Annotated in this window: 48 protein-coding genes (2 of these 48 cut by a window edge); 20 read left to right on the top strand and 28 right to left on the bottom strand. The window is 61.6% G+C overall.

The genetic code is table 11. The annotated features are described in order from the left end of the window. Window positions 1-51, top strand: the 3' portion of a protein-coding gene (locus PQQ52_RS16040) for an alpha/beta fold hydrolase (protein WP_408212955.1). The gene continues 768 nt to the left of window position 1, outside the view; the window shows 51 of its 819 coding nt (coding positions 769-819); its start codon lies beyond the left edge, outside the window; its stop codon occupies window positions 49-51. A gap of 132 nt (window positions 52-183) precedes the next feature. Here PQQ52_RS16040 and PQQ52_RS16045 read toward each other — a convergent pair whose 3' ends face one another. Both PQQ52_RS16045 and PQQ52_RS16050 read right to left on the bottom strand, forming a co-directional pair. Further along, window positions 184-1,167 carry a peptidoglycan DD-metalloendopeptidase family protein gene (locus tag PQQ52_RS16045; protein ID WP_408212957.1) on the bottom strand — a complete coding sequence of 328 codons (984 nt, stop codon included), beginning with the start codon at window positions 1,165-1,167 and terminating at the stop codon, window positions 184-186. Between the two features lie 514 nt (window positions 1,168-1,681). Further along, window positions 1,682-2,098, bottom strand: a complete 417-nt coding sequence (locus PQQ52_RS16050; RefSeq protein ID WP_408212960.1) for a hypothetical protein — start codon at window positions 2,096-2,098, stop codon at window positions 1,682-1,684. Between the two features lie 131 nt (window positions 2,099-2,229). Here PQQ52_RS16050 and PQQ52_RS16055 point away from each other — a divergent pair, with 131 nt between their 5' ends. Next, entirely contained in the window at window positions 2,230-2,643 is a 414-nt protein-coding gene (locus PQQ52_RS16055; RefSeq protein ID WP_408212963.1) for an SRPBCC family protein, read from the top strand. A gap of 139 nt (window positions 2,644-2,782) precedes the next feature. Here PQQ52_RS16055 and PQQ52_RS16060 read toward each other — a convergent pair whose 3' ends face one another. The 4 genes from PQQ52_RS16060 to PQQ52_RS16075 all read right to left on the bottom strand — a co-directional run bounded on the left by PQQ52_RS16060 (window position 2,783) and on the right by PQQ52_RS16075 (window position 8,854). Beyond that, window positions 2,783-4,072, bottom strand: coding sequence for a c-type cytochrome (locus PQQ52_RS16060; protein WP_408212966.1), 1,290 nt, complete (start codon window positions 4,070-4,072; stop codon window positions 2,783-2,785). Beyond that, window positions 4,069-4,836, bottom strand: a complete 768-nt coding sequence (locus PQQ52_RS16065) for a (2Fe-2S)-binding protein (protein ID WP_408212968.1) — start codon at window positions 4,834-4,836, stop codon at window positions 4,069-4,071. Before PQQ52_RS16065 ends, PQQ52_RS16060 begins: the two co-directional genes overlap by 4 nt. Next, the gene (locus PQQ52_RS16070; protein WP_408212971.1) at window positions 4,833-7,661 is read right to left on the bottom strand and encodes a xanthine dehydrogenase family protein molybdopterin-binding subunit; all 2,829 of its coding nucleotides are present in this window, start codon (window positions 7,659-7,661) and stop codon (window positions 4,833-4,835) included. The genes PQQ52_RS16065 and PQQ52_RS16070 overlap by 4 nt, the downstream gene beginning before the upstream one ends. Window positions 7,662-8,098: 437 nt before the next feature. Further along, window positions 8,099-8,854 carry a DeoR/GlpR family DNA-binding transcription regulator gene (locus PQQ52_RS16075; protein ID WP_408212974.1) on the bottom strand — a complete coding sequence of 252 codons (756 nt, stop codon included), beginning with the start codon at window positions 8,852-8,854 and terminating at the stop codon, window positions 8,099-8,101. 134 nt (window positions 8,855-8,988) lie between these two features. On the opposite strand from PQQ52_RS16075, the gene PQQ52_RS16080 reads away from it, so the two are divergent. Both PQQ52_RS16080 and PQQ52_RS16085 read left to right on the top strand, forming a co-directional pair. Beyond that, the gene (locus tag PQQ52_RS16080) at window positions 8,989-9,576 is read left to right on the top strand and encodes an NUDIX domain-containing protein (protein WP_408212977.1); all 588 of its coding nucleotides are present in this window, start codon (window positions 8,989-8,991) and stop codon (window positions 9,574-9,576) included. 360 nt (window positions 9,577-9,936) lie between these two features. Beyond that, window positions 9,937-10,236 (top strand): hypothetical protein, encoded by a 300-nt coding sequence (locus tag PQQ52_RS16085; protein WP_408212980.1) that lies wholly within the window; start codon window positions 9,937-9,939, stop codon window positions 10,234-10,236. A gap of 82 nt (window positions 10,237-10,318) precedes the next feature. Here the strand turns inward: PQQ52_RS16085 and PQQ52_RS16090 are convergent, their stop codons facing one another. Beyond that, on the bottom strand, window positions 10,319-11,491 hold the full coding sequence (locus tag PQQ52_RS16090) for a porin (RefSeq protein WP_408212982.1): 1,173 nt from the start codon (window positions 11,489-11,491) through the stop codon (window positions 10,319-10,321). Between the two features lie 544 nt (window positions 11,492-12,035). On the opposite strand from PQQ52_RS16090, the gene PQQ52_RS16095 reads away from it, so the two are divergent. Together PQQ52_RS16095 and PQQ52_RS16100 are read left to right on the top strand one after the other, a co-directional pair. Further along, entirely contained in the window at window positions 12,036-13,145 is a 1,110-nt protein-coding gene (locus tag PQQ52_RS16095; RefSeq protein ID WP_408212985.1) for an OpgC domain-containing protein, read from the top strand. A gap of 220 nt (window positions 13,146-13,365) precedes the next feature. Next, complete coding sequence (locus PQQ52_RS16100) at window positions 13,366-14,226, top strand: alpha/beta hydrolase (RefSeq protein ID WP_408212988.1); 861 nt, start codon at window positions 13,366-13,368, stop codon at window positions 14,224-14,226. 45 nt (window positions 14,227-14,271) lie between these two features. On the opposite strand, the gene PQQ52_RS16105 is transcribed toward PQQ52_RS16100, so the two are convergent. Beyond that, window positions 14,272-15,354 (bottom strand): AI-2E family transporter, encoded by a 1,083-nt coding sequence (locus PQQ52_RS16105; protein ID WP_408212991.1) that lies wholly within the window; start codon window positions 15,352-15,354, stop codon window positions 14,272-14,274. Window positions 15,355-15,699: 345 nt separating this feature from the next. On the opposite strand from PQQ52_RS16105, the gene PQQ52_RS16110 reads away from it, so the two are divergent. Both PQQ52_RS16110 and PQQ52_RS16115 read left to right on the top strand, forming a co-directional pair. Further along, window positions 15,700-15,984, top strand: coding sequence for a DUF3331 domain-containing protein (locus PQQ52_RS16110; RefSeq protein ID WP_028197253.1), 285 nt, complete (start codon window positions 15,700-15,702; stop codon window positions 15,982-15,984). 366 nt (window positions 15,985-16,350) lie between these two features. Beyond that, on the top strand, window positions 16,351-18,915 hold the full coding sequence (locus tag PQQ52_RS16115) for an adenosylcobalamin-dependent ribonucleoside-diphosphate reductase (protein WP_408212994.1): 2,565 nt from the start codon (window positions 16,351-16,353) through the stop codon (window positions 18,913-18,915). Between the two features lie 62 nt (window positions 18,916-18,977). Here PQQ52_RS16115 and PQQ52_RS16120 read toward each other — a convergent pair whose 3' ends face one another. The 4 genes from PQQ52_RS16120 to PQQ52_RS16135 all read right to left on the bottom strand — a co-directional run bounded on the left by PQQ52_RS16120 (window position 18,978) and on the right by PQQ52_RS16135 (window position 24,699). Then, on the bottom strand, window positions 18,978-19,928 hold the full coding sequence (locus PQQ52_RS16120) for a dimethyl sulfoxide reductase anchor subunit family protein (RefSeq protein ID WP_408212997.1): 951 nt from the start codon (window positions 19,926-19,928) through the stop codon (window positions 18,978-18,980). Between the two features lie 11 nt (window positions 19,929-19,939). Then, window positions 19,940-20,686 (bottom strand): 4Fe-4S dicluster domain-containing protein, encoded by a 747-nt coding sequence (locus PQQ52_RS16125; protein WP_408213000.1) that lies wholly within the window; start codon window positions 20,684-20,686, stop codon window positions 19,940-19,942. A 13-nt stretch (window positions 20,687-20,699) separates the two neighbouring features. Next, window positions 20,700-23,621: a molybdopterin-dependent oxidoreductase gene (locus PQQ52_RS16130; protein WP_408213003.1), complete on the bottom strand. Its 2,922-nt coding sequence runs from the start codon at window positions 23,619-23,621 to the stop codon at window positions 20,700-20,702. A 145-nt stretch (window positions 23,622-23,766) separates the two neighbouring features. Further along, the gene (locus PQQ52_RS16135; protein ID WP_408213005.1) at window positions 23,767-24,699 is read right to left on the bottom strand and encodes a 2-hydroxyacid dehydrogenase; all 933 of its coding nucleotides are present in this window, start codon (window positions 24,697-24,699) and stop codon (window positions 23,767-23,769) included. Window positions 24,700-25,001: 302 nt separating this feature from the next. Between PQQ52_RS16135 and PQQ52_RS16140 the strand changes: the two genes are divergently transcribed. Continuing rightward, window positions 25,002-26,507, top strand: coding sequence for a sensor domain-containing diguanylate cyclase (locus PQQ52_RS16140; protein WP_408213007.1), 1,506 nt, complete (start codon window positions 25,002-25,004; stop codon window positions 26,505-26,507). Window positions 26,508-26,527: 20 nt separating this feature from the next. Here PQQ52_RS16140 and PQQ52_RS16145 read toward each other — a convergent pair whose 3' ends face one another. After that, window positions 26,528-26,851 (bottom strand): VOC family protein, encoded by a 324-nt coding sequence (locus PQQ52_RS16145; RefSeq protein WP_408213010.1) that lies wholly within the window; start codon window positions 26,849-26,851, stop codon window positions 26,528-26,530. Between the two features lie 134 nt (window positions 26,852-26,985). On the opposite strand from PQQ52_RS16145, the gene PQQ52_RS16150 reads away from it, so the two are divergent. Next, the gene (locus PQQ52_RS16150) at window positions 26,986-27,405 is read left to right on the top strand and encodes a VOC family protein (protein WP_408213013.1); all 420 of its coding nucleotides are present in this window, start codon (window positions 26,986-26,988) and stop codon (window positions 27,403-27,405) included. Here PQQ52_RS16150 and PQQ52_RS16155 read toward each other — a convergent pair. Together PQQ52_RS16155 and PQQ52_RS16160 are read right to left on the bottom strand one after the other, a co-directional pair. Further along, window positions 27,402-28,802 (bottom strand): heavy metal sensor histidine kinase, encoded by a 1,401-nt coding sequence (locus PQQ52_RS16155; protein ID WP_408213016.1) that lies wholly within the window; start codon window positions 28,800-28,802, stop codon window positions 27,402-27,404. The two genes, PQQ52_RS16150 and PQQ52_RS16155, sit on opposite strands and share 4 nt — an antisense overlap. Further along, window positions 28,799-29,470: a heavy metal response regulator transcription factor gene (locus PQQ52_RS16160; RefSeq protein ID WP_408213019.1), complete on the bottom strand. Its 672-nt coding sequence runs from the start codon at window positions 29,468-29,470 to the stop codon at window positions 28,799-28,801. Before PQQ52_RS16160 ends, PQQ52_RS16155 begins: the two co-directional genes overlap by 4 nt. Window positions 29,471-29,655: 185 nt before the next feature. Here PQQ52_RS16160 and PQQ52_RS16165 point away from each other — a divergent pair, with 185 nt between their 5' ends. The 3 genes from PQQ52_RS16165 (at window position 29,656) to PQQ52_RS16175 (ending at window position 31,774) form a co-directional block, all read left to right on the top strand. Next, entirely contained in the window at window positions 29,656-30,288 is a 633-nt protein-coding gene (locus PQQ52_RS16165; RefSeq protein ID WP_408213021.1) for a hypothetical protein, read from the top strand. A gap of 83 nt (window positions 30,289-30,371) precedes the next feature. Then, window positions 30,372-31,004 (top strand): cytochrome b/b6 domain-containing protein, encoded by a 633-nt coding sequence (locus PQQ52_RS16170; RefSeq protein WP_408213024.1) that lies wholly within the window; start codon window positions 30,372-30,374, stop codon window positions 31,002-31,004. Continuing rightward, the gene (locus PQQ52_RS16175) at window positions 31,001-31,774 is read left to right on the top strand and encodes a molybdopterin-dependent oxidoreductase (RefSeq protein ID WP_408213027.1); all 774 of its coding nucleotides are present in this window, start codon (window positions 31,001-31,003) and stop codon (window positions 31,772-31,774) included. Before PQQ52_RS16170 ends, PQQ52_RS16175 begins: the two co-directional genes overlap by 4 nt. Window positions 31,775-31,792: 18 nt before the next feature. On the opposite strand, the gene PQQ52_RS16180 is transcribed toward PQQ52_RS16175, so the two are convergent. Beyond that, entirely contained in the window at window positions 31,793-32,806 is a 1,014-nt protein-coding gene (locus PQQ52_RS16180; protein WP_408213030.1) for an AraC family transcriptional regulator, read from the bottom strand. Window positions 32,807-33,126: 320 nt separating this feature from the next. Here PQQ52_RS16180 and PQQ52_RS16185 point away from each other — a divergent pair, with 320 nt between their 5' ends. Beyond that, window positions 33,127-34,179: an NAD(P)-dependent alcohol dehydrogenase gene (locus PQQ52_RS16185; protein WP_408213032.1), complete on the top strand. Its 1,053-nt coding sequence runs from the start codon at window positions 33,127-33,129 to the stop codon at window positions 34,177-34,179. 759 nt (window positions 34,180-34,938) lie between these two features. Here PQQ52_RS16185 and PQQ52_RS16190 read toward each other — a convergent pair. Then, entirely contained in the window at window positions 34,939-35,247 is a 309-nt protein-coding gene (locus PQQ52_RS16190) for a hypothetical protein (protein ID WP_408213414.1), read from the bottom strand. Between PQQ52_RS16190 and PQQ52_RS16195 the strand changes: the two genes are divergently transcribed. Next, the gene (locus PQQ52_RS16195; RefSeq protein WP_408213035.1) at window positions 35,162-36,118 is read left to right on the top strand and encodes a LysR family transcriptional regulator; all 957 of its coding nucleotides are present in this window, start codon (window positions 35,162-35,164) and stop codon (window positions 36,116-36,118) included. The two genes, PQQ52_RS16190 and PQQ52_RS16195, sit on opposite strands and share 86 nt — an antisense overlap. A 37-nt stretch (window positions 36,119-36,155) precedes the next feature. On the opposite strand, the gene PQQ52_RS16200 is transcribed toward PQQ52_RS16195, so the two are convergent. Together PQQ52_RS16200 and PQQ52_RS16205 are read right to left on the bottom strand one after the other, a co-directional pair. Then, window positions 36,156-37,301 carry a nucleoside hydrolase gene (locus PQQ52_RS16200; RefSeq protein WP_408213037.1) on the bottom strand — a complete coding sequence of 382 codons (1,146 nt, stop codon included), beginning with the start codon at window positions 37,299-37,301 and terminating at the stop codon, window positions 36,156-36,158. 96 nt (window positions 37,302-37,397) lie between these two features. Continuing rightward, a complete protein-coding gene (locus PQQ52_RS16205; RefSeq protein WP_408213039.1) occupies window positions 37,398-38,456 on the bottom strand; it encodes an SDR family oxidoreductase in 1,059 nt (352 codons plus the stop codon). Between the two features lie 124 nt (window positions 38,457-38,580). On the opposite strand from PQQ52_RS16205, the gene PQQ52_RS16210 reads away from it, so the two are divergent. Further along, window positions 38,581-39,489, top strand: coding sequence for a LysR family transcriptional regulator (locus tag PQQ52_RS16210; protein WP_408213042.1), 909 nt, complete (start codon window positions 38,581-38,583; stop codon window positions 39,487-39,489). 122 nt (window positions 39,490-39,611) lie between these two features. Here PQQ52_RS16210 and PQQ52_RS16215 read toward each other — a convergent pair whose 3' ends face one another. Then, window positions 39,612-40,559 (bottom strand): hypothetical protein, encoded by a 948-nt coding sequence (locus tag PQQ52_RS16215; RefSeq protein ID WP_408213045.1) that lies wholly within the window; start codon window positions 40,557-40,559, stop codon window positions 39,612-39,614. A gap of 126 nt (window positions 40,560-40,685) precedes the next feature. On the opposite strand from PQQ52_RS16215, the gene PQQ52_RS16220 reads away from it, so the two are divergent. The 4 genes from PQQ52_RS16220 to PQQ52_RS16235 all read left to right on the top strand — a co-directional run bounded on the left by PQQ52_RS16220 (window position 40,686) and on the right by PQQ52_RS16235 (window position 47,630). Then, entirely contained in the window at window positions 40,686-41,531 is an 846-nt protein-coding gene (locus tag PQQ52_RS16220; RefSeq protein WP_325043007.1) for a M15 family metallopeptidase, read from the top strand. Between the two features lie 267 nt (window positions 41,532-41,798). Further along, window positions 41,799-45,683, top strand: coding sequence for a type VI secretion system membrane subunit TssM (gene tssM, locus PQQ52_RS16225; protein ID WP_408213048.1), 3,885 nt, complete (start codon window positions 41,799-41,801; stop codon window positions 45,681-45,683). Next, window positions 45,680-46,672 (top strand): type VI secretion system-associated protein TagF, encoded by a 993-nt coding sequence (tagF, locus tag PQQ52_RS16230; protein ID WP_325045172.1) that lies wholly within the window; start codon window positions 45,680-45,682, stop codon window positions 46,670-46,672. Before tssM ends, tagF begins: the two co-directional genes overlap by 4 nt. Before the next feature lie 4 nt (window positions 46,673-46,676). After that, window positions 46,677-47,630, top strand: coding sequence for an OmpA family protein (locus PQQ52_RS16235; RefSeq protein ID WP_408213051.1), 954 nt, complete (start codon window positions 46,677-46,679; stop codon window positions 47,628-47,630). A gap of 82 nt (window positions 47,631-47,712) precedes the next feature. On the opposite strand, the gene tssA is transcribed toward PQQ52_RS16235, so the two are convergent. The 8 genes from tssA to tssB all read right to left on the bottom strand — a co-directional run. Continuing rightward, complete coding sequence (gene tssA / locus PQQ52_RS16240; RefSeq protein ID WP_408213054.1) at window positions 47,713-48,825, bottom strand: type VI secretion system protein TssA; 1,113 nt, start codon at window positions 48,823-48,825, stop codon at window positions 47,713-47,715. Between the two features lie 66 nt (window positions 48,826-48,891). Then, entirely contained in the window at window positions 48,892-51,567 is a 2,676-nt protein-coding gene (gene tssH / locus PQQ52_RS16245; protein ID WP_408213057.1) for a type VI secretion system ATPase TssH, read from the bottom strand. A gap of 35 nt (window positions 51,568-51,602) precedes the next feature. Beyond that, on the bottom strand, window positions 51,603-52,697 hold the full coding sequence (gene tssG / locus PQQ52_RS16250; RefSeq protein ID WP_408213059.1) for a type VI secretion system baseplate subunit TssG: 1,095 nt from the start codon (window positions 52,695-52,697) through the stop codon (window positions 51,603-51,605). After that, window positions 52,661-54,499, bottom strand: a complete 1,839-nt coding sequence (tssF, locus tag PQQ52_RS16255; protein ID WP_408213062.1) for a type VI secretion system baseplate subunit TssF — start codon at window positions 54,497-54,499, stop codon at window positions 52,661-52,663. Before tssF ends, tssG begins: the two co-directional genes overlap by 37 nt. A 122-nt stretch (window positions 54,500-54,621) precedes the next feature. Then, entirely contained in the window at window positions 54,622-55,101 is a 480-nt protein-coding gene (gene tssE / locus PQQ52_RS16260; protein ID WP_054036473.1) for a type VI secretion system baseplate subunit TssE, read from the bottom strand. An 82-nt stretch (window positions 55,102-55,183) separates the two neighbouring features. Beyond that, window positions 55,184-55,687, bottom strand: coding sequence for an Hcp family type VI secretion system effector (locus PQQ52_RS16265; protein ID WP_054036475.1), 504 nt, complete (start codon window positions 55,685-55,687; stop codon window positions 55,184-55,186). Between the two features lie 72 nt (window positions 55,688-55,759). After that, window positions 55,760-57,250 carry a type VI secretion system contractile sheath large subunit gene (gene tssC, locus PQQ52_RS16270; RefSeq protein ID WP_408213065.1) on the bottom strand — a complete coding sequence of 497 codons (1,491 nt, stop codon included), beginning with the start codon at window positions 57,248-57,250 and terminating at the stop codon, window positions 55,760-55,762. A gap of 18 nt (window positions 57,251-57,268) precedes the next feature. Continuing rightward, a protein-coding gene (gene tssB / locus PQQ52_RS16275) for a type VI secretion system contractile sheath small subunit (RefSeq protein WP_408213068.1) crosses the window boundary here: on the bottom strand, window positions 57,269-57,671 show its 3' portion. It continues 146 nt past the right edge of the window; the window shows 403 of its 549 coding nt (coding positions 147-549); its start codon lies beyond the right edge, outside the window; the stop codon is at window positions 57,269-57,271.

The following is a 57,671-nucleotide window of genomic DNA, read 5'->3' on the forward strand; positions in this document are numbered from 1 at the left end:
GAAGATGCGCCTGAAGCGATCGTCGCAGCGGCGCTGCGCTGGCTCGATTGAAGGCGCGCGCCGGTTAGCGGATCTATTCGGCACCGGATGCAGATGCCTGGATGTGAAAAAGCAGCGATCCCGGCAAATGATTTACCGGGATCGCTGCTTGTGCAGATGCGATGGAAACGTCCGCTGATATCGCTAGCCGCGGCCTTGCGGCAAATACGGCATCGGATCGACCGGCTTGCCGTCGCGGCGCAACTCGAAGCCCACGGAAACGCGCGAGTTATTTTCATCGCCCATCTCGGCAATCTGCTGCCCTTGCCGCACAACATCGCCGATTTTGACCAGCAGCTTGCGGTTATGCGAGTACGCGGTCAGAAAGTCCTTATTGTGCTGGACGATGATCAGACTGCCGTAGCTATTCAGACCGGTACCGGCATACATCACCTTGCCGTCGGCCGCTGCCCGTACCGGATCGCCCGCCTTGCCGCCGATTTCGATGCCGCGCGTTTCACCCGGTTGGAAAGCTTCGACTACGCGGCCGCCCGCGGGCCATGTCAGCGACACACCGTTCGCATGCCGGGAGGTTTGCTGCGCGACTTCGCGCGCCTCCGCGGCGCTGGGCGCGGGTGATGGCGCGGCGGACTGCGCCGCTGCCTGCGCGGTGGTTGCCGCCGACGCCTGCTGCGCTGTAAGCGGAACAGCTGGCGCGGATGCCGCCGCGGCCGCTGCAGCGTTGGCCGCCGTGTTGGCCGCCGTGTTGGCCGCATTAACGGCCCGCACCGTTTCCGGCGAGGCGACGTGCAGCACCTGCCCCTGCTTCAACCGCGAGGAAGGCTTGAGGCCATTCCACGCCTGCAACTGCCTGACACTGCAATGATGACGCTGCGCGACACGCGCCAACGTGTCGCCACGTTTGACGCGATACACCAAAGGCGGCGCCTTTTTTAGCGGCGTGCCGTCGTCAGCGGCCGGCAGAACCGCCGTGCCGGCGACAACATTGGAAGCTGGCGCTGCAGCCGTTGCCGGCGCAGCGGACGCGGCCGATGTACCCGATGCGCCCACTGCCGCGCCGGTTTGCACGCCTTGCTGTCCTACATTCGCACAACCGCTGACCGCCAGCGCGACCCACACGCCAGCCAGACTGGCCATCATCGTTCTGTCGAAACGCTTTCCCAACATGTTCGACTCCTGCTTTTTATTGGCAGGATGGGTGCGACCCTGGCGCGTGCGATGCGCGCATTCTCATGAAGCGCTGCTTTCTTTCGCGACACAGCGAGGCCGCCTCGTGCGACGCCCACCCATATCCTGCCGTCCAACCCAACCGCTTTCGCCCTGCTGATGCCCGATAAGAGGCGATCTTCCGCGAAAAGGGCCAGATTGCCGATTAAAATTCACGCGGAATTGTAAAGTGCGTTTTGCAAAAAACGTCCCGTCTCACACGTTTTGATACAAACCTTACGCACGGTATTGCAGACACCGTTGCGCGCGCAACCAGTCCGGCGCGTCTACACGCAGCGTCGCAAAGGCCCGTAAACGGCTGCGCCGCCGGACGACCGGACGATAACGTTTGCTTTAACGGCAAAACGCCACCGAAACTTGAATCGCCGGTCGCCACAACGGTAAGCGTGGAGGGAAAAATGCGTTGGCGAGCGGACCGGGCGCTGCCCGGCCCGCTCGATAAGAAAGCGGCCGATTAGCTGTAGGTTTGGCCTTGATACTTCACGTAGCCGACCGGATGATGCGTGAAGTGCAGCACCGGTAGAACCGGGTTGCTGTTATCTACGGTCGGATAGGCGCTGGCTTCGGCGATGTATTCGCCTTGCACCTCGATGGGTTGCCCCACCTGCAATCCGGGGATTTGCTGCGCGAGCCCCTCGCTATCGCCGAAGCGCACGGCAACGAATACCTCTGTGCCGACGAGGTTCTGCGTGCCGCCCTCGAACTTCACGACCGTGTTGATCTTGATGACGAATTGCTGATGATCGGCGGCATGGTGAAACTCCGGACTGAGGAACACCTTGCTGATCGTAGCTTGCACACAGGCGAGCGGCGCACCCAGCGAATTGGGGGAACTATGATGAGGAAGAGTCTGCGTCGCGAGATTATTCATGAAGTCTCCGTGAAGGGAATCCGATTGGTCTACGGCGAAACGTAAGCCGCGCTGCCGGGCGGCAGTGGCGCGATACCATTTGAGCAGACTCATGCGCGCGAGTTCATTACGCGCCATTCACAGGAGACGTGATGACCCAACCTTCGCAATCGCAAATCATCAGCGTTCATATCGCGCGCGACTGGCGCGATGTCTACGCTTTCACTTCGCCACCGGAAGCGTTTCCGATATGGGCATCGGGGCTCGGCAAACCGCTGCGTCACGAAGGCAGCAAGTGGATATTCGAAGGCAGCGTAGGCCCGGTGAGCGTGCGCTTCTCCGCCAGCAACGACTACGGCGTGCTCGATCACTACGTGCTCTTGCCCGACGGCAACGAGATCTACATTCCGCTGCGCGTGATCGCCAACGGCAGCGGTAGTGGCACCGACGTACAGTTCACCCTGTTTCGCGTGCCCGGCATGACAGATGAGAAATTCGCCGCCGACGCCCAGTGGGTCGAGCGCGATCTGAGCAAACTGAAGGCGTTGCTGGAAGAACAACGTTGACGTCCTTGCGTGAAGCTGCGGCGTGATGATATTGCGCATCGCAGCTCACGCATAAAAAAAGCCGGCGCCTTTGAGGGCACCGGCTCTTCCTTACATCACGCTTGACGCCAGACTTACAGCATCCAGCGCGTGACACGCTTTAACGCAGTGCTTTCACCGCATCGGCCGTCACGTCGGCAGGTTGGCCGCCGTACGTCGCGCGCAGATAGTTTGCGAGCTGCGCGAGTTCCGTGTCGCTGAGTTGCGTAGCGAATCCCGGCATGTCCTGCATCCGTTCAAGGCCTGGGAAATCCTGCGCGCCAATGCCGTCCAGCATCGCCACAATCAGGTTATGGGCATCGCTTTGGCGCACTGTCGAGTTGGCATGCATGGGCACCGCGACGTGCGGCTTGCCCTCACCGCCCATGCCGTGACAGCCGGCACACACCGCGAGATACACATTGCGCCCCGCCTCGAGTTGCGCGGCATCGGCGGAGACCGACTGCAACGCTTGCGGCGCCGGCGCCTGGTCGCCGAGCAGATACGTCGACATCGCGCGCAGATCGTCATGCGTCAGGTACTGCGTGCTCAGATGCACGACCGGATACATTTCGCCGAACGCCGAGCCTTGCGGCGCGATGCCGGTGGCGAAGAACGTCTGCAGGTCGGCGGCCGTCCAGCCACGCGCCGCCAAACCATGCGGCGTGATGTCAGGTGCCGCGACCCGGCCGAGCGCCGCGCCCGTCAGCGGCTTCGCACTGTCGAGCTGGCCGAACTTGCCGCGCGGCGTGTGACATTCAGCACAATGGCCCAGCGCGTTCGCCAGATAGCGTCCGCGATTCCAGTCCGCGGATGCCCCTGAGGAAGTCCCGGTGGGGGACTGCCCTTTCGATGCGTCCGGCAACGTGTTCGTCAGGAACACCCAGTCCCAGAAGCGCACGCCAAAACGCATGTTGAACGGGAACGACAGTTCGGGTTCGTGGTTCGCCACGGCTGCCGGCTTCTGCGCCATCAAATACGCGTAGATGGCGTCGCTATCCGCGCGCGACAGCTGGCGGTAGGACGTGTACGGCATGGCCGGATACAGTTGCTTGCTCGGTGTGACGCCGTCGTGCAGCGCCTTGTACAGATCGTCCGCAGTCCAGTTGCCGATGCCGTGATCCTTGTCCGGCGTAATGTTGGTGCCGTAGAAGGTGCCGAACGGCGAGGCCAGTTTCACACCGCCGGCGAACGGCGCGCCATCTGCCGTGGTGTGGCAGGCGGCGCAGTCGGCGGCTTTGACGAGATAACGGCCGCGCGCGAGCGGATCGGCGGCGGTGGATTGCGGCCCCAGCGCGGCGGCGGCCTGCATCGCAGCAGCGGAGTCGTCGTGTTTGCCGCAAGCACTGAGCAAAGCAGCCGTGCCGAGCAACAGCAGCGCACGACGCACATTCATCGAGGGGCTCATCATGCGGCGTCCTTTACGAGGCCGGGCGTGGTCATCACGACTTCCTTCACGGCTTCGTAGTAACGCACGTAGCCCGTGCACCGGCAGATGTGATCGTTCAGCCCTTCGGTGATGGTTTGCTCGACCTGGTCTTTGGTGATCGGCTGACGCTTCAGACGTTCGATCAGCACGGTCGCCGCGTTGACGAAACCGGGCGTACAGTAGCCGCACTGAAAACTGAAGTGCTCGAGAAACTTCTGCTGGATCGGCGACAGTTCGACGACCTCACCGGCTTCGTTGCGCTTCGCGTGGCCTTCGATTGTGCGGATGGTTTTGCCGTGGAAAAAATTCGCGCCCGTGATACAGGTGCGCACTTCTTCGCTGGTGCCATCCGGCTTGTCGACGATCACGACGCACGCGTGGCAGATGCCCTGGCCGCAGCCGAGGCGCGAGCCGGTCAGGTGCAGATACTCGTGCAGGTAATCGATCATCATCAGACCGGCGGGCACGTCGGTCGGGCCGACGATCTCACCGTTCACCTTAACCGACACCGGCAGCGTGCGGAAATGCGTCAACGGACGCTCGACCACGGTAGCGGCCGGCGCGCCGGCGGACGCCGTCACGCCCGAGGCCGGGTAAGCAGCTGCAGAGCCCGAGGCGCCGGCCGTAACGGATGCCGCGGCGGCAGCCGAAGCGGAAGCCGAACCGCCAGAAACATTGCCTGATGCAACGGCGGCACTCGCCCCATTGCTTGCAGCATTAACGGAAGTTTGAGTGGGGGCCGTCATGCGAGCACCTCCTGAATACGTTGCGGGGTGACCGGCAGGTCGGTAAAACGATGGCCGATCGCGTGCGCGATACCGTTCACGATGGCGCCGACCACCGGAATCATCACCACTTCGGCGATGCCCTTCGGCGGATCGGTTTCGGTCAGCGGCGGCAACACTTCGCCGGTCTGGGTCCAGACGGCGACATCCGTCGCGCGCGGCAGCTGGTATCGGTTGAAATTCCACGTGCCGTTGCCCGGACCGTCTTCGTATAGCGGCAGGTACTCGTGCAATGCATGACCGATGCCCATGGCGAGACCGCCTTGCAACTGGCCCGACACCAGTTGCGGCGAGAGCTGATTGCCGCATTCCATGATCGAGTGATGCGCGAGCAGGTCGACTTTGCCGCTCGCCTCATGCACCGACAACTCGACCAGCGTGCCGACCGCGCTGTAGTACGTCACAGCCGCGTTGTTGCGTTGAACCGGCGGAATGAACACGCGCTGACGGTCCAGCACGCGATAATGATTCGCGGTGGTTTGCAACTTCTTCTTATCGGCAGAAGCGTTGTCGCCGTATCGAAGCGCGAGCCCATCGAGCGGCAGGCGCTCAACGCTGCCGTCGATCTCGAAGTCCGACTCGGTCCATTGCCAGCGATTGAACACGTGCACGGTCGCGCCGGTTACGAGACCCAATTCGTGCGCCTTCTTCGCGAGCTGTTCGAACGGCAGCGCCTCGAGCCCCGCCGCGGACAGTTTGCCGTCGACCCAACGCGCGTCTTCGATGCGCACCACCAACGGCGCGGCTTGACCACCGCCCCCACCCTGACTCCAGATCGCCATCGCCGCCGGCCACAAGCCGTGCGCGAAAACGACACGCGCCGCTTCACGCGTGCTGTGCGTGAAATAGAACGCGGAGTTCGTCGCACTCGAAGGCGACGCGTAACCCGGTGACCAGCGCGGATTCGCGGCGAGCTTGTCCTGGTCCGCTTGCGACATCATGTACGGATCGCCGCTCGTGACGAGCGGCAGATCGGGCCAATCGGTGATCGCGACATGGACGTCGGTGGCCGGCTTGCCGAGCCACTTCGCGACCGCGATCGCCTGCGAAGTCGACACGCCCGTGCCGATTTCAGCCGCCGTGTGTTGCAGGCTGACCTGGCCGTCAGCGCTGAACTCGACCTTTGCGAACGAGGTTTCCGCGCCTGTGCCGAAGTCCTTCTGCACACACGCAAAGCCAACGCCATACCGCTTGCCCGGATGCGCGGCTTCGAACTCGGCTTTACGCTTCGCGCGATTCACCCATAGTGGATGAACCTTCGCCTTCTGCAGCACATCGTCGACACGAATCGCGCCGGCGGGCACCGCGCCCTGTGTGTTCTTCATGCCCGAGCGCAGCCCGTTTTTCAGGCGGAAGTCGATCGGATCGACATTCAGTTGCGCGGCGATCTCGTCGATCATCATCTCGGTCGCGGCCATGCTTTGCAGCGTGCCGTAACCGCGCGCGGAGCCGGCGTCGATCGCGCGCGAGGCGACGGCAACCGCGGACAGATCGTTCTTCGGGAAGTAGTAGATCGACTGCGCGGCAGTCGCGCCGACCATCGCCACCGAGGGTGAAAAGTTACACCGCCCGCCGCCGTTTGCTTCCATCTCGGCCTTGAACGATTGCAACAGACCCGTGTTTTTGTCGACCGCGATCCGGTAGTTCATCTTGAACGCGTGGCGTTTCAATGACGTCTGGAATTGCTCGTAGCGGTCGTTGGCGAGACGCACCGGGCGGCCGTCCGCATACATCGCGCAGACGAGGCCGTAGAACGGCACGTTGAAGTGATCCTTCGAACCGTAGCCCACCGTGTAGCAAGGGTGAATGAACAGGTTCTTCACCGGGAACGCGCACTTCGCGACCATGCCGACCGCGCTGTCGACAACCTCGGACGGCGCCTGGGTCGGCACGACCATGTGCAGTGATTGCGTCGCCGCGTCGTACCAGCAGTTCGCGTTGTCCGGTTCGAGCGCGGCCGTGTCGATTGACTGTGTGCTGTACTCGCGCTCCATCACCAGCCAGTCCGCCGACGGATGATCCAGTTCCTGCTGGATCTGCCCGGCATGGAACATGCCCTGCTCGTCGAGCTTGCCGTGCTCGACGCCGTCCGGCCACACCGGCTGATGCTTACGCATCATGCTCGGGAACACCGGCGCGTCTTTCAGACTGGAGAAGATGTCGTCGTCATACGGCGTCTTGCCGCCGACGCGCACGAAGCGGAACGTGCCCCACGGATCGCGTTCAAGCGGTCCGGTTTGCGCACCGTAACGGATGACCTGGTCCTGGAACTTCAGTTTGTCTTTTGCGAAACGAAAGCGCGCGAAGTCGTGATAGATCAGGATCGCGACCGCCTGGCCGAGATACGCGGGTGTCTTGCCCGGCGGCAGCAACATGTCGTCGCCATAGAAGGCCGGGAAGATCAGACCGTCGCGCGTCAGATCGGCCGCCGTCACCACGCGGTCGGGCTTCAGTTCGTCGCCGAGCAGCGACAGGTCGAAGCCTTCATAGCTACGGTCGGCTTGCGTCGTGCGCAGGATGAAGGCGTGCGACTGCTGCTGCGGCCAGTGCGGCATGTCGGTGGCGCGGATGTCGCGCGCGAACACTTTCGAGCCCGTCACTTTAGCGATACCGTCGATGCGGAATTTCGCCTGACCGTTGGCGGCGTTCCACTGAACCGGCGTCAGAATTTTTTCTTCGAACAACGCAGCGAATGCGCGGCTGCCCATCGGCGCGATATACACCGACACACCCGCCAACACGCTGGCCTTCAGAAAACTACGACGCGAAAGGTCGAGTTTCCCCATGGACTTCTCCTTTAGTGAACACAGCGGCAACCCGATAGCAGGACAAACGCGGAACACAGGCCGGCGCGGCGCGGCCGCTTACCAGCTTACACGCGGCGGAACTGCGCTGAACGGGCGTAAACCACGAGGGAGGTGTTCGAACCGCGGACGCTTGTGCGCACCCGGGCGTACCGGCGACGTGCAGCGGCCATCACTTCGGCCAGGCCGCAGTCGATCTGATTTACCTTGAACTACCGTGAGTTGCCTTTTCCCTGCCCTACAGAGGGCAAGGGCCGGGATTATCTCGCTGTTTAGACACACGGTGCGTCAATTTTTGTCAGCTATCTCGCAAATAACGGATTGAGTATGAACCGTTATAGCGTTCGGCTTACGACGCTTTTTGTATTGGTCTTGCAGCGATCCCGGTCGCCAGGTTTTCGACTTGCAAGCATGCTTGACTAAGCCCGCAGGATCGTGATGCCCAATGCATCGAACGGCGCGGTAAGCGCCTCTGGCGTGTTCCGCTCGACGACGATCGTATTGGCCGCCGTCACATCGGCAATCTTGTACGCCGACGCCGCGTTGAGCTTTTCCGCCGACGCCAGCACCACCGTTTCCGCCGCATGTTCCGCGAGCGCACGCTTAACATAGGCCTCCTCCATATCGCCGGTGCTCAGACCCGCTTGCGGATGCACACCGGTCGCGCCCATGAAATAGAAGTCGGCGCGAATGTGGCTGAGGGCTTCAATAGCGGCCGCGCCCACGTTGACCATTGAATGGCGGAACAGTCGCCCACCGATCATGATGACCTCGAGCGCCGTATGCTCCGCCAGTTCGACGGCGATGCTCGGGCTGTGCGTGACGATCGTCGCGCGCAAGTCGCGCGGCAAATGACGCGCCAGTTGCACGGCAGTCGTGCCGCCATCGATGAACGCAATCTGGCCGTGCCCGATCAGGCCCGCCGCCGCCCGGCCGATCGCTGCTTTCGACGCCGATTCGATGCGCTCGCGCCCGGCGAAATCCACCGCCGCCGGCGACGCCTGCAACGCGCCGCCATGCACGCGTTGAAGCTGCCCCTCGGCGGCAAGTTCGCGCAAATCGCGCCGAATGGTGTCCTCAGAGACGTCGAATTCGACGCTCAACGTCTTGGCGATCACCTGGCCGTCACGCTTGAGCGCTTCGAGGATCAACTGTTTTCTTTGCGATGTGAGCACGGCGTCGATCCTGGAAGCATTTTGGCAGATTGCACGAAATTTCTTGTTTTTGCATGAAACTGCACGATACCATGAATTGCATGCGGTGCAGACCGCGTTTCCCAACACGATTCCCACAGGACAGGATGCGAGCCATGAACGAAATCGCCGGGCGGGTACGGATTGTCGACGTGAAAGTGCTATCGGACGACTGGTACGTACTGAAGAAAACCACCTTCGACTACCAGCGCGCGGACGGCAGTTGGCAACGCCAGAGCCGCGAAACCTACGATCGCGGCAACGGCGCGACGCTGCTGCTGTACGATGCGCGCCGCCGCATGGTGGTGCTGACACGGCAATTCCGTCTGCCGGCATTCGTCAACGGCCATCACGGCATGCTGATCGAGACGCCGGCGGGTCTGCTGGAGGCGGCCTCGCCTGAGGAACGGATTCGCGCTGAAGTCGAAGAGGAAACCGGCTACCGCGTGCATGACGTGCGCAAGGTGTTCGAAGCCTTCATGAGCCCGGGGTCGGTGACGGAAAAGCTGCACTTTTTCGTCGCCGAATACGATGCTGTGGCAAAAGTCGGCGCAGGCGGCGGCATTGCCGACGAAGGCGAAGATATCGAGGTGCTGGAATTGCCAGTGGACGAAGCACTGGCGATGGTCGAGCGTGGCGAAATCGTCGACGGAAAGACGATTATGTTGTTGCAGTATGCAAAGTTGAATCTGTTCGGCGTGTAAGCAGCGGCTTGCAGGTCACGCCACAAAATCGCCGTGACGGGCTTAGGCGGATAGGCAGATAGGCAGAGTGTGAGGAGCACTCTGCCGCCACTACAACAGCCGTTCTGCCAGCAACCTGCCCGCGCGCCCAACTTTTCGGATTGATCTCACACGACGTTGGGAAAGAGACGATATGTTGAGGAACGTCAAAAAAATATCCTTACGGGTCCCTTTGAAGTCTGCCTGCCTCGTTGTCAAAGCGTTGCGCGTCTTCAAACGGAAAAGCCGTTTCCGTTAGTTTATTTTTTGCTTCGCCCGCTCGATAAAGCCGGCGAATGATTTGAGGTTTAAGTGGATTCTCTTAATTCAGCGAACAGATTCATGGGCGGCTTCTTTTTCGGCGCCCTGATCGCTGCAGTCGTAATGGTATTGCTGTGCAATGCCGGTGAATTTTCGCCGTTTATCGCGAAGCTGCATGCTTTGGAACAGGTCATCCTGACCGCGCTCATTTCCCTCGTCATTGTCGATGCAAAGCCATTGGCTTATAAAACCGTCTGGCGTGAACGCCGTTGCAGCTTCGTACTCGATGAAGATTTGAGCGCGACCATTCGCGGCAGAACCTTCGGCATTCCCGCCGGCGTGGTAATCGGGATTCTGATTCAGAATTACGTAATGAACTGATTTCCTGTCGCATGGAAAGTCAGTTCATCGCACCTGGCCTTGCCGCCATCATTCTGTACACGACCGGCGCGCCCTGCCGCCCCTAGAACTTATGCCGTATCGCCGCGCGCACCACGACCTGCTTCGAAGTCGATGACGGCGACTGGGTGCCGGGCGTAAAGGCATCGTCCAGAATCGAATAGGTGGAGTCACCGGTCACCTGCTGATACTCGCCCTGAATGTACACGTCGGTGCGTTTGGACAGGTTGTAGTCCGCCATCAAGCCGAACGAATGAATTTTCGGCTTCACGCCGCCGCTCGACGCGTCGTAGGTTTCCATCGTATAGACGTATTGCGCGCCGACGAACAGCATGGGCGAAATCTGATATTTGCCGTTTACCTCGAAGTTCTGATACTTCAACGAGTTCAGCAACACCCCCGGCTGCACAAGCGGCGTCACGCCGAGATAGCCGTTGCCGGTCGGGTCCAGATAGTTCGAGTTGGTGTACACGAAGCCGGCAGTGGCCGGCCCGAAGGTGTACGTGATGCCGCCGCCAAACACCCGCATGCGGGCGGCGATAAAACTGGCGTCGTTCGCCGTGATTGCACCGTTTGAGCCGTTGCCGGGGTTGTCAGCCTGCAGATAGGCCGCGGCAACCAGCAGTCCGCCGTAGGTGTACTGGCCGCCGAAACTGTACGCGCGGTTGTTGGCAAAGCCCGTATCGTTGCTGAAGCTGTAGACGCCACCAAACTGGAAGCCAGAGATCGATGGACTGGCGTACTTGACGCTGTTGTCGAGACGGAATGAGTTATCGGTGTTGTCGTTATCGTACGGGTGCGAGAACAGCGCACCGGCCCAGTTGCCGTTGGCCGTGGTCTGCGCCAGATAGTCGACCACCGAGTCGTACTGGCGGCCGAACGTCAACGTGCCGTAGGACTCCGAACTCAAGCCGACGAACGCCTGGCGGCCGAACATCCGACCGCCCTGATTGAGTTGCCCGGAGCTGACGTCGAAGCCGTTCTCCAGCTGGAAGATCGCCTTCAGGCCGCCACCGAGTTCCTCGGCGCCTTTCAGTCCCCAGCGGCTGCCTTGCGCATCGCCGCTTGCGAGTTCATAGACATGGCCGCGGCCGACGTTGTTGGTGTAGTTGATGCCCTCATCGAGCACGCCGTATAGCGTCACGCTCGTCTGGGCAAAAGCAGGCGCGGAGAAAATGGCTAACGAGGTGGCGGACAAAGCGGTGGAGACAGCCAGCGCGAACACTTGCTTGTTCATGAAGATCTCCCAGAACTCGAGTAATGGGACAACTCGATCCGACCGCTTTCTTTAACGCTTCTTGAGGCGTTTATCGACCCCGACGCGCTTTCAGGAAATCCTCACACGCCGTTACGTCGCCGTCTATCAGGTGTCGCGTCCATATCTCAAAACGTTGCGAAATCTCCACTGCATCGGACTCCCCTTTTTTCGCGGCGCTTATTCAGGTAAACGGCGCCGTGTTGCCGGAACTTAAGCCGGCTGTCGCGTTGGACGCGTCAGCCCTGCACGTCCCGTAGCGGGTTTGTCGTGGAAAGAAATATAATCGAAAGCTTTTGCGGCGGCGCAGCGGAACTCCGCGCCGTCAAACGGGTCATTTTTACTGGCCTCTGCAACCGCGCCTCGCATGGCCGGTTCAAGCGGTGACGCGCAAGGCCACCCAAGGGGTCGCTTCCGCAAGGCGGCAGTCCGCCGCAACACCTGCTCCAATTTCAAAAAGCCTGGTGAGACGTCTGCCGCGCTGGCATAGCGCGCCGTCGCACGAGGCTGCTTTTGGCACCACACAATGCAAAAGTCGCAATCCCGTTTGATCGAGCTCGATTTTTTCCGCGGGCTGGTCCTCCTGATCATCGTCGTCGATCACATCGGCGGCAGCATTCTGTCGCGCGTCACGCTGCATGCCTATGCGCTGTGCGACGCGGCTGAGGTCTTCGTGTTCCTCGGCGGTTTCGCCACCGCTACGGCCTATGCGGCGCTCGCCGAACGGCGTAACGAGGCGACCGCGCGCAGCCGTTTCCTGCGGCGCTCGCTGGAAATCTATCGCGCCTTCCTTATCACGGCCGGTTTGATGCTGCTGGTCAGCGCGGTGCTGACCGCGTTCAGTATCGACGGTCCAAATCTCGCCACCACCGATCTCGACGATCTGATGGACGCCCCCGTGGCCGCCCTGCGCGACATCCTGCTATTTCGCCGCCAGCCGTATCTCGCTTCCGTGTTGCCCATGTACGCGTTCTTCGCGCTGCTGGTGCCGATGATCCTGCCGCTCGCGCGCGGCAAGCCATGGCTGCTGCTGGCCGGCAGCGTCGCTTTGTGGGCGGGCGCACCGGCGATCGACGCCTACCTGCCCGCCGCGCCGGACATGCACTGGGATTTCAACCCGTTGGCCTGGCAGTTGCTGTTCGTGCTCGGCGCGCTGGCCCGTTGCCAGCCGGTTTATCAGCGGATCAGTGCGCACCGTCTCGGCTGGCTAGCGAGCTTACTGGCGTTCGCCGTGGTCGCTGCCGCGGCCTACTACAAGCTGTTTATCGAACGCGAACCGCTCGATGGCAGCTTCAAGCAAAACCTCTCCTATCTGCGCGCGGTCAATTTTCTGGCGATTGCGTGGCTGGTCGCGAACCTGATCCAACTGGGCTGGGCACGAAAGCTCGCGCAATGGATGCCGTGGGTCGGCATGATCGGGCGCAAAGGGTTGCTGTGCTTTATCGCGGGCGCCGTGATTTCGCTGGTCGTCGATTCGGTGCTGTATGCCGCGACCGACGGCTATCTGAACTATCCCCTCGGCTTGGTGGCGGATGCATTTGCGGTCGGCGCACTGTTCGCCGTCGCCAAGGCGTCGGAGCCGCTCAAGCGCGTCACGGCGCGCCTCTGGAGCTTGCGCCTCAGAACGTCGCCCTGAGCGAGCGGCGTGCGCATGCACGCGCGGGCTTTGGCTGCGGCGCGGCGCGGCGCGGCGCGGCACGCCAGGTTACCGCTTGCGAGGTCGCCGCTGGTGTGCCCACCCAGTTACCTCGTCGTCGCTTGCCCGCTGCCGCTTGCCTGCCACTTGCCGATTTCCACTGCCGATACTGATAGCATGACGACCGCGCGCGATCTGCGCGGCGGCCTCTTACCCTGACATGCGTCTATTCCTGCATTCCGCACTCCTCGCGCTGTGTGCTGCTGTCGGCGCGCCGGCAAGCGCCAGCACCGTCATCAGCCGAAGCTTCCATTCCGAAGCGCTCGGTCGCGACTGGGCCTACACGATCTATCTGCCGACTGGCTATCACCACGACGCCGCCCGCATCCCCGTGCTCTACCTGCTGCACGGCAATAACGGCGACGCCAACGACTGGCTCACGCAAGGCCACCTGCAAGCGACCGCCGACGCACTGATCGAGCGCAGGGAGATGCCGCCGGTCGTGATCGTCATGCCGCAAGGCGGCACGGACTGGTATGTCGATCGCAAGGAGAAGATGGAGACCGCGTTCTTCGGCGATCTGCTGCCCGAGATCGAAACGCGCTACGCGGTCGCGACACAGCGCGGCGGACGGATGATCGGCGGCGTTTCGATGGGCGGTTTCGGTGCGCTGCGCTACGCCATGACACAACCGGAGCTCTTTTGCGGCGCGCTGCTGCTAAGCCCCGCGATTTATGCGAATGAACCGCCGCTCGCTTCAGCGGCGCGCCGCGTCGGCGTGTTCGGCGATCGGCAGTTCGATCCGCACGTCTGGCACGCGCTCAATTATCCGGCGCAATGGGAACGGTACATGAGCCAGCCGTATCGCCTGCCGATGTTCATCGCCGCCGGCGACGACGACCTCGCGATCCAGGCCGATGCGTCATCGCTTTACACGCATCTTCGGCTGGCGGGAAATCCGGCGGCGCTGCGCATCATCGACGGCGGTCATACCTGGGATGTCTGGAGCGCGCTATTGCCCGCCGCGCTGAAATACACGCTGGGCTGCGTCAAACAGTCGGCGCACGATCGGGACAAGTAACCCGGCGAATCAGCAGTCCTGATCGTGCCGGAAAATTGCGTGCAACTATTGCACGAGATCGGTCCACAGCACCATCAGCACGGTCATGAGCGCGGGTCCAATGAAGAGGCCGAGCAGGCCGAACGTCTCCGCCCCACCGAGAATGCCGAATAGCACCAGCAGGAAAGGCAATCGCGTCGAGTTGCCGATCAGCACCGGCCGCACGAAATGCTCGGCGACAAACACCACGATCGAGCCGAACACCGCAAGCCCGATGGCCCCGGCAACCGAGCCTTGCGAAAACAGCCATAGGGCCGCGAGGCCGAACGTGATCGGCGCGCAGAACGGCAGCATGGCGGCGATCGCCGTGATGAACGCGAGCAGCGCGACGTGCGGCAAGCCGGTCACGAAATAGGCAACGCCCATCAAGAGGCCCTCACCGAGCCCGACCACCACCAGCCCCGACACCGTGCCGCGCACGGCCGCAGCCATGCGCTCGAGCAGTTGCGCGCCGTCGTCGCCGAAGCCGCGCCGCACGCCTTTCATCAGTGAGCCGGACAGACGCGGCCCCGCCTGAAAGATCACGAACAGCGTGACCAGCATGAAGGCGAACACCATCAAGCCATGCGCCGCGCGCGCGCCGAAGTGGCGGCCAAGCGTCATCACCGTGGTGCTGTGCAGCCCTTTCATTGCCGCCGAGTCGCGCAGCGGCTGGGCGAGATTGGCCTGCCACCAGGCCGAAATCTGTTGCACGCCGAACGGCAAGCGCTCGAGGATGCCCGGCATCGGAATACCGTTTTCCTGCACTGTCTTGAACCATTCATTCATGTCGTGGGCTTCGCGCAGCGCCTGTGTAATGCCGATCCCGACCGGCAGCACCACGAGCAACGCGATGGCGAGTGTCAGCACGGCGGCGATCAACGTCGTGCGGCCCGTGAACCAGTGGCTGCCTTCCACCTTTTTCAAAAGCGGCCACAGCGCGATGGCAATGACGCCGGCCCAGGCCACCACCGCAATGAAATCGCGCACGACCCACAGCGCCAGCAGCACGAGCGCGATGTACAGGACGAGTAAAGCCGTTTTCTGCTTTTTCAGGCGATCAGGCGGTGCCGGCGATTCTGGCGGCGCTACGGGGGGGCGTGAAATCATGTGATCTCTTAGGGTCTTGTGGATATGCGCGCGAGCCGACCGGAAAAATGCAAACCCGCTACACTTGCATCGCACGGTCGCTCAACAATAACCACATCTTAAAGGAAGCACCGAAGCCCTTAGCAGGCAGCATTTTCGTCGCGCTGCGCACAACACTGCGTTGCAAAAATCCGCGCTATCGAAAATTCACATCGCATATGGCCCGCAAAGCCCCGCCGTTTCGTGCAAGCGTGGATGTCAAGTTTCATTGTTGCTAATTCGAGAACAGTGTTTCAACTCCGGCACAATGGCTATCCAGGGCGCACGGGACTACATTCGGCACACCACAATACGGAGCCGACGATGATGACCTTAGAGTCCATCCCCCTTGACGGTACCAATGGCGTACGCATCGAAATTCTCGAGCGCTCCGACACCACGCTGGTGATCCGCTGGGTCGAACCGGGGCGCTGCCATTACGGCGAGCAACGGTGGCGGCGACGATCGGCCCATACGTCGGGAACGTGCGCCGTGACGCGGCGCAAGATTCGTCGCGGCGATGCGGTGTTCAAACCGGCTGAACGGCCGGCGCCTTCGAATGCTTCCGCGATGATTTGTGCTGAGGTCCTGGGCGAACTTGTTGAGGCTTGATGTCTTTTTGCCTGGACGGCAATTCGCCGATGTGCGTTTAGGGCGCTTGCCGTCGTTAGTCCCCTCATGATTTATCTGCGCTGATTCTCTGCGGGCCGCCGCCTTTCCCGGCCGCACTGACACACGCTCGGCGCCGCTCTTCAACTTTCCGCCTGGTCAATCCACCGCAGAAGGCCGCTGCGGCTGGCGAACAGCCAATTGGTATCCCACGCCCAAAAGCCTGATTGCGGCCCTTCGCCACGTGCGTTAAGGTGATCCCCGTTGCGCCAGGTCACCACACCTGCCAGACGCGCATCGTTAAATGAATGCCCTCCATCCCATTCGAACGCGCCGCAGCCCGTCTGGCGGCAAACGAGAGGCGACACCATGGCAGAAGACACCCCGGAAACCCGCGCCGCAGCGGTTCCTCCCGTCCAGCTCGTTGCGCCGCAACAATTCTCGCTGGACGTCCTGCTTGAGAAATACGCGAAAGGCGACGAACAATCGGCCGACGACGTATTCCAACGCGTCGCCCACGGCGTCGCTCAAGCGGAGCCGGAAGCGTTGCGCGAGTCGGTGGAAGCGCTTTTTGTCGACAATCTGCGCCACGGCGCGCTCGGCGCCGGGCGCATCATGAGCGCGGCCGGCACGGGCATCGCCGCCACGCTCATCAACTGCTTCGTGCAACCGGTCGGCGACGCGATTCAGGGTGTCGACGAAGAAGGCCTTCCCGGCATCTACGTGGCGCTGCTGCAAGCCGCCGAAACGATGCGCCGCGGCGGTGGCGTCGGCTATAACTTCTCCGCGATCCGGCCCAAGGGTGCCCGCGTTCATACCACGAGCTCATCGGCGTCCGGACCGTGCAGTTATATGGACGTATTTGACGCCTCCTGCCGGACCGTCGAAAGCGCCGGCTCGCGGCGTGGTGCACAAATGGCCGTGCTCGACTGCAATCACCCCGATCTGATCGAGTTCATCGAGGCGAAACATTCGAAAGGCCGCTGGAACAACTTCAACGTGTCGGTAGGCGTCACCGACGAATTCATGCGCGCCGTCGAAGACGATCAGCCCTGGCCGCTCGTGCACCGCGCCGAGCCGTCACCGGCGCTGCGTGCGGCAGGCGATGTGCGGCAACGCGAAGACGGCCTGTGGGTGTACAGCGAAAGGCCCGCCCGCGAGATCTGGGATCGCATCATGCGCTCCACCTACGACGTCGCCGAACCCGGCATTGTGTTCATTTCGCGCATGAATGAGGACAACAATCTACGCGCGGTCGAAACGATCCGCGCCACCAATCCGTGTGGCGAACAACCGCTGCCGGCGTACGGCTGCTGCAACCTCGGACCGTTGAACCTCACGCGTTTCGTGCGCGATCCGTTCGCGCAAATGAAAGGCCGCAAACCTTCGTTCGACTGGGACGGTCTCGCCAAAAGCACCCGCACCCAGGTGCGCTTTCTCGACGACGTGCTCGACGTCACGTTGTGGCCGCTGCAGCAGCAATACGACGAGTCGCGCGCCAAGCGGCGCATCGGCGTGGGCTTCACCGGCTTAGGCGATACGCTGGTGATGCTCGGCCTGCGCTACAACTCGCAGGAAGGCCGCGACTTCGCTGTGAGCATCGCCCGGCTGATGCGCGACGAAGCCTATCGCGCGTCGGTGGAACTGGCGCGCGAGCGTGGTGCGTTCGAATTGTTCGACGCCAGGCGTTATCTGGAAGCGGGCACCTTCGCCTCGCGTCTGCCCGATGACATCAAGGACGCGATACGCCAGGATGGCATCCGCAACAGTCATTTGCTGTCGATCGCGCCGACCGGCACCGTCAGCCTCGCGTTTGCCGACAATGCGTCGAACGGCATCGAGCCGGCCTTCTCGTGGACCTACACGCGCATGAAGGTGATGGCCGACGGCGGCCGCGAATCATTTGACGTCGAAGACTACGCGTATCGCCTCTACCGCGAACTCGGCGGCGATGTGAAAAACCTGCCGGACTATTTCGTCAGCGCCCTCGAAATGTCGGCGCGCGATCACCTCGACATGATGGCCGCCGTGCAGCCGTATGTGGACACGTCGATCTCCAAGACGGTGAACGTGCCGGCGGACTATCCGTTCGAAGCGTTCGAAAGCCTCTACTTCGACGCGTGGAAAAACGGTCTCAAGGGCCTCGCCACGTACCGCCCGAATGAAACGCTCGGCGCGGTGCTGAGCGTGAACCCGCCGCAAGCGGATGACACGCTCGCCGAGACCGATCAGGATCCGCTGCGTATCGCGATCGATCATCGGCCTAAGGGCGAGTTGCCGGCAATCATCGAAAAGGTCGAATACCTGACGCAAGCCGGCAAGAAGTCGCTTTACGTGGCGGTGTCGTTCATCGAAGTGACGGGACGCCTTGGCGGTGAGGATGTCACGATCGAGCGTCCCATCGAGTTCTTTATTCCGACCGGTCAGCGCGACGAATCGCAGCAATGGATCACGGCGACAATGCGTTCGCTGTCGCTCGCGGCGCGCGGTGGATTTGTCGCGCGTAACTTGCAGGATATGCGCAAAGTGTCGTGGGATCGGGGGCAGGTACGGCTCGGTGAGGTGCAGCGTCTCGACGGTCATCGCACGCCGCGTTGGCACGATTCCGAAGTGGCGGCGCTCGCTTTTGCGATCCAGCAGATTTTGCATCGGCGCGGTTTTCTCGACGCCGAAGGCAATCAGGTGCCGTCGCGCATGCTGGCGCGCCTACCGCGCGGACAGATGAAAGCCGAAACGGCCTTGCCGGCGGATTTCGGCATCCGGCCGCATCCCGGCGAAGCTAACGACGAGTCGACGCTGACACAAGCCGGTGGCGTGCAAGGGCTGCGCACCATGCTTGGACGCAAGTGCGGCTCGTGCGGAGCGAATGCAGTGATTCGCAAGGATGGTTGCGATTTCTGTACAGCGTGTGGCGAAGTCGGCGCGTGTGGATGAGCGACAGCTATCCGCAACTCAGACGCGGCCGCCGATATCGGACGGCCGCGCCAACCTACCCATCAACCGACTCGAGCGTAATACAGATTCTGCGGATGCTTGGCTTCTGCAAAGAAGAACCAGCGTTCCGCCACGAGACCGGCGTATTGCACGAGACACGCCGCAGCCAGCAAGCCGAGCGACACACCGATCGGGAGCAGGCCTGCGCCTAGCGCCATGAGCAACACGGGCACGGCAAACGCGGCCACGAGGAATCCCCACTTGACGCCGCGCAGCGTCCCCGCCGATTTACCGTGAAAGAACTCGTGCAGATTGAACGCGCCGGCGGTAAAGCCGCGTGAAACCTGCACAAGCTTCGGGTTGTTGATGCCGGTCGCGCTCTGCACCGTGGACTTCGGCCGCAATCGCGCATTGCGCACGAGCGATGCCGAACGGCTCCCGCAGCCCGCAAGCGTCAGCACGCAGGCACAGATCGCGAGGCCCGCTGTCAAACCCGGCGCGAACCACGCGGTCATCGCCGTCGCCAGCGTGAACCCGGACGCGCAACCCAGCAGCACGAAGTTGACCAGTGTGAGCGGTGTGGCCCATTCCTGTAAAAAACGCAGGCACGCGTAGATCATCGCCGAGCAGACGAATAACAGAGCGCTCGCCACCACGCCAAGCCAGCCTATCGCGAGCGACCACGGCGAACCAAACCAGTGCGCGACACCGTAGAAAAACGCGCAGGCGAGAAACGCCGGCAGGCACAGGCATTCACGCGACAGCCACGACGTCCGCCACATCGCAACCGCACGCCATGCACGCTCCGGATGCCCGAGATGGAAAAACGAGGCGATCAGTCCGAGGCCGCCCAACACGACCGAGACGCCTGCGCCGGTCATATAGAACGCATCCGCGGGCGCTACGAGCAAGCCCAGATGCGCCGCCGTCTCCACGCCGACGAGCGCGATCAGCAGACCCTGTGCCGCGCCGCTCAACGTAGTGAGAAAAACTACCGAGAAAGCCGGATTCATCGCCAGGTCCTTTAGATGCGCGTCGCCATCGACGCAAGATGCAGTTCGCCGCGCTCAAGCTGCGCATCGACCGATTCGGGCGTCTTGAGCGCCGTATCCGTGTCTTTGCACGAGCAGGCACCGCTGCCGCAGCCCGATGCCGACGTCGTGACGCGCGGCAAATAGTGGTTCGCTGGCCGCGTGTTCCACTCAGGCATCAACTGATAGCCGCCGCGCTCCTCGATCGCCTTCGATACCACCGACTCCGGGTCGTGGATATCGCCGAACAGGCGCGCGGAGGTCGGACACGCGAGCACGCATGCCGGCTGACGATCGCGCTCAGAGAGGTTTTCATCGTGAATACGATCGACGCACAAGGTGCACTTCGTCATCTCCTTGCGCGCTTCATCGAGTTCGCGCGCGCCGTATGGACACGCCCATGCGCAATATTTGCAGCCGATGCATTTGTCGAAATCGACAAGCACGAGGCCATCTTCCTTGCGTTTATAGCTGGCGCCGGTCGGACACACCGGCACGCACGGCGGGTCCTCGCAGTGCAGGCACGACTTCGGGAAGTGGATCGTCTCGGCGTCCGGGTAGCTGCCGGCTTCAAAGCTCTGCACGCGGTTGAAGAATGTGCCGGACGGATCGGCGTCGTACGGATTCAGGTCGGCGAGGCTGCCCGACTCGCCCGACGTATTCCACTCCTTGCAACTCGTGACGCAAGCCTGACATCCCACGCATACGTTCAGGTCGATCACCAACGCCATCTGTGTCATGAATCGCTCCTTGCTACTTGCGCCCAGCCGCGCCACGCAACCGCGCCGCGAATTCGCCTCGTCCCGCGAAATAGGTCTGCACGATCCGCGATATCACCCCGTTCGACCCGGGCAACGCGGGCATCGCGTCGAACTGCGGCAGCGTATGACGCGCGTCCGCTTCCGCCGGATAGATGCGCACGCGCACGTCGTACCACGCGGCCTGGCCTGTCACCGGGTCCGAATTCGAAAGACGCGCGGCCGCTTCGTCGCGACCAGGTAACTCGTCGGTGATGAGGTGATTGAGCAGAAAGCCGCGCTGCGATTCGTTCGCGCCCGCGCCGAGATTCCACGCGCCCGCGGCCTTGCCGATCGCGTTCCACGTCCATACCGTGCCTGGCTCGACAGTCTCGCTAAACCGCGCCATGCAGCGCACGCGGCCCCATTGCGATTCGGCATAAATCCAGCTGCCATCGGCGATACCGTTTTCGGCCGCCATCAGTGGATTCATGTAGAGATAGTTCTCGCCATGAATCTGCCGCAGCCACGCGTTCTGCGAATCCCACGAGTGATACATCGCCATCGGCCGTTGCGTCACGGCGGCGAGCGGAAAACGCGCGAGATCGGTGGAATCGCTTTCGAGCGGCGCATACCAGAAGGGCAGCGGGTCGAAATACTTCTCGACCCGTGCCCGCAAATGCTCGGGAGGCTGCCTGCCGCTTGTGCGCCCTTGCGCAGCAAGCCTGAACTTCTGCATGACGTCGGAGTACAGCTGGATCAGGATCGGCTCCTTGAATTTACGGAAGCCTTTTTCCACCGCCCAGTCGAGATACGGCCCATTGCAGTTGCGCATGTACTGGAGCGTCTCCGGCAAGCGGTAATGGAACACGCAGTTGTTCTTGGCGTACTGTTCCCACTGCTGCGGATTCGGCTCACCCACCAGCGCCTTGTCGCCGTCCTTGCCGCGCCAGCCGATCAGAAAACCCACGCCGGAGTCAGGCGTCGTCGTGTGATTGACGATGAAGTCGGGATAGTCGCGAAAGCGGCGCGTGCCGTCGGCCGCCGTGAAGGCGGGAAACTTGAGGCGCGAAGCAAGCTCGATCAGCACCTCCTGAAACGGCTTGCACTCGCCTGTCGGTGGCACGACCGGCACACGCACGGAATCCACCGGACCGTCGAACTCGGAGATGGGCCGGTCGAGCATCGACATCGCGTCGTGCCGCTCGAGATAAGTCGTGTCCGGCAGGATCAGGTCGGCGAACGCCGTCATCTCCGACTGGAACGCATCGCACACCACGAGAAACGGAATCTTGTACTCGCCGTTCGCATGCTTGTCGGCGAGCATCTCGCGCACCTTCATCGTATTCATCGACGAATTCCATGCCATGTTGGCCATGAAAATCAGTAGCGTGTCGATGGGATAGGGATCGCCGCGCCAAGCGTTGGTGATCACGCTATGCATCAGGCCGTGCACGGCGAGCGGATATTCCCAGGAGAAGGCTTTGTCGATCCGAACCGGACCGCCGTTTTCGTCGATGAACAGATCTTCAGGCGCGGCGGGCCAGCCGAGCGGCCCGGTGGCGAGCGGCGTGTTCGGCTTGACGGCGTCCGGGCTGTTCGGCGGTTTCGCCGATGGCGGCACTGCGCGGGGAAACGGCGACTTATGGCGAAAACCGCCGGGGCAGTCGATCGTGCCCAGCAGCGACATCAGCACCGCAAGCGCACGGATCGACTGGAAACCGTTGGAATGCGCGGCCAGCCCGCGCATCGCGTGAAAAGCGACCGGGTTGCCGGTGACGGTCTCATGCGTCTCGCCCCACGCGTCGGTCCAACGGATCGGCAGCGTGATCCGGTGATCGCGGCTGGTCTGGATCATTTCACCGGCGAGGCGGCGAATCGTATCCGCCGCAATGCCGGTAATGCCGGCGGCCCATTCGGGCGTGCAGTCGGCCACGCGTTCGCGCAGCAACGCGAACGACGGCGTGACCGGCGTGCCGTCGTCGAGCGTATAGCGGCCGTCGAGTGCGGGCGTCACGCCGGGGGCATGATGCGGCACGGCGCGCGCGGCCGAGGCGTCCCACCAGAGATGATTCTGCGGAAACAGCGGATTGCCGACCGGTCGGTCCGGGTCGCGCACGAACAGGCCGAAGTTTTCGCTGGCTTCGTCGAGATCGACAAGCTCCGCCGCGTTCGTATAGCGCTGCACGAACGCGTGATCCCAGGCGTCGGCCGCAATCAGTTCGTGCAGAAACGCCATGAATAGCGCACCGTCGGTGCCCGGCTTGATGGGCACCCATTCGTCGGCAATCGCGGCGTAACCGGTGCGGATCGGATTGATCGCAATGAAGCGTCCACCCGCGCGCTTGAATTTGGAAATCGCGATCTTGAGCGGATTCGAATGATGATCTTCCGCCGTGCCGATCATGAAGAAGAGTTTGGCGCTGTCGAGATCCGGGCCGCCAAATTCCCAGAATGAGCCGCCGATCGTATAGATCATGCCGGCCGCCATATTGGCCGAGCAGAAGCCGCCATGCGCCGCGTAGTTCGGCGTGCCGAACTGTTTGGCAAAGAGCCCGGTGAGCGCCTGCATCTGGTCGCGGCCCGTGAAGAGCGCGAATTTCTTGGGATCGGTGGCGCGAATCGTGGCAAGACGCTTTTCGAGCACGTCGAACGCGACCTCCCACGACACCGGCTCGAACTGCGCGCTGCCCCGCTCCGCGCCCGCCTTGCGCATCAGCGGCTGGGTCAGACGCGCGGGCGAGTACTGCTTCATGATGCCCGAGGCGCCCTTCGCACAGATCACGCCCTGGTTCAGCGGATGGTCCGGGTTGCCGTCGATATAGCGCACCTCGCCTTCGCGCAGATGCACGCGAATACCGCAGCGGCAGGCGCACATATAGCAGGTGGTCGTCTTGATCTCGAGCCGTTCGTTCTGCGTGCGGGCGTGGTGTTCCATGCGGGATCTCCGTCGCGGCTCCGGCTGTGTCGAAGCGATGTGGGTTCGATACCGACCATCCTATTCGCCGGGAGTCCACAAGGGAAATCGCGATTTGTGACAGAAACTATCCGCTGCGCCGATGGTTTCAGTTTGCCTTCAGATGTCAGATCGGCGTCAACACCGCTTCGCCCGCAAAATGGCGCCGGGCGTTGCCCAGAAAATTGTCGACAGAGGCTGTGATCGCCTCCGGCGAGCGGCCCCCCACATGCGGCGTCAAAACCACGTTGCGCAGCGTCAGCAAGGCTTCAGGCGGATCCGGCTCGCCTTCGTAGACATCGAGGCCCGCACCGGCGATCGTGCCAGCAGCGAGCGCTTCCGCCAACGCGGCGGTATCCACCACACTGCCCCGAGAGACATTGACCACGAAACCGTCCGGCCCGAGTGCGTCCAGCACCGCTTTGCCGATCAGATGACGTGTACCGGCGCCGCCGGGCGTCGCCACCATCAGAAAATCGCACCACTGCGCGAGGTCCTGGACGCTGTCGAAATAGCGCAGCGACGAACCCTCACGCGGTTTCCGGTTGTGATAACCGATTTCCATATCGAACCCGCTGCCCCGCCGCGCGATCTTCTCGCCGATATGGCCGAGCCCGACGATGCCCAGACGCTTGCCGGAAACGTTCGGGCGCATCGGCAACGTGTCGCGCCAGACGCCCTTACGGGTGGCCTGGTCGAGTTGCGGCACGTCGCGCACCGCCGCGAGCAGTAAGGCGAACGCGTGATCGGCCACACAATGGTCGTTGGTGCCCGCCCCATTGACGAGCACGATGCCACGCGAGCGGGCGTGGTCGATGGCCAGGTTTTCATAGCCTGCGCCAAGTGCGCTGACAAACTCGAGCTGCGGCATCTGGTCGATTTCAGCGGCCGTCAGCCCGTTCGTGCCGTTGGTCAGCACGGCGCGGATCGTCCCGCCATGCTCCGCAATCGCAGCGGTCCGCTGGGCGGCATCGGGTGCATAGACGATGTTGAAAGCAGCCTCGACACTGGCGCGGCTTGCGTCTTTCAAGGAGATTAGAACCAGCAGGGATGGCTTCATAGCGGGCGTTTTTTCTTAGGGCGGTGACGGACGGGAGACACGACGAGTCAGTGTAACAAGCCTCCCGCGGCCTCGCTGCTAGCCAGTCACACGCCATCACAAGCGGCCACGACTGCCCACAAGCGCCCGCAAGCAAGCGTGCCCCGCTGCGACTCGCCGCCGGCCCATGCGCCTAAAGTCCATCTGAACCACGCCGTTATCTTGTTGAATGGACCGACGTCGACAGGGCGCGCCGCGCGTCTTTCTTCCTCGCCAAACCCAAGCCGTCTTAGAATAGCCGGAACTCCGACCACGGGAATCTCATGCAGGACACCCTCCCGCGCGGCTCAGCGGCCGCCAACGACGCCCCGCAGGAAATCCCCTGGCGGGACGATTCCGAAATGTTCGAACTCGCGCCCGTCTCGCTCTGGCTCGAAGACTTCAGCGGCGTGCGCACGCTATTCGACGCATGGCGGGAGCAAGGTGTGACGGATTTGCGCGCCCATTTTGCCGAGAATCCAGGCCTTGTCGCCGAATGCGCGCACAGCATCCGCGTCATCAAGGTGAATCAGAAGACGCTGACGCAATTCGAGGCCGCCGATTTCGACGCGCTCACGGGCAATCTCGCCTCGGTGTTCCGCGACGACATGCTCAAGACGCACCTCGAAGAGCTATGCCAATTGTGGGCCGGGCAAGCCCAGTTCACGAGCCAGACGGTCAACTACACGCTAGGCGGACGCCGGCTCGACGTGCTGCTCAAGGGCGCCGTACTGCCCGGCCATGAAGCACGCTGGGACCGCGTGCTCGTCTCCGTCGAAGACATCACCGAACTGGAGGGCGCACGGCATCGCGTGACGCTGGCCGAACAATATGTGCGTGGCCTGTTTGAATACTCACCGGTGTCGTTGTGGGTGGAAGATTTCAGCGCGGTCAAGCGTTTGCTCGACGATGCGCGCGCGGCCGGCATCAGCGACTTTCGCGTGTTCACCGACGTGCATCCCGAGTTTGTCGAGCGCTGCATGCAGGAAATTCACGTGCTCGACGTGAACCAGCACACGCTCGACATGTTCGCGGCGAAAGACAAAAAAACGCTGCTGGCGCGCCTGCCCGACGTGTTCCGCGACGACATGCGAGCGCATTTCCGCGAGCAGTTGATCGATCTTTGGGACGGCAAGCTATTCCAGCAACGCGAAGTGCTCAACTATTCGCTCGACGGCAGCGAGGTGCACGTGCACCTGCAGTTCTCCGTCCTGCCGGGCCACGAACGCAATTGGGATCTGGTGCTGGTAGCCCTCACCGACATCACGGCGCGCAAGAAGGCCGAAGCTTACCTGGAGTTCCTGGGCAAGCATGACGTGCTGACCAAGCTGCGCAACCGCTCGTTCTACGTGGATGAACTGAACCGGCTGGAACGTAAGGGTCCGTGGCCGGTGACAATCATAATGGCCGATCTGAACGGCCTGAAACGCGTGAACGACCAGCTCGGCCACGCGGCCGGCGACGCCTTGTTACGGCGCGCCGGAGAAGTCCTTGCCAAGGCGACGGACGCGCCTTTTCATGCGGCGCGCATCGGCGGCGACGAGTTCGCGATCCTGTTGCCGAACACCGACGAGCGCGGCGGCGACGCGATGGTCGATGCGATCCGACAGCTGGTCGAGCTGAACAACCAGTTTTATCCGGGCTCGCTGCTGAGTCTTTCAATGGGCGCGGCGACGTGCCAGCGCGGCGACCGGCTCGAAGCCGGCGTTCAACGCGCCGATCTGCTGATGTACGAGGAAAAGCACGCGCACTACGCGAACCGGCCGGCTGCGGACGCGCCGGGCGAGTAACGCCCGGGCAGTCAGGTGCCTCAGCTTTTGTCGGTCCGCACCGCCTCGCCATAAGTGCTGACGATCCGCCGATCCTGCTCCTCTACCGAAAACAGCTCCCATTCGAGTCCGTTGACATCCTTGCTGCTCGAGTACCCTTGCACCTCGTCGTCTTCGAACCCGACGTGCCGCAGTTGCCCGGCTTTATCCGGCATTTCGTTGATCGAGAAATTGAGCAGATCGGTGCGCCACATTGCATAACGACCGGGTACAACCGCGGTAGGCGGCTGATCGAGACGGCGGGTGTAATCTTCGATGGAGGCGTCGAGGCTGGCGACAGCCAAGGCGATATGGAAGCGTTTCATAGCGATTGTCCTGACAGTTAGGATGCGATGCTTTCATCGTATCGACGAAGCACCGCCGCAACCAGTTGCGCAATCATCCCGGTATCACCATTACCGGTTTGCGTTAAAACAGCTTCAAACGAGGAGCGACACGAATGCTTTCTCACGTATTCGTCGGCATTTCGGATTTCGAGCGCGCGTTCGGCTTTTATGGCGTGCTGATGGACACGTTAGGGTTGCGGCTCAAATTCCGCGACGACGATGCGTGCTGGGCAGGCTGGATGCCAGCCGACGCGTCGCGACCGTTGTTTGTGATCAGCAAGCCCTACAACGGTGGACCCGCCACCGCCGGCAACGGCCAGATGTTGGCCCTGCTCGCCACGAACCGTATGACGGTCGATCGCGTGCATGCTGCGGCGCTCGCTCACGGCGGCGCCTGCGAAGGGCCGCCGGGTTTGCGACCGCAGTATCACGTGGACTATTACGGCGCGTACTTTCGCGATCCTGATGGCAACAAGCTTTGCGTGTGTTGCCATGCGCCCGACACGACCGTAACCGCGCAGGCAGTCCGCTAAGCGCCCGGAAAGCGCAATTCGAAGCGCATCACGCCCGGCACCGGACACACCACACGCGCCGTGCCGCCGTGCAGATGCATGATCGCCTTCACGATCGCGAGCCCCAGCCCACTCGATTCGGTGAACTCGCTGCGCGCAGCATCGCCGCGGTAGAAGCGATCGAACAGGCGGTCCAGTTGCTCGCCAGGAATCGGCGTGCCGTCGTTTTCCACCACCACCGTCGCGCCCTCTTCGTCCTGCGTGCCGCTTAAACGCACCACTGTATTGCCCGCGCCGTATCGCACCGCGTTGACGACGAGATTGTTGATCGCCCGCCGGCATAGCATTGGATTGGCCGACACCACGCCATGCGCTTCGACGGTAAAGCGCATGCCGCGTTCGTCGGCGGGTCCTTCAAAATAGTCGGCGATCCTGATGAGTTCGCCGTGCAGATCGACCGGCTCACGGTCGATTGACAGCGCAGCATGATCCGCGTGCGCGAGAAACAGTATGTTTTCCGCGATGTGGCTTAAGCGGCTCAACTCTTCGAGATTCGATTCGAGCAGTTGCTGATATTCATCGGCATCGCGCGGTTTGGTGAGCGTTACCTGGGTCTGGCCGATCAAGGCGCCCACCGGTGTGCGTATTTCATGCGCCAGATCGGCGGAAAACTGCGAGAGGCGCTGGTAGCCATCGGCAAGACGGTCGAGCATGGCGTTGAACGCGTCCGTGAGCTGGCGCAATTCGACCGGCGCCGCCTCGCTGTCGAGCCGCACCGACAGACTCGCCGGACTGATCTGCGCCGCCCGTGTGGCGATCTCGCGCACCGGCCGGAACGCGCGGCGCAGCACATAGTAGGCGAGCAACGTGGCCGCGAGCATACCGGTCAGCGTGGCCAGCACGATGCGATTGCGATAGGCGGCCAGCATCCGCACTTCCTGAGTCATCGGATGCGCGGCGATCACTTCGACCTCGCTCCCGTCCTCGCGCGCTTTGACGGAGGCGATCGCCCAGTGAACCGGCACGCCGTCCGGCAACATGGTCTGGCGGATGTCCGAGAGCGTCGGCAACCGGTCCTCCGTGCCGGCCTGCAGAGGCGGCACCGCAACGTTGGCCGGATTCACGTCGATGAACGGCGCTTCGCCCGGACGGCGAAACAGCAGCACGTCTTCCTCCGCGCCGAGCATGCTCTCGAACAGCACAGGCCGGCTCTTCAATTCGCTAACTGAGTAGAGATCGCGCACGATGCGGCTGAAATGCTCGACACGGCCGGTGAGCACCACGTCCGCGCGGCGCTGCAAAGACAACTCAGCGGAATGATAGAAATACGCACCCAACGTGCCGATCACCACGCACGCAATCGAGGCGAACAGCACCGTGGTGCGAGCCGTCAACGAACGTTCGGTCCACAGCTTCATGAACCGTCGCCGAAGGTGTAGCCAATGCTGCGCACGGTATGAATCAGCTTCTTTTCAAACGGATGATCGACCTTGGCGCGCAGCCGTTTGATGGCTACGTCGACCACATTGGTGTCGCTGTCGAAGTTCATGTCCCACACTTCCGAGGCGATCTGCGTGCGCGATAGCGCTTCGCCCTGCCGGCGCACCAGCAGGTGCAGCAGCATGAATTCCTTGTTGGTCAACGGAATCTCGACGCCTTCGCGCGTGACCTTGCGGCGCAGGACGTCGAGCTTGAGGTCGGCGATCTCGAACACATCGCTCTCGCGGATCACGCCACGACGCAGCAGCGTGCGGATACGCAACACCAGCTCGGTGAAGGAGAACGGTTTGACGAGGTAGTCGTCGGCACCGAGTTCGAGGCCACGGATGCGGTCGCTGACGTGATCGCGCGCGGTCAGGAAAATCACCGGCAGATCGCGCCGTGCTCGCAGCGCACGCATGATGTCCCAACCGTCGATGCCCGGCAGCATCACGTCCAGCACCACGAGGTCATAGGCGTGTTCGAGCGCCATGTGCAGGCCGTCCGTGCCGGTGCGCGCGAGGTCGACCGCGTAGCCGCTCTCGCGCAGCCCCTTCTTCAGGTAGTCGCCGGTTTTCGGGTCGTCTTCGATGACGAGGATGCTCATGGTGCCTGGGGTTCCAATCCCGCGCGCCACTTCGGGCATGGGTTATGGATGGAGACGTGGATATGGCGCTCATTCTACGTGGCCGCGCCGCGCCGTTCATGACGTTTTTGTCATCCGTCTGTCACTCGCCGGAGCCGCTCGCGCGCCTAATCTGCCCCTATCCTTCACCCACCCAGAGCAGACTCATGAAGATTGTTTCCGCTAATGCGATACGCGCCTTCGTCACCCCCGCGCTCGTCGCCGCGTCATTGTTTGCCGCAGGATCCGCCGTGCAAGCCCAAACTGCCGCGCCCACTGGCGTGCGCGGCACCGTGACCTCGCTCTCGGGCGATCTGCTCAAGGTCCACACACGCGACGGCAAAGACGTCGACGTGAAACTCAGCAAGGACACGCCGATTCGCGGCGTCACGATCGCTAATGTGAACGACATCAAACCGGACAGCTATGTCGGCACCGCTGCGATCCCGCAAGCCGACGGCACGCTGAAAGCGCTCGAAGTTCACGTATTCCCCGCCGGCATGCGCGGCTCGGGTGAAGGCCATCGTCCGTGGGATCTCGGTTCGAACAGCACAATGACCAACGGCACCGTCGGCTCGCTCGTGGTCAGCAACGGCCGCACGATTACCGTCAAATACAAGGACGGCGAGAAGAAGATCGTGATCCCGCAAGACGTGCCTATCGTCGCGCTGGAACCGGGTGACCGTTCACTGCTGGTGCCGGGCGCGAAGGTCGTGCTGTTCGCCCACAAGGAAGCCGACGGCTCGATGGCGGCGAACTTTATCTCGGCAGGCGAGCATGGCGTAACGCCGCCGATGTAATACGGCGTTTTTTCAGCCGTTCGACAGCCGCGTGCCTCAATGACGCGGCTTTCAGATTTTTCTTTGGCTCAACTCCGCCCACCATGCCCGAATCACAAGCGCGCTTCATCGTCCACCCACTCGTCGTGCGAATCACGCACTGGATCAACGCGTTCGCGATGGTCTGCATGGTGATGAGCGGCTGGGCGATCTATAACGCGTCGCCCTTCTTTCCGTTCAGGTTTCCGCTGTGGGCGACTGTCGGCGGCTGGCTTGGCGGCTCCATTGCATGGCATTTCGCGGCGATGTGGCTGCTGTGCGCGAACGGCCTGCTGTATCTGGCGTATGGCATCGGGCGTGGGCATTTTCGTCGCACGCTATTGCCCGTCTATCCGCGCGACGTCATACACGATGCCAAATTGGCGATGCAGTTCAAGCTGCCGCACGATACCGGCAAATACAACGCGGTGCAGCGCGCACTCTATCTGTTCGTATTGCTCCTTGGCGTGCTGCTGGTCGCGTCGGGGCTGTCGATCTGGAAGCCGGTGCAATTTTCGTGGCTTACCGCGCTATTCGGCGGCTTCGATTTCGCGCGCCGCGTGCATTTTGTCGCAATGGCCGGTGTGGTGGGGTTTGTCATCGTGCATCTGGCGTTGGTACTGCTGGTGCCGCGCACGCTGCTGCCCATGCTGACCGGCCGCGCCCGCCACGCCACGCATGAAAGGAGCGAGGCATGAGCGAATCAGAACGCAAGGACTCGCGCAGCACGCGCATTGTCCTCGCCGACCACAAACCGCAGATCGAACGCCTGCAGCGGCGCCTGTTCCTGCGCTCGTCGCTTTCTATCGGCGCACTGGCGATGCTCTCGGGTTGCAACATGCAGGACGGCGATTCGGTCGACAAGGTACTGTGGGCCATGTCGCGCTGGAACGATCGCGTGCAGGGGTGGCTGTTCGATCGCAACAAGCTCGCGCCGACCTATGCGGCAAGCGAGATCACCGACCCGTTCCCGTTCAATGCGTTCTATCCGGAGTTCGACGCGCCGGATATCGACGGTTCGACGTATCAACTGGAAGTGTCGGGTTTAGTGTCGGACAAGCGTACGTGGAACCTCGATCAACTTCGCGCCTTGCCGCAGGCTTCCCAGATTACGCGGCACATCTGCATCGAAGGATGGAGCGCGATCGGGCAATGGCGAGGCGTGCCGTTCCGCACGTTCCTCGAACGCATTGGCGCCGATCTGAACGCGCGCTATGTCGGCTTCAAGTGCGCGGACCGTTATTACTCGAGCCTCGATATGGCAACAGCCTTGCATCCGCAAACTCAATTGACGCTCGACTTCCGCGACGCACCGCTGCCGGCCAAATACGGCTACCCGCTGAAGCTGCGGGTGCCGACCAAACTCGGCTTCAAGAATCCGAAGCACATCGCGGCGATCTTCGTGACCAACACGAACCCCGGCGGCTATTGGGAAGACCAGGGATACAACTGGTTTAGCGGTCTATAACGCTTCCAGAAACCGCGCTTATACCGCGGTCACATAACGCGCGGCAGGCTTGACCACTCGCGGCGGCGGCGCATCGTACACGGTGCGCATGCGCTTGACTTCATCGACAGGGCTCAGGCCGAACAGACGCTTGAACTCGCGGCTGAATTGCGACGCGCTTTCGTAACCGACGCGTGCCGCGGCCGCACCCGCGTTCAAACCATCCTGCACCATCAGCAAACGCGCGTGATGCAAACGCGTGGTCTTCACATACTGCATCGGTGAGGTCGCCGTCACGGCCTTGAATTGCGCATGAAAAACGGCGAGACTCATGCCCGCTTCAGAGGCGAGCGTATCGACGTCGAGTTGCCCGTGGTAGTCGGCATGGATGCGCCGTAGCGCTTTGGCGATGCGGCCGAAATGATTCTGATGCGTGAGCGCCGCGCGAATCGCATCGCCCTGTTCACCCGTCAACACGCGATAGCAGATTTCTCGCACCACGCCTGGCGCAAGAATGCGCGCGTCGAGCGGCGAGGCTAACGCTTCCATCAAACGCTGCACGGCATTGCTCAGGGCGGAATCGAGCGGTGTCGAATAGATGCCTAGCGGCTCGTTGTGCGTGGCGCCTTGCGTTTCATTCAGCGCCATCAGCAACTCGGCCACCATGGTCAGATCGACACGCACCGAGATGGCGAGGAACGGCTCTTCCAGACTCGCCTCGGTCTCACATTCGAACGGCAGCGGCACCGACAGCACCAGGTATTGCTGCGCGTCGTACTGGAACACCTGATCGCCGAGAAAACCGCGCTTGCGACCCTGGCACACAATCACGATGCTCGGCTCGTACATCACGGGCATACGCGGCATCGGCTGGTTGGCGCGCATCAGGCTGACGCCTTCCAGGCTCGAACGCGTGAAGCCCGGATTGGGCGCGAGCGCGTCGAACAATTCGACCAGACGTTGCTGGGCAGCATCGGCGTGGCCGCGATTGGCCGGGCCGCGATTGGCCGGGTCGCGCTCGACAGATGTGGGTTCAACGGAACGGCTTGACATGACGGTATAGTGACGCACAAGAGAATAATGCTTGAAATTTAGCATCAAACGAACTACTGCGCTCACCACCAGGAGTTTTAGGCAAACCTTCAAGATATTCAGGTATTCCCCGGTTCGCTCCTGGCTCCTACTATGGGAACCCTTCGGGATCATCTTTTTCAGCGCTGCGCCGGGCTCGGTTGTCCGTTCACCGTTTCGGTGAATACGTCGACCACCGCCTGCGCCGTGATCCCGATTCACGACAAGGTTTGGCCGCATCGGTAACGCGCGTTGCCAATCGTCGGCGCCTTGCGACATCACCCTCTTTGCTGGAGCTACCCATGAGCACGACTTATGCCTATGCAGCGACCGACGCTACCGCGCCGCTCGCCCCGTTCGAAATCCAGCGCCGCGAACTGCGCGCCCATGACGTGCAGATGGAAGTCCTGTTTTGCGGCGTGTGCCATTCCGATTTGCATCAGGCGCGCAACGAATGGAAGAACACGGTTTTTCCGGTGGTGCCGGGCCATGAAATTGTCGGCCGCGTGACCGCGGTTGGTCCGGACGTGACGAAGTACAAGGCAGGCGACCTGGTGGGCGTGGGATGCCTGGTCGATTCGTGCCGTACGTGTGCGAGTTGCGAGGAAGGGCTCGAGCAGTATTGCGAAAACGGCTTTGTCGGCACGTACAACGGTGTGGACCGGGTTGACGGCCAGATCACCTACGGCGGCTATTCGACGCAACTGGTAGTGGATGAAGAATTCACGCTGCGCGTGCCGGAGAACCTCGACCCGGCGGGTGTGGCGCCGTTGCTGTGCGCGGGTATCACGACGTATTCGCCGCTGCGCACGTGGGGTGCCGGCCCTGGCAAGAAGGTCGGAATTGTCGGCCTGGGCGGCCTGGGTCACATGGGCGTCAAGTTGGCCCGTGCAATGGGCGCGCATGTCGTGTTGTTTACAACGTCGCCGTCGAAGATTGAAGATGCCAAGCGGCTTGGTGCGCATGAGGTTGTCATCTCGAAGAATGCTGAAGAGATGGGCGCGCATGCCAACAGCTTCGATTTCATTCTGAATACCGTTGCTGCGCAGCATGATTTGAATCCGTTTTTGAATCTGCTGAAGCGTGATGGGACGATGACGCTGGTCGGTGCGCCGGAGCATGATCATCCGTCGCCGCAGGTGTTCAATCTGATCTTCAAGCGTCGCCGTCTGGCAGGGTCGTTGATTGGCGGGATTGCCGAGACGCAGGAAATGCTCGATTTTTGCGGCGAGCACGGGATTACTTCGGATATTGAAGTGATTCCTATGCAGGGGATTAATGAGGCTTACGAACGGATGCTTAAGAGTGATGTTAAGTATCGGTTTGTGGTTGATCTGGATTCTATGCGGAAGTGATTTTGGGTTTTTTTTGCCTGTGAGGCGCCAGGTGGGTTTTTTGGTGCGCCTTGCGGGTGGGGATTTTTTTGGTTTTGGGGTTGGTTGTCTGCGCGACGGCTTGTTGTCTGGTTGCCTGTGGCGTTGGCCTTTCCTTGTTTTCTTATTGGTTTATTAGCGTCGCCCCTGTGCGGGGCAGGCACCTACTTTTCTTTGCCTGCTGCAAAGAAAAGTAGGCAAAAGAAAGCAGCTCAAACCGCTAATTCTTAAGCGGATCTCCTGGCTTGGAGGGGATAGTGGCGCATCTGGAATCTGTGTTCTCGCACACTCCGCATTAGCGACAAAGCCGTCATACCTCCCGCCTCGCACTACGTGCTCGCCGGAATGGTCTGCATGGGAAACCAAGGGCTTCGTTCGGGCGTGGTGGGAGCCATCGGCTTCGCCTCGGCGAAGTGCCGACGGACTCAGTGTTTCGGAATCAACGCCGACGCTAAACATAGTTAGCAGCACATGAAGTGCGGCCGGGTACCGAAAACGGCAAGCTGCCGTTTGAAGTACCGCGGCATCAAATACAGCGGGCGGCCTTATGAAGTGCCACCGCATTAAATACAGCGGGCGGCCTTCGAAGTGCCGCAGCATAAAAAACGACGATCGGTTTAATGAACTACCGCTTCGGAGCGCGAAGCGTCGCCGAAAGTATGACGGCCTTGTCACTAACGCGGAGTGTGCGAGGACACGGATTCCAGATGCACCACTACCGCAACTGCGCGGGGGATCCACTTAAGAATTAGCGGTGTGAGCCGCTTTCTCTTGCTTACTTCTCTTTGCGGCGGCAAAGAGAAGTAAGTGCCTGCCCCGCACAGGGGCGACGCTAATAAACCAATAACAATTCAAGGAAAGGCCAAAGAAGCCAGACCAAGAAAATCCCAACACCACAAAAACACAAACAAACAAGCGCCGCGCAGGCAACAAAAAACCCTCAACACCAACTGGAGTTTGAATCGTGATTGACAGAATAACTGCAATGCGGACATTCATCCGAATCGTGGACACAAACAGCTTCACCCGCGCAGCGGAATCACTCAACATCCCCCGCGCGACAGCGACAACCATCGTCCAGAATCTGGAAGCCCTGCTAGGCACCGCCCTCTTGACCCGCACGACGCGGCGCCTGAGCATTACCCCGGAAGGCGCAGCCTACTACGAACGCTGCGCGCAAATCCTCGCCGACATCGACGAAATGGAAGCCAGTCTCCGTCATTCAACGGATAACCTGACCGGCCGCCTGCGTATTGAAATGCCCGGCGCGGTAGCGAGCGCCATTGTCCTGCCGGCACTGGACGAGTTCCACACCCGCTACCCGAACCTCGATCTGGCCATCGGCATCAGCAATCGAACCGTTGATATGATCTCGGAAGCCATCGACTGCAGTATCCAGCTAGGCGAATTGCCAGACTCGAATCTGGTCGCGCGGCAACTGGGCACCCTCGAACACGTAACATGCGCAAGCCCGGCCTACCTGGGCCGCCACGGCACGCCCGGCGACCTTGATGATCTGCGCGGACATGTCGCCGTCAATTGCATGTCGCCGCATAACGGCCGCGAAGTCGATTTCGATTTTGAAGTGGACGGCGAAGCGCAAAACATCAAGGTAAAAGGCTTCGTCAAAGTCAGCGACGAGCAGGCCTACCTCACCTGCGGATTGCAAGGCCTGGGGCTGATTCAACCGGCGCGGATCGCTGCACAGCCCTACCTCGATTCGGGACTGCTGCGTGAAGTCCTGCCGCAATGGAAACCCGTGCCGATGGCGGTCTCGGTGGCGTATGTGAAAAACCGCCGGGTGTCGCCACGCGTGCGCGCCTTCGTCGACTGGCTCGCGGAATTGTTCGAGCAAACCGAACACGTCGATCAGGACCTCTCGCGAGTCCGTCAACTGTTGCGCGGCCTGCATCCCGCCTGAAGCGGGTTTCATGCAGGCTCGCAACAGCACGGAGGCCTTAGTTCGGTAGCGTCACCGGCACCGGACGCGTCAGCAGATCAACGTAGAAATTGAAAAACCCCGGATTGTCGAAACGTTTGACGACCGTCATCTTCTGTAACCGCGCCGGCGGCGAACTGGTGTAACCGGTCGACTTGCCGTCATTGGCGCCGAAGCTCATATCCACGTCCACCCATTCATCCACCGTCTGCGTTGCAAACGAAGGATGCATCAAGTACGCCAGCGTCAGCGTGTCCCAGATGTTCGTGGTGTAGTTGGGATTCGTTTCAAAACCGTTCTTGCCGTCGAAACCATAGCCGTTCAACGTCTTGAACAGCTGCGTGATGATGGTCTGTTTGCTCGGATCATGCGCGACACGGTCGTACAGCGCTTTGTCCATCTTCACGGTGTCGGTCACGTCGAGCGGAATCACCACCTGTTTGATCGGCAAACGCAACACGGTCTTCGCCGCTTCCGGATCGAACCACCAGTTGAATTCTGCTGTCGGCGTCGTGTTGCCAGGCACATCGATCGCACCGCCCATGTAGATGATCTGCTTGATCAGCGGCACGATCTCGGGATGCTGGCGCGTGGCGAGCGCGATGTTGGTCAGCGGGCCGATCGCGAGAATCGTCACCTCACCGGGATATTGCTTCACCGAATCGACGATGAAATCCACCGCACTCCTGCTCTGCACCTTGGTGTGCGTGGCGAAGCCGTCGGGCGGTGCAACGAGGTCGCTGTCCGACTTCGGCTCGGGCGTGTTCCACGCGCCGAGATAGCCGTCGCCACCCGGGAATTGCTTCTGCTCGGCCTGAATGGTGGCGAAATCATGCGACAACGCATAGTTGGCGCCCGCATATACGCCGATCTGTTTTTCAACGCCAAGACGCTCAACCGATTTCAATGCGTCCGATACGCCCTGCTTCAACCATTGATTACCGGAAACGACCGTAATACCCAATACTTTCAATGAGCCTTGCGCCTGCAATTGCGCGGCCATTACGCCGAGCTGGCCGTCATCGCTCAGCGTGTTGTAGTCGCTATCGATAATCACTTTGGGCGGGTCAGTCTGCGCATTGAGATCGCTGCCGCCGCACGCCGACAGGGCCGAGACGGCCACCACGCTTGCTACGCAGGTCAATGCCACGAAGAGTCTCTTCACCGATGTCTCCTTTTTATGCAGTCGTGCTGCTCGAATAAGGAGGCTCATCATAGACGTAAACCTAACGAAATAAAATCGTCAAGTTTGATGCGTAATTCACGGAATTATCTTTCTTCGCCGTAGATCGTCGAAAATGTCGATAAACATCGTCTCCGTATCGACAAATTCATGAAAACCAAAACGCCGCGCTTTTGAGCCGTCGCCGAACATATCGTAGTCCCAGGAGAAAACGAAATCTGCAAAGCGCCATGACGAGACATCCTGATACGGAACGGGCTGCAGACCATGTTGGGTTGTCATCGCCTTCCACAATGACGCTTTGTCAGCCATGATCGTATCGAGCGACATGGACAACGGCGGCGCCACGTCGAGCTCGAAATAGCGGGCAATCCTCGGCCACATATCGTTCCAGCGGAACAGGTCACCATTGTTGATGTTGAACGCCTGATTGGCGGCACGCGGCTCCGTCGCGGCCCAGATCGTTGCGCGCGCAAGCAAACCGGCGTCGGTCATTTCCAGCAGCGTGTCGTAGGCGCCGGGCTTGCCGGGAAAGCGCAAGGGCAAGCGAAGCTGTTTCGACATCGATGCATAGACCGCAATCGCCACGGCGAGATTCATCGGGTTACCCAACGCAAAGCCGCCCACCACTGAAGGCCGGATCGCCGACCAGCTCCACGGCTTACCCTGCTGGCGCGACTCGAGAAAAGTCTGCTGGTCGAACATCAACTCGGGCGGCATGAAGTGCGCGTCGTCCTCGCGCGCAGGCGTCTTGAACGGGCCGAGATGGCCGCCGTAAACCTTGTAGCCCTGCATCAGGCTCACATGCTGCAAGCCCGCCGCGACCGGCTCGATGGCATCGAGCACGTTGACCAGCATTGCCAGATTCGGCGGCACCAACTCGGCCCAGGTCGGACGGTCCTGATACGCGGCATAGAAGACGTGCGTGACGCAATCCAACGCGCGCAGTTTCGACTGGGCGTCGGCCGGATCCAGCAGATCGACCGCGATGTACTGCACCCGTTCTTTGGCTTTGCCGCCGCGGCGCGCGAGACCGATGACCGCCCAATCGTCGAGCGTAGCGAGATGATTGACCAGATTGCGGCCGATCACACCCTGCGCGCCCACCACCAACGCGACCTTCTTCGTTGTGTTCATTGTCATGCTCCCGACCAATATTTTCGTTGCGACGGCCCACGCCGTTCGGTAACTGAAAGATATCGGCACGACAGGGCTTTCGGTAGACTGCCGGATGGCACATCACCTGTGAATTGAACTCACGATGGCACGTTTGGATGTGAACCGTTCCGGCGAGCTCGAAGTGTTCGTGCGCGCAGTCGAACTAGGCGGGTTTTCCGCAGCGGCACGCGCGTTGGGGATGACGCCGTCGGCAGTCGGCAAACTGGTGTCGCGTCTCGAGGCCCGGCTCGGCGCCCGGTTGGTGAACCGCTCGACACGCAATCTGCAACTCACGCCGGAAGGCTGCGTGTTCTACGAGCGCGGCGTACGCGTGCTCGCCGAACTCGACGAAACCGAACGCGGGGCGGCCACCGGCACGACGCCACGCGGCCGTCTGCGCGTGCATGCGAACGTGCCGCTCGGACGGCACTATCTGCTGCCGCTCGTGCCTGAATTTCTTGCCGCCCATCCCGACATTACGCTCGATATCGTGCTGACCGATCAGGTAGTCGATCTGCTCGAACAGCGCACGGATATCGCGCTGCGCAGCGGTTCGCTGAAGGATTCGCAACTGGTGGCACGCAAGCTGGGCGACGCGAAAATGGTGATTGTCGGCGCGCCGGACTATCTGACGCGCAACGGTACGCCGCAGACGCCCGCTGATCTGGCGGCGCATAACCGGTTGGGATTCGGCTTTGCCAGGGCGACGAACGGTTGGCCGTTGCTCGACGCGGAGCAACGCAGGATCGAGGTGCCTGTAGAAGGTAATACGCAGGTCAGCGACGGTGAGACGCTGCGCCAACTCGTGCTCGCTGGCGTGGGGCTGGCGCGGCTGGCCGCTTTTCAGGTACGTGAAGATGTCGCCGCCGGCCGCCTCACCATGCTGCTCGAAGCATTCGATCCCGGCGAGACCGAGCCGGTCAACGCGCTCTATCTTGGACAAGGCGGCCACCTGCCCGCCCGTGTACGCGCGCTGCTCGACTTTCTGGTGGAGCGGATGCGCGTCGAGTGACGCGCATCACTAACGGCCCAACCGCAGATCAACGAACGCTGCTGCCCATGCTGCAGGCCGCGCGGACGACCTGCGCCGTTGCCGCGAGCCAGTCACGAGGACGCACCGCGTCTTACCCGAACTTACGGTTGGCGTGCCTGCGGCGCCGAACCCGGACAGGCCGGATCTTTACCCCAATGTCCGTCACACACGCGCCAGCGGCACAACTGGTCTTCGAAGAAGCCGCGTTGTCCGCACTCTTTCACGCGTTCGGCCAGCTTGGCGTTCCCAGGGGTAGCCGATGCGCTGACCTTGGTCGCCGTATTGCCGTCTGCCGCTTTTGCATCAGCCGGTTTGGTCCGTGCCACGAGCGCCGCTAATAGATCGGCATCCGAATCATCTTTCGAAGCATTACCGGTTGCACGGGTCTTCTTCGTTTGAGCGACCGCGGTCGGTGCGCTCGCGTGATGATTGCTTGCAGTCGTACTTTCCTTCTTGGCGTGGGCCGCCGCCGTGTCGCGTTTTGCATTGCTGGCGACAGCCGTCGCGCTTTTACCATGCTTTGCCGCCGGCACGGTTACCGCCGACGCGGCCGTTGCGGACGCAACCGGTGCCGACGCATTGCTCGGCTCGGCGCCATCAGCTAGCGCGCGCGATAAACGGCTGTCATCACCGCTTGCGGGCATACTCGCGGATGCCGCGGATGCCTTGCTGTCGCTGTCGTCAGCAACGATCGTGGCCGCTTGTGACGACGCCGCAGCCGGGGCCTCCGCTTTCGCGGTGACCTGCGGCGCACCGCTGGCGGCAGACGCCGGCACGGCAGCTTTCTCAGCGTTGGCTGGCGTGGCTGACGCTAACGACTCGGTCTTCACACGCTGCTGCATATGCCACGCGCCCCAACCGCCGGCAGCAATCACCAGCAAGGCAACCAGCACAAGCGGCGTTTTCGACCGGCGTGGTTTATCGGTAGGCGGCTCGACGCGGCCTTCCAGGTTCGCGAGAATTCGCGAACCATTGCCATCGGCGCCCTTAGCCTTATCGGATAACAGGCTAGGCGGGGCTTTGGAATTCGAATTTTCCGGCGCACTCATTCACTGTCTCATTGAATCCTGGATTATTTCGCCGTGATAATACCGTTCCGGCTCCTCTCCGAGCAGGCCTGATTCTAAGAGCAAGCATTACAAAATACAATTGTTTCCAATTTTCCGGGGTCGACTTTGATTGCCGTAGTACTTCTCGCCTATTTCGCCATCGCCGTTGTGATCGCCGCAATGCTGCTATTGCCGGCGGTACGCGCCTCTTTATTAGGCGCCGCACTCGCTATTCATGGCCGCGTTATGCGCGGGGCATCGCAAGGCGCTTCTCGTGCTCGAGGCCAATTAGCACGTTCGGCAAAAATTTCGCAATCGACCGCAGTCGATATGCAAAAGTTACTGGCGAAGCGGCGCTTGCTGATTTTTACCACCACAGGTATTCTTGCGACGCCGCCATTGGTGGCATTGGCTTTACGCGGCCGGCAATTATTCCAATTCGATGACACTGCACGGGTACCGGACGAGAAAATTGCCGCGTTATTGAATGGCGAACAGCTCGTGCCCCCGCCGCCGCTGCCGCCCGAGGTATTTGCAACGCAGGAAGTGGAGCAGATTCGGCCCGCGCTGAAAGACGCGAGCCGCGACTGGAATTTGCTCGACGCCGATTTCAGAACACGTTTATTGCTCGTTTACAAAATCATGCACGAGCAATACGGGTATGAGATGGCATTGCTGGAAGGTTATCGCAGTCCGGAGCGGCAAAACCGGCTTGCGCAAATGGGGGGTAACGTCACCAATGCCGCTGCGTTTCAGAGCTATCACCAATACGGTCTTGCCGCGGATAACGCCTTTTTGCGCGACGGCAAGCTCGTCATTTCAGAAAAAGATCCCTGGGCCATGCGAGGTTATCAGCTATACGGACAGACGGCCGAACAGGTCGGCCTGACGTGGGGTGGCCGCTGGAAAATGATGGATCTCGGGCACGTTGAATATCACAAACCGGGTTTCGTCCTGGGGCGCGGTCATTAAGACGAAGTAGGCAATAAAGAGGTTGCAATGGGGCGTTCAATCAAATTTTCTGGCAAAAGTCGGCAATGTCGCGTGCATAGCGGCATTCGTCCAATCGCCATTGGCGGCCCATCCCATGGCGGATTTAACAATCCAGCCGCATTCACCTCCACCTGAATATGCTTTCGTTTTGTTTCAAACGCGGCACAGGCAGACTTTGCCCGCGCTCGCGTCATGCTGTTTGCCAGACACGCGCCACAACACACATCACCAAGACCTGAACGGCTTATGCGACGCATTCTTAACGTGTTGACCCATACACGCACGCTCTCGATCATCGGCTTGCTCGCGCTCGCTGCTGTTTTGTTCATCGGCGCCGATACCCTGCAGATCGATCTGATGTGGCCTGCCATCGTGCTCGGCGCGGTGATCGCGCTATGGCTGCTGGTCTGGGTGGTGCGCCGGCTGCGCGCGCGGCGCGCGAACAACAAGCTCGGTGAGATGCTCGAGCAACAGGCCGAAAAGCAGAGCGAAACCGGCCCCGCCCCGACGCCCGCGCGCCAGGCCGAACTCGACGTGTTGCGTACCCGCCTCGTCGACGCAGTGAAAACGATCAAGACTTCGAAGATCGGCCAGATGTCCGGCGGCTCGGCGCTGTATGAAATGCCCTGGTACATCGTGATCGGCAACCCTGCTGCGGGCAAGAGCAGCGCCGTGCTGAATTCGGGCCTGCAATTTCCTTTCGCCGACAAGAACAATGCGGTGATTCATGGCATCGGCGGTACGCGGAATTGCGACTGGTTCTTCACGACGGAAGGCATTCTGCTCGACACCGCTGGCCGCTATTCGGTGCACGAAGAAGACCGCACCGAATGGCTCGGCTTCCTTGGCCTGCTCAAGCGCTTCCGGCCGAAGGCGCCGATCAACGGCATCATCGTCACGGCGAGCATTGCCGAGTTGACCAGCAGCAAGCCCGAATTCGCGATCAACCTCGCGAAGAATCTGCGCCAACGGGTGCAGGAGTTGACCGAGAAGCTCGAAGTGTTCGCGCCGGTGTATGTGATGTTCACCAAGGCCGATCTGATCACGGGCTTCACCGAATTTTTCAGCGGCAGCGACCGTCACGAATACGACCGCGTGTGGGGCGCCACCCTGCCCTACGAGCCGGACGAGAAGCGCGACGTCGTTGGGCTCTTTGACGAACACTTTGAAGAACTCTACGACGGCCTGAAAGAAATCAGCGTCGCGCAGATGTCGATCAACCGCGGCAACAAGCTCTCGCCGGGTCAGTTGAGCTTCCCGCTCGAATTCTCGACGATCAAGCCCGCGTTGCGCGCGTTTCTCGCCACGCTGTTCGAAACCAATCCGTTCCAGCACAAGCCGATTTTCCGCGGCTTCTACTTCACCAGCGCATTGCAGGAAGGCGAAACCAACAGCGCCGCCGCTACGCGCATCGCCAACCGTTTCGGCCTCTCCGCGGACAGCCTGCCCAAGCCGCATAGCGCGTTTTCGAAGAACGGCTTCTTCCTGCGCGACCTGTTCTCCAAGGTGATCTTCGCCGACCGGCAGACCGTCAAGCAGTTCGCCAGCCCCGCCAAGACGCGCATGCGCTATGCCACGTTCTTCGGCTTCGTCGCGGCGCTCGCGCTGGCGCTCGGCGGCTGGACGTGGTCGACGATCGGCAATCAGCAGCTCGCCGACAATGTAAAGGCCGACCTCGACAACGTGGTGCGCCTGCAGCAGAACCGCAACGACCTGCAATCGCGTTTGCAGGCCATGGACATTCTGGAAGACCGCATCGACCAGCTCGAACAGTTCCGCCGCGACAAGCCGCTGGCGGTTTCGCTCGGGCTGTATCAGGGCGACCGTCTCGAGCAGCACTTGCTCACCGAGTATTACAACGGTGTGCGCCAGATCCTGCTCGATCCGGTCTCGCAGAATCTCGCATCGTTCCTGAAAGACGTCAACGCACACCCCGATCAGCTCGCGCCGCTGAACCGCACACCGGACGCCTCCGCGGTGCCGGTGTCCGCGCATACGGCGATGGCGACGAACAGCCAGGGCGGCCTGTATAGCGACGCGTCGCCGACCAATGTCGAAGACGCGTACAACGCGCTCAAGACCTACCTGATGCTGAGCGACAAGCGTCACGTGGAAACCGCTCACCTGACCGATCAGGTCGCGCGCTTCTGGCGCGGCTGGCTCGAAACAAATCGCGGCAACATGCCTCGTGACGAGATGATCCGCAGCGCCGAGCGCATGATCACGTTCTATCTGTCGCGCGTGTCCGACAACGACTGGCCGATGATCGACGAGAACCTCGGTCTCGTCGACCAGACGCGTGAAAACCTGCGCCGTGTGGTGCGCGGCATGCCGGCCCGTCAGCGCGTCTACGAGGAAATCAAGGCGCGTGCGTCGACCCGTTTCGCGCCGATGACGATCGCGCGCATCGTCGGCGAAAACAATACGGCGCTGGTAGCGGGCAGCTACGCGATCCCCGGCACCTTCACGCGTGAAGCGTGGTTCCAGTACGTGCAGCCGGCGATTCGCGATGCCGCGACCAAGGAATTGCAGGCGAAGGATTGGGTGCTCAACACTTCCGCGCACGACGACCTGACGCTGGAAGGCAGCCCTGAGCAGATCCAGAAAGCGCTCGTGGCAATGTACAAAACCGAGTACGCGATGCATTGGCAGAAGTTCATGCAAGGCATTGCCGTGCAGAGCTTCGGCAGCTTCAGCCAGGCGGTGGATGCGATGAACCGTCTCGGCGATCCGCAGGACTCGCCGATCCGCAAGGTGCTCGAAACCGCGTACGACCAGACCTCGTGGGACAACCCTTCGCTCTTCAACGCGAACCTGAAGCGCGCGCAAACCGGCATGACCAGCTGGTTCAGGAACTGGTTCTCGCGTGCGCCGACTGGTCAGTTGAGCGCCAATATCGACATCAACGGCAATCCGGCCGAAGTGCCGATGGGGCCGATTGGCCAGGAGTTCTCGGCGTTGGGCCGCATCGTCGTCTCCGGCGACAACGGCTCCATGTTGAAGGGCTACATGGACACGCTTTCGAAGGTTCGTACCCGCTTTAACGTGATCAAGAACCAGGGCGATCCGGGACCGGGCGCGCGTCAGCTGATGCAGCAGACGCTCGACGGCAGCGGCTCCGAATTGGCCGATTCGCTGAAGTACGTCGACGAACAGATGCTGACGGGGCTCACCGATTCGCAACGCAAGGCCCTGCGCCCGCTGCTGGTGCGTCCGCTGATGGCGGCATATGCGGTGGTGATCCAGCCGGCCAGCGTCGAAGTCAACAAGGTGTGGAACGCGCAGGTCTATCAAACCTTCCAGAGCTCGCTCGCGAACAAGTATCCGTTTGCAAGCGACGCGAAGGTCGAAGCCGGTGCCGGTGAAATCGCCCAGGTATTCGGGCCGGACGGCGTGATCGCCAAGTTTGTCGGCACCACGCTCGGGCCGCTCGCGGTGCGTCGCGGCGACACGCTGACCTCACGCACATGGGGCGATATGGGTCTCGCGCTGACGCCTGACTTCACCAGCGGTTTCGCACGCTGGGTGGCACCGCTTGCCGGGGGCGCCGCGTCCTCGTCGGGTCAAAGCTCGGCCGAGCCGCAGACCGTGTTCCAGATCCTGCCGCAGCCGAGCAGCGGCACCACGGAGTACACGCTCGCGATCGACGGCCAGCAAATGCGTTACCGCAACACGCCGCCGCAGTGGACCAACTTCGTCTGGCCGAATCCGTCGGGCTCGCCTGGCGCGACGCTGAATGCCACGACCTTCGACGGCCGCACGCTGCAACTGGTCAACGAGCCGGGCCGCTATGGTCTGGAGAAGCTGATCAACTCGGCGCAACGCAAGCGCCGTCCGGACGGCACCTTCGATCTGTCGTGGACGCAAGGCAACGTGACGGTGGCAGTCAGCATGCGCATCATCAGCACGTCGCAGGCTTCGGGCAGCGCCACTAGCGACGCGCCGCAACAACAGAGCCTGCGTGGCTTGCGGCTGCCGTCTTCGGTGGCGGATGTGAGCGCGGCGGCGAATTCAGTCAATGCGACGGCCGCGGGTGGCACACCGGGCGTCGCGCCCGCTGCCACGCCGACGTCGCCAGCGGCACGGCCGGCAACGGCCGCCGCGGTTTCGAACACAGGGGGTGCGCAATGACGCAAACCGTGCAGGCGCAGATCGCCTACTTCGGCAAGATTCCGTCGCGCGGCGACTTCGTCAAAAGCCCGCACAACCCGCAGTTGCTGGCCACGCTCGACCGCTGGATCGCCGAAGCGATGGAACTGCTCACCGACGATCCGCGCTGGAAGATCGTCTACGAAAGCGCCCAGCCGATGCACTTCGCGTTCCTGGGTTCGCGCAGCAAGCTGGCGATTGCGGGGCATATGGTGGCGAGTCAGGATCAGTCGTCGCGACGCTTTCCGTTTCTTGCGGCGACCGCGCTGGAAGTCGAAAAGCCGCTGACGTTCCTCGCGCGCAGTCCGCTCGCCTTCGCGCGCCTGTGGTCGCGTGTCGCGTCGCAGATGAAACCGCTGCTCGGTGTGAGCGAGCCGGCCGGCGCGCTCCAGGCGCTCGGCGAAACGCAGGTGCAGATCGAAATCGGCGGTGGGCCGGGCAATCCGCATGACGGCACCTTCAACGACTTCGTCGAGCATCAGACACTCGCCGGCCTCGAACAGATGCTGCTTGCGAGCGGTCATCCGGTGCGCTTGCGCGGCGCGATGCTGGCGCTCGGTTCGCTACTGCGTCCGGTGATGCAAAGCGGTTCGTCGCATCTCGAGCGCGGGCTGACCCTGCCGCTGCCGAACGATCCGTTCTATCGCTCGCTAGTCGCCGCGTTCTGGCTCGAACTGATCGCACCGTTCGTTTCGCAGGCCGATTTCGAACTGGCGATTTTTATCGGCACGATTGCCGAGCGCGAGCGGCTCATCATCGGCTTTAACGGCGCCTCGGCCAAAACGCTGCATAGCGTGGTCGATCCGCAGGCGTACGCGGCGCATAACATCGATATCGACGATCCCGAGTGGATCGACGATCACGCACAAAACGACCATGGCATCAGCAAGCTCGTCAGCTACCTCGACCAACCGCAACTGTCGTTGCGTGTCAGTATCGACACGTTCCGCGAAGCATTCACGGGAGCGTGACACGATGTTGAGCAAACACACGCGTATTGCCTCGCTGCTGGCCGGCCTTCTGATCAGCACGCTCGCCCATGCCGACAACGACGGCCCGGCACGCGTCACGCCGGTCGACAACAGCGGCATCGCGATTCGCACAACGGCTCTGCCACCGCCTTCGGCGCAGCCGGGCAATGCAGGCCCCGCGGTCAGCACGGCCGGGCTGGCCAGCGGCACCACCGGCGCCGGCACCGGTGCGATCAGCGCCTCGCCGCCGCCCGCCAATGCCATGCCGGGCCAGGTCGTCGTGGGCGGCAAAGTGCCGGATGAAGCGACCAAGGCCGCCGTGCTGGCACGTCTGCGCGACACCTACGGCGCGTCCAACGTGGTCGATCAGATCGAAGTCGCCGACGTCGCGACGCCGCCGAACTGGTCCGCCAACGTGCAAAAGCTGATCGGCCCGCAATTGAAGCAGATCAGCAAAGGCCAGTTGAAGATCGACGGCACGCAGATCGACGTGAAAGGTGAAGTGCACAACGAATCGCAGCGTCAGCAGCTCGCAAGCGATATGGCGAACGCACTGAATCCGACCTACACGATCAAGAACGGTCTACGCGTGAGTGCATCTGAACAGGGTGTGCTCGATCAGACGCTGGCGAATCGCACGATCGAGTTCGAGACCGGCAGCGCGACGCTCACGCCGCAAGGCCGCGCGATTCTCGATCAGATGGCGGCCGTGTTGTCGAAGATGCAGACGAAAACCGTGGCGATCATCGGCCATACCGACAACTCGGGGAATCGCACCTCGAATATCGCGCTGAGCCAGGCGCGTGCGGACGCGGTGAAGGGTTATCTGGTCGCCAAGGGCATCCCGCCCGAACAGATGACAACGACAGGCGTGGGTCCGGATCAGCCGATTGCGTCGAACGATACGACCGACGGGCGGGCGCGTAACCGACGTATTGAATTTCGTGCGGGGTCTTGAGTTGTTGCTTGCCTGACCGCGCGATCAAAAAAAAACCGGGCGATGTTCGATGCCAGGCTTTTTTGTTTGCACTATGGAAGTTTTAGCTGTTTTCCTCAGGCTTCACGCCCAGCAGTTCGCGAATATGCGCGAGTGATCCACCGTCCTTCACGACCGAGGAAAGCCACTGATGCAAAGGCATATCCGCGCACTCCGCCGCCTTGTCGGCGAGGTAAGCCGCCGGATTATGCGGCTCGGTGCTGCGAAAGAATTTGGCCACGGCACGCAATTGCGCGACGGCCTGCGCCCGGCTCTGGATTCCTGCAATCGGGCCGCTCGGGATAGTCTGGCTGGTCGTCAACACGGGTTCCTCGCGTTGCGGTGAAGTCTTGAAGGTAGGCTCGGCGCGTTCGTGCTCGTCCGGCTTCGGCGTCTTTGGCGGCGACGCTTCCGCGCTTACGCCCAGTTCGCGTGCGAAGCGTTCCGCCAACCGGTAGACGTTTTCATACGCATCTTTCGCCTGACGGAAGCTCGGTGCCGAATCAGGAGCACGCTGGTCCAGTTCCTGTTCGAGCGCGAGCATCGCCGCTTCGAACGCTTTCAGATCGACCAGCAGCGTTGAGTAGAACGCCGGCGGCGTGGCGCGTTTCGACGCCTCGATCTGCTCGATGGAAGCCTTGCCGCGCGCGATATCGTCGGCGTGATCCGGATCGCGCTTGACCGCTTGCGCGACATGTGTGGCCACGTCCCAATCGATCGTGCTGTACGAGTTCCCTTGCGACGACGTGAGCGGCATCGCCCGCAGCAGATCGCCGGTGCGGCCGACCAGCCACGCGACGTTGCCGAGGCGATACTCGGTGTCATCGCCTTCCGGCAGCGGATGCACGTGATCCCAGTACTGTTCGCACAGTCCCGTCAGCAGCGCATATCCTTGCGTGAGACCCGTCACGCCGTCTTCGATGGCAAGCGCCTCGGTCAGCCAGACGGCGAGGCGCAAGTCCTTGGTCTGCGCCTGTAGCAGGCTGCTGGCGCGTTCGACCACGAATGGCCAGTCGGCCTCTTTGATATCCGTGACCCATTCGCCTTGATCCAGCGACGGGTCTTCGAATCGGCGCGCGTGCTGGATCGCGTCGAAATCCGCTGAAAACAGCAGGTCTTCGCCGCAAGGCGAGGCTTCGCTGATCGGGGCCAGCAGCGTGTTCAGATTAGTCGGCATAACAGAAAGCAATAAGTATCCGGTACGGCATTAAAACAGATTGGCAGGCAAGTGGGGCATGCCTGCTCACACAACCGTGTATTCGAACTCGCCCGCTTCGCTCGCGCGTACCGCGATGCGTTCGATCGCGGTGCCGTTGGCAATGCGCTCCAGCACCTGCTGCGCGACTTCCGGCAGGAGCGTGCCGTTCAGAATGTGGTCGACATTGCGCGCGCCGGAGTCCACTTCAGTGCAGCGCGCGAGCACCGCATCGACTAGCGACTCGTCCCACTCGAACACCGCCTTATGATTCGACTCGATGCGGCGGCGAATCCGTTCCAGCTTCAGGTCGATGATTTCGGCGAGCACGTCGTCGGTGATCGGGTAGTACGGCACCACTTTCATCCGGCCGAGGAACGCCGGCTTGAACGTCTTGTACAGTTGCGGGCGCAACGTCTCCGCGAGTTCGTCCGGGTCCGGCAGTTCTTCGGCGGCCTTGTTCAGGCATGCCTGCATCACCGCCTGCGAACCGACGTTCGAAGTCAGGATGATCAGCGTGTTGCGGAAATCGATCTCGCGCCCTTCGGCGTCGTCCATCGTGCCCTTGTCGAACACCTGGAAAAACATTTCCAGCACGTCAGGGTGCGCCTTTTCCACTTCGTCGAGCAGCACCACCGAATACGGATTGCGACGTACCGCCTCGGTCAGCACACCGCCCTCGCCGTAACCGACGTAGCCCGGCGGCGACCCCTTCAGGCCCGACACGCTGTGCGCTTCCTGATACTCACTCATGTTGATCGTGACCATCTTGCGTTCGCCGCCATACAGCACGTCGGCGAGCGCCAGCGCGGTTTCGGTCTTGCCGACCCCCGACGGTCCGACGAACATGAACACGCCACGCGGTTTGTTCGGGTCCTCGAGACTCGCGCTGGCGGTACGTACGCGTTGCGCGATCGCATCGAGTGCATGGTCCTGCCCGATCACGCGAGCGGCCAGCAGCGGTTGCAGATTGAGCACGGTCTGGATTTCGTCCTTGATCATGCGGCCAAGCGGAATGCCGGTCCATGAAGCGACGATTTCGGCGACCACGTGGCCATCCACCTGCAATGGGACCATGGGTTGGCCGCCCTGCAAGGCATGCAATTCCGCAACGCGCGTGGCAAGCGTGTCGCGCGCCTGCTGCGCCTTGTCGGCCTGGCCGGCGTCTACGCTGCTCACGCGCGCGGCGTCGATTTCCGCACGCAAGCCGACGATCTCCGTCACCAGTGCGCGCTCCTTGTCGTAGCGCGCTTCGTCAACGGTCAGGTCTTTCACGTCCTCTTCGCGCAGGCTGCGCAATTCCGCGAGCCGCTCGTCGTGCAACGCGCCGCTCGCCACCTCGCGCTCCAGCGCGGCGATTTCGGCGTCGATACGTTCGAGCCGCTTCTTCGTGTCGTCGATCGCGGCAGGTGTCGAGCTATGTGCGAGCGCGACTTTGGCGCAAGCGGTGTCGAGCACGCTGATCGCCTTGTCCGGCAGCTGGCGACCGCTGATGTAACGATGCGACAGGCGCACCGCTTCAGTAATCGCATCGTCCAGTACGCGGACGTTGAAGTGCTTTTCCATCAACGCGGCCATGCCGCGCAACATCGCCGCCGCGAGCATCTCGTTCGGCTCTTCGATCTTGACGACCTGGAAACGCCGCGCCAGCGCTGCGTCTTTCTCGAAGTACTTCTTGTATTCGCTCCACGTGGTCGCCGCGATGGTGCGCAATTCGCCGCGCGCCAAGGCCGGTTTCAGCAGATTCGCCGCATCGTTCTGCCCGGCCTGACCGCCGGCGCCGATGATCGTATGCGCTTCGTCGATAAACAGAATGATCGGATGCGGGCTCTTCTTTACCTCGTCGATCACGTTTTTCAGGCGGTTTTCGAACTCGCCTTTGACGCTGGCGCCCGCCTGCAGCAGGCCCATATCGAGCACATGCAACGCGACGCCTTTCAGCGGCGCGGGCACATCGTCAGCCGCAATGCGCAGCGCGAGACCTTCGACCACGGCGGTTTTACCGACGCCCGCCTCGCCCGTCATGATCGGATTGTTCTGCCGACGGCGCATCAGGATGTCGATGGTCTGGCGAATCTCGCCTTCACGGCCAATCACCGGATCGATCTTGCCTTCACGCGCACGCTGCGTGAGATTGCTGGTGTACGTATCAAGCGCCGGAGTTCTGGAAGGCGCGCCGGGTGCCGATTCGGCCGCAGCTGTATCGCTTACGCCTTCCGCTGCGTTCTCCGCGGCGTTACTCCGTTCGACCTCACGCGAGCCCGCGGTCAATTCGTCGAACTTGTGCTTCAGATCCGTCACCCGCACGTCGCGCAGCAGCGGCGACATGCGCTCAGCAAACTGCGCGAGATCCGGCGCGGTCAGCAACGCGAGCAGCAAATGTCCCGAGCGTATCCGGCCGATCTGCGAATCGAGCGATGCAATCAGCCACGCCTGTTCGAGCAAGTCGATCAGATGCTTCGAAAACACCGGCGTGCGTGTATTGCCGGTCTTCAAACGTTGCAACTCGCGCTCGATATCCGCGCGCAAAGCATGCGCGTCGACCCGGCTCGCACGCAGCGCCAGCGTGACGTCGCTCGCCGGTTCATCCAGCAGCGCCAGCAACAGATGCTCGAGGTCGACCTCATAGTGACCGCGCGCGAGACAGTTGTTCGCCGCGAGCAAAGCCGCCTGCCGGCAGGTCGGATTCAGTTTGGCGATCAGGGTATTGAGGGACGTGCTCATGTCGTGCGATCCGGGTCCAGGTTCTATCGTTGTGGTCAGTGAATCACGTGCAATTCGTAGCGGGCATCCGCGCGGTCACGGTCGGCTGCCTTGGTGCACAGGAAGGCGTCCCAGCCGAGGCGCGCGCCACCGCTCAACATGCTTGGCCCCACTTCCGCGCGGCGCAGCACCAGCGAGATCTCGTATTCGAGCGTCACGCCGGCGAGCAGCGTCAGCATGCGTTCGAGCGCCAACGCGCGGTCGGCGCCAGGTAAAAACGCTTCGTAGTCGGCTTTGTTGAGCGGCCCGATCACGAGCCGCGCGCGCATGTCGCGCTGCCAGACGCGCTCGCCCGCCAGCGCGGTGGCGCCGAGCGTCGCGTTGACACCGCCGAGCACGGTCAATTGATCGCGCGGGACGTCGTACCATTTGCCGACGAACTGCTCGACGCGCACCCGCACCTTGAAGTACTCGGACAGCGTGCGTTGCAAATAGGCCGCTGAAACCGGCCGATGCCGTGCGGCCAGCGCGTAGCCGGCAATCGCTTCGTCGAATAACGCGCCGTCGCCGCTTTGCAGACTATTGCGCGTATCGTCGTCGGCGACGCCTGCCAGCGCGAGCAACAGCGGCAGATAGCGTTCGTCGCGATCCAGTTCGTAATGAAACGGCAGCCTGTACTTCTTCCACGCCGCGTAGAACAGCGCAGTCGCGCGATTCGAAAACACGTCGAAGAATTCGCGCGCGGCCCGGTCGCGCTGAATCTGCTCGCGCGCGATGATCTGCTCGGTGTAATGCAGCGGCAATGCGCCCTGCCCGCCGAGCAAACCGAAAAACGCCGGCGTGATATCGACCTTGTGGAGCGAACCCGCTGCAAGCGCGGCGGTGCGCTGCGGCTTCTCTTTCAGCGCCGTGCCCTCATCGTCGTACGACTGCGCGCTGTGAATTTCGCTAGGCGGAAACGACATCGACAGCGAATTGCGAAAAGCAATCCGCTGCGCGACGATTTCGCCGGGGCGTCCGTTACTCGATGGCGTTTGCTGCGCGAACCACTTCTCGAGAATCCGTACCGCCTGAAAAAATTCGAAGCGATGCGGTTCGTCGAGAAGTTGCTCGACTACGCCAGGATCGATTCGCCGCTGCGGGGTTTGCATCGCAGAATCTCCTCGCCGGTGCGCTTCGACACGACGACCAGTTGCACAAAGCTGTTCAGATGCACGTACAGCCCAAAAAACGTATCGATCACTCGCACGAACGACGCGAGACTCGTGCCGACGAAATGCTCTTCGTCGATCGTCAAACGAATCTCAATGCCGCGCACGAAGGTCGCGAACGGCTTGCCCGGCAGCCATTGCACCGCTGCGCGTTGCTCGATGCCGACCAATCCGTCGATATGCCGCGCCGACACTGCCGTGCGCCGCAAATCGTAAAGCACCAGCATTTCCTTGAGCGCCGACAGACCGCTATTGGCGAGCGACACATGATTCAATGCCAGATGCGAAATCAGCCGCCAGTGCGACGCGCGCCCGCGCTCGAAACGCACGCTAGGCGTCGGCCTGCGCAGCATCGAAATGCTGCCGGTCAGCGAACCGCCTTCCAGAAAAAGATCACCGCCTTCGAGACCCACGGCGAGGCCGGCTGGCAAGTCGCGATTGGTACATGTCAGATCGAGACTGAGCGTATCGGTTTGCGGTGCGGCCGGTTCGAAGTCGATATCGACGATCGAGATTTCGGTTTCGTAACCCGGGCTTTTCTGCGCGACCCAATCATTACGCCGCGCGAACCAGTAGTGCCCGGCACGTGCCGCTTCACCGTGATGCAGCGAATAGAACGGCCGGAATTCGATTACCGATTCTTCATGCGCCTTCTGCCGGACGAGTTTCACCGAGTCGATCGAATAGACCTCGTAAGCGAACGCCCGACGCGCCTCAGCGATCACCGGGTATGAAACCGCCTGATGGCTGACGCGGATCGGCTCGCCGTGCTGTTCGAACAGGTTCACCACCGGCGTGCAGAACAAGCGGAAATGATGCGCGGACAAGGAATCCAGCAGACGCGCGATGTGCGAATCGCTACGCACTTCCTTGAGCACGATGTGCAGCGTCAGACGCTGGCAGCGGCCGCTCGCGCGTGTCATCGCCGTCAGATCGAAATCGGTGAAATTGAATTTTTCGGGGAACGCGAAGTATTCGGTCAGCAGCCGGTAGGCCGGATGCGATTTGGCCGGATAGTCGATCAGTGCATCGTCTTCATCGAAACCGGCTTGTACGACGGGCGATTCACGCAGTTGCTTCCACACGCCACGCCGGTCGGCTTCGACATACGTGGCCATTGCGTTGACGAACAGGCAGTCCGCCAGCGCCGCGATGAACGATTGTTCGCCGTGCAGGTGCGTGCGCAACGTGCCGACTTTCAATGCGGAGAGATCGAGCTGCGCGGCCGTCGATTCGAAGGTGATCGACACGATCGCCGTGGCGTTGCCCGGCAAGACGGTTGCGCTCGGCGCCATCGCCACCGACGTGTACTTCGCCTCCGAGATGCGGATCGGCGCCAGCGTCACGTCGTAGGCGGTTCGGAAACGGCATTGCACGCCGCGAATCGGGCGCGACTTGAGTTCAGTGCCGCGCTCGACCAGGACCGGTTCGGTCAGGTGACTGAGCGTGGCCGAGGTGCCCAACTGCGCGATCGAGCACGACGGGAACGGCCGCAGGTAGTGCGGATACAGCACTTCCAGCAGCGCTTCGGTAAATTCGGGGTAATCGTCGTCGAGCTTCTTGTTGATGCGCGCGCCCAGCAGGGCGAACGATTCGATCATCCGCTCGACGTGCGGATCTTCGCAGTGCTCGCCGGACATTGCCAGACGCGCTGCGATCTTCGGATAGCGTTCGGCGAAATCGCGCGAATAGCGCCGCAGAAATGATAATTCGCGCTCGTAATACGGCAGCAATTCTTCCATCGATATCCCCGGACCTGAATCCTCTCCGCCCAATCCATGCCACCGTTGCGCGTTAACGGCGGCAAAGCGGTACTAAAAACACTAAAAAGCAGGTACTAAAAATCAGCCGCTAAAATCAGGTACTAAAGCTTCGCGCGTGCGCGCGTCACCGAGTATTGCAGCGTAGAAGGCTGAAGCATTGCATCGAAACTCACCGGTTCTTCTGCCGGGTGCACGACCAGCAGCGCCTGAATCGCAAAGTTCAGCGCGTTGGTGGATTGTTCGTTCAGTTCGAGCGTGACTGCCACCTGCTGCAAACGCGGCTCATGCCGCGCGATTGCCTGTTGAATCGACTTGCAGATAAACGTACGGTCGTAGTGACTCGCGAGGCTTAAGCCCGCGAAATCGTTCAGACCGTATGTGAGCACCGAGCGCTGACATTCCGGCAGTGCCGCCAGCTCGTGCTCGGTCAGGGCGATCCGGGTGTTCAGGATCGCCTCGACGTCGCGCGCGACGGTGGCCTTCAACTCGTCCAACGACAATTGCCGCATCGCCGGGGAAGCCGGCAGATGCGGTTCGTCGTCGAACAGCTTGTCGAGAAAGCTGGGTTCGAAGCGTTTCATCAGCGTCCGAAAACCGGTTCGACGCGAGGCGCGCGCGGCGGACGTCAGCCTTTTCAGGCCGCACGCCGCGTGCGCCCCGGCATCAGACCGCGTACGTCTTGTCGTTCTTCGTCAGGCTCCACGCGCCTTGCGCGTTGCCGCCCTGGTTGCCGCCGATCTTCTGCTGCGTGTACTTCCACTGCACGGCAGCGTACTTCAGCGAGAACTGTTCGGTCGGCAGGCCTTCGCCCACCACGCTCGGCGTGGCGCTCGAGATGATCACGTACTTGAGTTTCACTTCCAGGTACTTGATGCGATTGCCTTCGCCGTCCGAACGCATGAAGTCGATCGTCACTTCGTCGAACGTCGTGCCGCCCGATGCGTGTTGATAGATCAGCGGGCTGACCACGTCGATATCTTTCGTGAACTGCATGTCGGCGTGCTCGCAGCGCTCGGACGTGTGACCACCCGCCGTCGAAGCTGTTGCCGAACGCGGTTGCGTAATCGAGTGGCTCCACGAATCGATTTCGATCCAGCCAGCATGATCTTTATCGGCAGACTCGCCTTTGATCGCCGGATTGCCGAATTTTAAATAGATGTCCTTCATAACTCATCGACTCCCCAAAGAGGTGGTTTTAACAGCCAACCCGTGCGGCCGGCACGGGCTTTCTGACTTCGTTTATGAATTTGCCGGTTTCGGCAGGTCAGCGACAAGCCGCAAAGAGATCGACAGCTCGTCCAGTTGAAAGTGCGGGCGCAGGAAAGCGACCGAACGATACACACCAGGCTTGCCCGGAATCTCCGAGACCTGTATCGATGCCTCGCGCAGCGGGAACTGCGCTTTCTGCTCCTGGGTTGCGTTGTCGTCCAGCAGCACGTACTGCGAGATCCAACGGTTCAGGAATACTTCGACGTTCTGCGCCGATGCGAAGCTACCGATCTTGTCGCGCATCATCGCCTTCAGGTAGTGCGCGACGCGCGATACCGAGAAGATGTACTGCAACTGCGCGGACAGCACAGCGTTCGCATTCGCGCTATCGGTGCTGTATTTCTTGGGTTTTTGCACCGATTGGGCGGCAAAGAACGCGGCGTAATCCGAGTTCTTGCAGTGCACGAGCGGGATGAAACCGAGGTCGCTCAATTCCTTTTCACGGCGGTCGGTAATCGCGATTTCGGTCGGGCATTTCAGCGCGACTTCGCCGTCATCCGTCTTGAACGTGTGGGTGGGCAGATCTTCCACGAGACCGCCGCCTTCCACACCGCGAATCGCCGCACACCAGCCGAAGTCGTCGAATGCGGCCGTCAGGCGCGCCGCGAAGGCCCACGCTGCGTTACACCATAGGTACTTGCTGTGATCCGTGCCGTCTACATCTTCGACAAAGTTGAAGCCTTCCGCAGTTGCGCCGTCTTTCGGATTGAAAGGCAGGCGGCCGAGAAAGCGCGGCAAAGTCAGGCCGACATAGCGCGAGTCTTCCGAGTCGCGGAACGACTTCCACTTCGCGTATTCAACGGTATCGAACACCTTGCCGAGATCGCGCGGCTTGCCGAGATCGGCAAACGTTTCGAGACCCATCAACTCAGGCGACGCCGATGCAATGAACGGTGCGTGCGCCGCGGCCGCGACGTGCGCCATCTGTTCGATGAAATACACGTCTTCAGGCTGACGCGTCACTTCGAAGTCGCCAATGATCGTGCCGAACGGCGCGCCACCGAAAGTGCCGAACTCTTCTTCGTAAACCTTCTTGAAGAGTGCGCTTTGATCGAATTCGATGGCGTTCTTGAAGTCGCGCACGAGGTCGCGCTTCGGCGCATGCAGCGCCTTGATCTTGACCGTCGAGCCGGTATTGCTTTCCTTGCACAGGTAATCCAGACCGCGCCACGTGCTTTCCATGCGCTGGAATTCCGGCGCATGCATCACCGCGCTGAGTTGCGCGGAGATCAGGCGGTCGAGTTCCGCGACGCGCGCGTCGATGGTGGCCGACAGGTTGTCGGACATTACCACCGTGCCGTCGAGCACCTGGTGCACGAGTTCGCCAATCAGGTCTTTCGCGCGTGCATGTTCTGACTCGGACTTCGCCACGCGGCTTTTCTCGACGATTTCGTCGAGCAGCGTGGATTCCGCGCCACTTTGCGCCGCGGCGAGTTGGGCTGCTGCCGTTTGCTGGTTCATCTCACACCCCGTGCGTACTTATTCGCCCTGCTTGTCGTGATCCGGCGCGCCGGCTTGCTGATCTGCTGCGTTGCCCTGATCTTTCGCCAGCGTCTGCAACTGCTGCGTGTTGTTGAGCACTTCGCTCAACAGGTCTTCGAGTTTGTCGTTGCCCGCCAGCTTGTTGCGCAGGTCGGCGAGCTTCGAACGCGCATCGAGCAGACGGCGCAGCGGCTCGATCTGTGCAACCACCTCATCCGGGCTGAAATCGGCCATCGACTTGAAACGCAGATCGACAGCGAATTTGCCACCTGCCTCGCTCAAGCGGTTTTCCACCTGAAACGCGGCGCGCGGCTCGATCGCTTTCATCACGTCGTCAAAATTGTCGCGGTCGATGCTGACGAACTTGCGATCGCGCAGCTTCGGCTGCTCGACTTCGGAC

The sequence above is a fragment of the Paraburkholderia sediminicola genome (assembly GCF_046030555.1).
GTDB lineage: Bacteria > Pseudomonadota > Gammaproteobacteria > Burkholderiales > Burkholderiaceae > Paraburkholderia > Paraburkholderia sediminicola_E.

Bases quoted from the DNA above. Each gene is read 5' to 3' on its own strand.
- PQQ52_RS16190 (WP_408213414.1), bottom strand. From the start codon at position 35,247: ATGTTGAGTGATTCCGCTGCGCGGGTGAAGCTGTTTGTGTCCACGATT.
- PQQ52_RS16160 (WP_408213019.1), bottom strand. From the start codon at position 29,470: ATGAGCATCCTCGTCATCGAAGACGACCCGAAAACCGGCGACTACCTG.
- PQQ52_RS16135 (WP_408213005.1), bottom strand. From the start codon at position 24,699: ATGAAGCCATCCCTGCTGGTTCTAATCTCCTTGAAAGACGCAAGCCGC.
- tssM (WP_408213048.1), top strand. From the start codon at position 41,799: ATGCGACGCATTCTTAACGTGTTGACCCATACACGCACGCTCTCGATC.
- PQQ52_RS16145 (WP_408213010.1), bottom strand. From the start codon at position 26,851: ATGAAACGCTTCCATATCGCCTTGGCTGTCGCCAGCCTCGACGCCTCC.
- PQQ52_RS16045 (WP_408212957.1), bottom strand. From the start codon at position 1,167: ATGTTGGGAAAGCGTTTCGACAGAACGATGATGGCCAGTCTGGCTGGC.
- tagF (WP_325045172.1), top strand. From the start codon at position 45,680: ATGACGCAAACCGTGCAGGCGCAGATCGCCTACTTCGGCAAGATTCCG.
- PQQ52_RS16215 (WP_408213045.1), bottom strand. From the start codon at position 40,559: ATGAGTGCGCCGGAAAATTCGAATTCCAAAGCCCCGCCTAGCCTGTTA.
- PQQ52_RS16235 (WP_408213051.1), top strand. From the start codon at position 46,677: ATGTTGAGCAAACACACGCGTATTGCCTCGCTGCTGGCCGGCCTTCTG.
- PQQ52_RS16165 (WP_408213021.1), top strand. From the start codon at position 29,656: ATGAAGATTGTTTCCGCTAATGCGATACGCGCCTTCGTCACCCCCGCG.
- PQQ52_RS16090 (WP_408212982.1), bottom strand. From the start codon at position 11,491: ATGAACAAGCAAGTGTTCGCGCTGGCTGTCTCCACCGCTTTGTCCGCC.
- PQQ52_RS16210 (WP_408213042.1), top strand. From the start codon at position 38,581: ATGGCACGTTTGGATGTGAACCGTTCCGGCGAGCTCGAAGTGTTCGTG.
- PQQ52_RS16170 (WP_408213024.1), top strand. From the start codon at position 30,372: ATGCCCGAATCACAAGCGCGCTTCATCGTCCACCCACTCGTCGTGCGA.
- PQQ52_RS16125 (WP_408213000.1), bottom strand. From the start codon at position 20,686: ATGACACAGATGGCGTTGGTGATCGACCTGAACGTATGCGTGGGATGT.
- PQQ52_RS16205 (WP_408213039.1), bottom strand. From the start codon at position 38,456: ATGAACACAACGAAGAAGGTCGCGTTGGTGGTGGGCGCGCAGGGTGTG.
- PQQ52_RS16065 (WP_408212968.1), bottom strand. From the start codon at position 4,836: ATGACGGCCCCCACTCAAACTTCCGTTAATGCTGCAAGCAATGGGGCG.
- PQQ52_RS16185 (WP_408213032.1), top strand. From the start codon at position 33,127: ATGAGCACGACTTATGCCTATGCAGCGACCGACGCTACCGCGCCGCTC.
- PQQ52_RS16050 (WP_408212960.1), bottom strand. From the start codon at position 2,098: ATGAATAATCTCGCGACGCAGACTCTTCCTCATCATAGTTCCCCCAAT.
- PQQ52_RS16150 (WP_408213013.1), top strand. From the start codon at position 26,986: ATGCTTTCTCACGTATTCGTCGGCATTTCGGATTTCGAGCGCGCGTTC.
- PQQ52_RS16175 (WP_408213027.1), top strand. From the start codon at position 31,001: ATGAGCGAATCAGAACGCAAGGACTCGCGCAGCACGCGCATTGTCCTC.
- PQQ52_RS16265 (WP_054036475.1), bottom strand. From the start codon at position 55,687: ATGAAGGACATCTATTTAAAATTCGGCAATCCGGCGATCAAAGGCGAG.
- tssA (WP_408213054.1), bottom strand. From the start codon at position 48,825: ATGCCGACTAATCTGAACACGCTGCTGGCCCCGATCAGCGAAGCCTCG.
- PQQ52_RS16110 (WP_028197253.1), top strand. From the start codon at position 15,700: ATGACCTTAGAGTCCATCCCCCTTGACGGTACCAATGGCGTACGCATC.
- PQQ52_RS16080 (WP_408212977.1), top strand. From the start codon at position 8,989: ATGAACGAAATCGCCGGGCGGGTACGGATTGTCGACGTGAAAGTGCTA.
- PQQ52_RS16105 (WP_408212991.1), bottom strand. From the start codon at position 15,354: ATGATTTCACGCCCCCCCGTAGCGCCGCCAGAATCGCCGGCACCGCCT.
- PQQ52_RS16100 (WP_408212988.1), top strand. From the start codon at position 13,366: ATGCGTCTATTCCTGCATTCCGCACTCCTCGCGCTGTGTGCTGCTGTC.
- PQQ52_RS16095 (WP_408212985.1), top strand. From the start codon at position 12,036: ATGCAAAAGTCGCAATCCCGTTTGATCGAGCTCGATTTTTTCCGCGGG.
- PQQ52_RS16115 (WP_408212994.1), top strand. From the start codon at position 16,351: ATGGCAGAAGACACCCCGGAAACCCGCGCCGCAGCGGTTCCTCCCGTC.
- PQQ52_RS16130 (WP_408213003.1), bottom strand. From the start codon at position 23,621: ATGGAACACCACGCCCGCACGCAGAACGAACGGCTCGAGATCAAGACG.
- PQQ52_RS16070 (WP_408212971.1), bottom strand. From the start codon at position 7,661: ATGGGGAAACTCGACCTTTCGCGTCGTAGTTTTCTGAAGGCCAGCGTG.
- tssH (WP_408213057.1), bottom strand. From the start codon at position 51,567: ATGAGCACGTCCCTCAATACCCTGATCGCCAAACTGAATCCGACCTGC.
- tssC (WP_408213065.1), bottom strand. From the start codon at position 57,250: ATGAACCAGCAAACGGCAGCAGCCCAACTCGCCGCGGCGCAAAGTGGC.
- PQQ52_RS16055 (WP_408212963.1), top strand. From the start codon at position 2,230: ATGACCCAACCTTCGCAATCGCAAATCATCAGCGTTCATATCGCGCGC.
- PQQ52_RS16060 (WP_408212966.1), bottom strand. From the start codon at position 4,072: ATGATGAGCCCCTCGATGAATGTGCGTCGTGCGCTGCTGTTGCTCGGC.
- tssE (WP_054036473.1), bottom strand. From the start codon at position 55,101: ATGAAACGCTTCGAACCCAGCTTTCTCGACAAGCTGTTCGACGACGAA.
- PQQ52_RS16140 (WP_408213007.1), top strand. From the start codon at position 25,002: ATGCAGGACACCCTCCCGCGCGGCTCAGCGGCCGCCAACGACGCCCCG.
- PQQ52_RS16085 (WP_408212980.1), top strand. From the start codon at position 9,937: ATGGGCGGCTTCTTTTTCGGCGCCCTGATCGCTGCAGTCGTAATGGTA.
- tssF (WP_408213062.1), bottom strand. From the start codon at position 54,499: ATGGAAGAATTGCTGCCGTATTACGAGCGCGAATTATCATTTCTGCGG.
- tssG (WP_408213059.1), bottom strand. From the start codon at position 52,697: ATGCAAACCCCGCAGCGGCGAATCGATCCTGGCGTAGTCGAGCAACTT.
- PQQ52_RS16155 (WP_408213016.1), bottom strand. From the start codon at position 28,802: ATGAAGCTGTGGACCGAACGTTCGTTGACGGCTCGCACCACGGTGCTG.
- PQQ52_RS16180 (WP_408213030.1), bottom strand. From the start codon at position 32,806: ATGTCAAGCCGTTCCGTTGAACCCACATCTGTCGAGCGCGACCCGGCC.
- PQQ52_RS16120 (WP_408212997.1), bottom strand. From the start codon at position 19,928: ATGAATCCGGCTTTCTCGGTAGTTTTTCTCACTACGTTGAGCGGCGCG.